We start from the raw sequence: 57,671 nt of genomic DNA, 5'->3' as shown, positions 1-57,671 counted from the left end.
CCAGTGGATGTCGAACGAATCGCTAAATACGCGGCGAGATCTTTTTGAGTCAACGTCCCTTTTTCGTCCAATACCAGTAGGCAATTGAACTGTCCCCGACCTGGCATAAAGCGCCCATATTTTTGTTCCGCATACCGCCGATTTAATTTATACACTTCAAACAATCGTTCCACGATTTCTTGTTCGGAAACCATCGACCTTCAGCTCCTTTCGCCTCTTCACTATTTAGATAGGTACCTAGTTAAAAGTCCGCTCTCCATTTTACATAGGTACCTATCTATTGTCAAGGAAGGATTGACAATAGAGCGGGTACAGCAACCAAAAACAAAAAAAGCATTGAAACTTACGCTTCAATACTTTCCTCGTGGTTCTTTTTCTCCGCAAACTCTGCCAGCAGTTGTCGAACTTCATCGGTTGATTTGGTATTCATCAATTTTGCCCGCAAATCACTGGCTCCAGGGAAGCCTTTGACATAGATTTTAAAGAAACGATGCAATCCTGCGATCGAGCGTGGCACCATTTTGGCGTAATGGTCCTGCAAGTCTAATTGCAGCTGCAGCAAGCCTAATAGCTCTTCTGAGGTATGCTCTTTCGGTTCTTTTTCAAAGGCATAGGGATTCTTGAAAATGCCCCGACCGATCATGATTCCGTCCACGCCATATTTTTCTGCTAGCTCTAAACCTTTGGTACGATCAGGGATATCGCCGTTGATCGTCAGCTTCGTTTGTGGGGCGATTCTATCCCGCAAGGCAACCACTTCAGGAATCAATTCCCAATGGGCATCGACCTTGCTCATTTCTTTGCGGGTTCGCAAATGGATCGAAAGGTTGGCGATATCTTGTTGCAGGACATGGGTCAGCCAGGCTTCCATTTCCCCTAGTTCGGTATAGCCCAAACGCGTCTTGACACTGACCGGCAGACCGCCAGCTTTGGCTGCTTGGATCAGCTCAGCAGCAACGTCTGGTCGCAAGATCAAGCCGCTGCCTTTGCCTCGTCCGGCAACGTTTGGCACTGGACAGCCCATATTTAAGTCAATCCCTTTAAAGCCCATCTCGGCTAATCCGATACTCATCTCACGGAAATACTCTGGCTTATCTCCCCAAATGTGTGCCACCATCGGCTGCTCATCTTCGGTGAAGACTAAACGTCCCCGCACACTGTCGCGTCCTTCTGGATGGCAGTAACTATCGGAGTTGGTAAATTCCGTAAAGAAAACATCTGGTGCGCCGGCAGCTTGAACGACATGCCGAAAAACGACATCGGTGACATCTTCCATTGGTGCTAGAATAAAAAAAGGCTTCGGCAATTCAGCCCAAAAATTTGTTGTCATGATTTACGCTCCATTTCTTTGTCCAAGGATCTTATTTTATGACCCCACTTGCAAAACAAACCCCATTATACTAAGAATGCGTCAAAGAAGCAAAAGAGCAAGACGACACCCGCCGGTGCTTCGCCTTGCTCTTTTGCAACAGACGCTTAATACTGCCGAATAACTGGCGGTTCGTAGGCTTGAATAAAGGCTTCAAGTTCATTCGTTGTTTGCGCAAAGCCGATTTTTTCGCGATCGGCCTGCGTCAAGAACTCATTTTCCACCATGTTGTCATATAAGGCTCTCGTTGCGTGGTAAAAGTTGTTCACATCATAAAAAGCACAAGGATTCGGGTTTTGACCGATTCTTGACCACGAGATCATCTCCGTGATTTCTTCCAGCGTACCCGGACCACCTGGCAGTGCGACAAAGGCCTGCGACAATTCGAACATTTTTCGTTTTCTTTCTGACATCGTCTCGACGACATAGAGTTCGGTCAATCCAGGATGTGCTAGTTCCCGATCTTTTAAAAAGGTTGGGATCACCCCGATCACCTGACCGCCATTTTCTAAGACAGCATCTGCCAGCACGCCCATCAAGCCGGCTTTTCCGCTGCCATAAACTAGCGTATTTTTTCGTGAAGCGATCCACTGCCCCAATTCTTGGGCGGCTGTTGCAAAACTAGGTTCATTACCGACACTGGCACCACAATAGACTGCAATTTTCATAAAACTCTCCATCATCCTTCTCAATCATTTTGAAATAGTATATCATGATTCTGATAAAGGTTCTGGGAAAGGATGGGAAAAAATTTATGAACATTGAGGAGTATCAACGATTTATCAGTGACTTCTACAAAGCCCGCAACTGGTATCAGTACGATCCGTTTATTCGGGCGAATTTTTTAGCAGAGGAAGTCGGGGAAGTGAGCCGTGCCATTCGGACATTGGAGATCGGTCGTGACCGTCCCGATGAACAAGAAGGCTTGCCAGAAGAAAAACTGGCAAACCTGACGGAAGAATTGGGCGATGTACTGGATAACTTATTTATTCTCGCCGATAAATACGATATTTCTCTAGAAACGATCATGCAAAAACACAAAGAGAAGCTATTGTCTCGCTATCAAATGAACCATATGACAGAAAAAAACAGCTAACGGGCTACTTGTTGCGGAACGGGCAGCGGCAAAGGTTGCTTTTCTTAAATACAAAAAACCAACGTTTCTGTGGTCGATCGGCCAGTGAAACGTTGGTTTTCTTCTATTATATAAAAAGTTGGTTCTCCTTTTTATGCAATGGAGGTGTTTATTGTGCCATTTGCTCTACCAGTTCTTCCAATCCAGTCAAGGCTTGGTAGCCGTAGCCAAAGAGATAATTGTAGTCCATGCTGTAGACTTGTTTGTTTTTGATGGCTTTCATGCTGGAGAGTTTGTCATTTTTGTACAAGCCTTCAATGATTTCTTGACCAGAAACACTGCCTTCGATCGTTGACCAGTCGCCGACGATCAGTACATCGGGATCCGTTTCGATCAAGGTTTCGACACTGACTTCTCCTGAATAGTCTTGAAACACATTGTTCAGTTTGATCATATCAAAGTTGCTGTTGAAAAAAGACTCGTCTTGAGCGGCATAGACACTGACCACACTTGGATCAGACATAAAGAGATGGGCAAAGGTTTGCTCTTCTTTGTCTGCTACTTTTTCTTCCAAGGCACTCTGACGGTCCTTTAATTCTTTTTCAAAAGCAGCCGCTGCCTCAGGAACATTGAAGAGTTTACCAAGGTTTTCAATGTCTTGATAAACGGAATCAAACGTCGCCCCAGTGACAGAGGTTTCTTGGACGTAAGTCGGAATGCCCATCTCGTTTAAGGAATCAACGGTGCCGACGCCCCAATCTTGGTTATCGAAAAGTCCCCCACGACCAAAAATCAAATCTGGATCCACACTTAGCGCCGTTTCTTTACTGATGTAGTCACTGCCCAGGTCGTTTAGTTCTGCATAATCAGCAGCAACTTCCTCATCGGCGGCACCAAAGGTTGCACCGACACCCGCAATCTGATCCTTGAGGCCGAGATGCAGCAGCAATTCCGCTGCTGGTCGTGTGTTGGCTACGACTTTTTTCGGTGCCTCATTAAAGGTTTGGTCCTTGGCGGTCCATTGCGTACCGCCTTCTGCTTTGGTGTAGTTGCTAATGGTTAAGGGATACGTACTTTCTGCCTGTGAGGAAGAAGCCGAAGTTCCTTCATCCTTCGTATTGCCGCAAGCGCTTAATGTAAAGACTGCCAATCCTACCCCAATCATTTTTCCCCATTTATTCATCTGTTTGCTCCTTTTCAAAATAATAATGAAACCCTAATCCGCCTGTGATCGGATGATGGTAAATACTGCATTTCACGCCATAGATTTCTTCGATCAGTTCTTCTGTCAGCAGCGTTTCTGGTTCGCCATACCCTACGACCCGCCCATCTTTTAAGGCATAGATAATGTCGCAATAGTTGGCTGCTTGTTCCAAATTGTGCAGCGCCGCCAACAAACCAATTTTCAGATGCTTGACGGTCTCTAAGATTTCCAGTTGATATCGGATATCCAAATGATTGGTCGGCTCATCGAGAATCATAAATTTCGGTTCTTGGGTGATGGCACGAGCAAGGACGACCCGCTGTTTTTCGCCTCCTGATAATGAGAGGTAGCTGCGTTTTCTGTAGGCACTTAACCCTGTTTTGGCTAAGGCTTCAGTGACCAGCTCATGGTCTGCTTTGGTGTCTTGTTCCAATAGACCTTTGTGGGGCGTGCGGCCTAAAAGCACCATTTGTTCTACTGTTAAATCAAAGCTCAACTCATTGAATTGACTGACGACGCTGACTTGCTGGGCGACTTTTTTTTCGGAACTTTTCAAAATATTCATCTCACCCAAATAAATGTCGCCGCTGTCAGGTTTCAACGTTTTGTAAATAGCTTTTAACAATGTAGATTTGCCGCTGCCGTTGGACCCAATCAAGCCGACAAATTGCCCTTGTGCGGTTTGGACGGAGATGTCTTTTAGTATCTGCTGATCCCCGATCGTCAGATTGAGCTTTTCAACTGCTAATTTCATTCCGTCACCCCCCAAAGTTGTATTGTCGTTTGACAATGATATAGATAAAGATCGGTGCGCCAATCAGCGCTGTAATGATCCCGATCGGCAGTTCGACTCCTTGCAGGGTCGAGCGGGCGATCACATCCGCCCAAATCAAAAACAACGCGCCTGTCAAAGCGGTCAATGGCATCAACAGGCGATGATCCGACCCGCTGACTCCACGTACGATATGAGGAATGATCAAGCCGACAAAGCCGATCATCCCAGAATTCGCAACGATGATACTGGTTAATAGCGCTGCTAGCAGCATATAAAAACGCCGATAGAAGGTCAGCTTGACCCCTAAGGTGGAGGCAACTTCATCCCCCAGCAAAAGCGTATTCAAAACACGGTATTGCGTCAGGAAGAAGAGCGTGATCAAAGAAACCAGAACCACGATAAAGCCCAATTTGTTCCAAGAAGCCGAGGCTAGGCTGCCCATCGACCAAAACGCCACAGTCTTCATACCTTCTGCATTGCTAGCCAGATAGATGATCAAGTTTGAAACAGAGCTGCATAAGGCACTGACGATCGTCCCCGACAGCACAAGTTTTGTGGAAGTCATTTTCCCACCGATACTGGCAAGCAGCAGCACCAAAATAGTGGCAATCCCCGCTCCTGCAAAGGCACCAAACGATAAGCCCAGTTGTAAGACTAGCGCCGAGCCGCCAAAACCGACTAAGATGGCGAAGGTCGCCCCTAAGGATGCGCCAGAAGAGATTCCTAAGATATAGGGATCTGCCAGCGGATTTTGGACCACCGCCTGCATCACTGCCCCGCTGATCGCTAACCCCATCCCCACAAAAATAGAAAGCAAGACCCGCGGTGCCCGAACAAACCAGACGATATTGATGTTTGCGTCTGAAATGCCTGAAAGATCACCAACCAATCCATGGCTGATTTTATAGAAGAGAATTTGGTAAACTTCGCCAAGGGTGATATTGGCTTGCCCGTTTGCCAAAGCAATTCCTGCAGATAAGAGAATGGCGACAACTAAAACACAGCAAATGATTGTCGAAACCATCCAACGATTTGATTTAATCAACCCTACCGACATGTGATTCTCCTTTATTCAGCACGAACCTCTCCTGATTTCACAGCAAAAACAACCTTGACTGTTGCCTCGCCGCCATCGTAAAAGAAGCATCTGTGCGTTTTTTCGCTTATAAAAGTGCTTCTCATGAAAAGCGCCAAAGCCATGTGCTGCTTTGACATCTATTTGCAAATGAGAATCACTCTCAATGAATAGAGTCATTATAAGGAACCTTTTGTGAAATGTAAATAATTTTCTGAAAATTTCCTTAAATAAGAGTTATTCTAATGTTCGTGATTGATGGGCGTTTTCCTCTCCATTGACCTATCGAAAACACGGTACCCGTGAAGAAGCGAATCCTTTGGCAAAATGATCCATTTTTTTTAATGATGAAAAAAAGACAGACTTCATTTTGTACGAAGTCTGTCTCCAGTCTAATGCCTATGCTTAGGCAGGCTTTTTCTTGCTAGCTTCCCTTTGTTCGAACGTGAAACCTATGCGTTGCCAAGGATTTGCTGATTCAACGAAATCATCTCCAAAAGACCTTGAGCGGCTTCACTGCCTTTGTTGCCAGCTTTGGTTCCCGCCCGTTCAATGGCTTGTTCGATCGTTTCAGTCGTCAACACACCAAACATGATCGGAATATCGGCATTCAGACCAATTTGGGCTACGCCTTTCGCCACTTCATTTGAGATCAATTCATAGTGGGTCGTTGCTCCGCGAATCAAGGCACCTAATGTCACGATCCCATCGTATTGTTTGTGGTCAACGATTTTTTTGGTAATATACGGAATCTCATAAGCACCTGGAACCCAATATACATCGATGTTTTCTGCTTTGACTCCATGACGCACCAAATTGTCTTTGGCGCCTTCCACTAACTTGGAAGTGATAAACTCGTTGAATCGTGAGACTACGATCCCTACTTTGACTGCCTCTCCCTGAAACGTTCCTTCAAATACTGTCATCGCTCATTCTCCTTTGGTTGATTAAATAGATAGGTAATGGTGAAACTTTTCTTTCTTCGTTTTCAAGTAGCTGCTGTTTTCTTTATGCGCGGGCATCTCCAGCGGAACCCGTTCTGCTACCTTGATCCCTAAGCTTTCTAATTCCTTCACTTTGTCAGGGTTATTGGTCATCAGTTGAATCTCCTGCACTTCTAAGGAACGTAAAACATCGGCAGCAAACGTGTATTGACGAGCATCTGCTGCAAAACCCAATGCAATATTTGCTTCATACGTATCCAATCCTTGTTCCTGCAACTGGTAGGCACGGAGCTTGTTCCGCAAGCCAATACCGCGGCCTTCTTGGCGTAGATACAAAATCGCACCACGGCCTTTTGCTTCGATCTGCCGCATCGCTTCTTGCAGCTGTTCGCCACAATCACAGCGATGAGAGCCGAAGACATCGCCTGTTAAACACTCTGAATGGATCCGTAGTAACAGCGGCTCGGTAGTATGTTGAATCTCGCCTTTGGCTAGTAAAAGGTGTTCATTGCCGAATTCATCTTCAAATAAGGTTAATTGGAACGCCCCATAAGCCGTTGGCAGATCCACCGTGATAGGTGCAGTTCCTCGTAGATATTCCGCCAACTCATCAATGGTCAAAAACGGCAGCTGCCATTTTTCTGCTAATTTTTTCAATTCTGGGACCCGAGCCATCGTGCCATCTTCATTTAAAATCTCACAAATGTAGGCTGCTTCCACGCTGCCAGCAAGCTTTGCTAAATCCACAGCTGCTTCTGTATGTCCTCTGCGTTCCAACACGCCACCAGGTTGAGCGGTCAATGGGAAGATATGTCCAGGGCGATAAAAATCCGCAGCCTGTGACGCAGGATCAGCCAATTTTTCAATCGTCACTGCCCGGTCTTTCGCAGAAATTCCCGTACTCGTCGTCACGTGATCGACACTGATGGTAAACGCGGTACCAAAGGCATCCGTATTATTGGCGGTCATCTCAGGCAATGCCAGCTTTTCAGCGATCGCTTGTGAGATGGGTGCACAGATCAAGCCACGGCCATAAGTCGCCATAAAATTGACGGCTTCTGGCGTTGCGTATTCAGCGATCCCAATCAAATCTCCTTCTGATTCCCGATTTTCATCATCGGCGACAATCACTAAGCCGCCTTTTTTTAACCATTCCACTGCTTGTTCTACTTTATGCATCGTCTGCCTTCTTTCATTTTCGTTGGTATTTGACATATTTCCCGATCATATCCGTCTCGATATTGACCCACTCCCCTTGTTTCAACTGCCCCAGCGTCGTCTGGTCTTTGGAATGGGGGATCAAGCTAACGGAAAAGGCCTGTGCCGTCGTCTGGGTGACCGTCAAACTGACGCCATTGATCGCAATCGACCCTTGCGGAATGATTTCCCCTTGCACACTGGTGGGGTAAGCAAATGTCAAGATCAAGGCATTTTCCAACTGCTTTTTCTGGATCAAACGAGTCGTTACATCGATGTGGCCAGCGACAAAGTGGCCTTCAAAACGCTGCGTTGCTGCCATCGCTCGCTCCAAATTGACTTCGGCACCCACCGAGAGTTGTTTAAAGGTGGTTCGTTGAAAGGTTTCTGGCATGATATCCACCGTAAACGTCGTTGCTTGTTTGGCGATCGCCGTCAAACACGTCCCGTTGATCGCCATACTGTCTCCGATCTGGTAATCCGCCAACAAGCCTTCCGACGCACTGCAAGTTAGCTGGATCGTGCGGCTTTGCTTGCGGATCTCTTTGATGCGGCCTTTTTCCTGAATCAATCCTGTGAACATTCCTCTGGCCTCCTTCCTCGGATGCAAACATCTTCCCCAACTGCCGTCACCGTCACCTCTGTTAGCTGCTGCAGCTGTTTCGGGGTACGCACACTGGTAAAACTTGCGAGACTATTGCCCCCAAGAAACTTTGGTGCCACATAGGTAATGCTTTCTTGCCACAGTCCGCTGGCTAAAAAGGCATCATGGATCGCAGCGCCTCCTTCTACGTAAAGCGATTGGACCTGTCGTGCGGCAAGCTCCTTCAACAATGCAACAATCGTCAACTCTTCCAGCTGGATCACTGACACATGCGCTGGCAAGTCACTGACAGCTGTCTGCTGCGTAAAAATCCACACAGGTGCCGAATCATCGGCAAACAATGCCAAATGGGGTTGCGACAGCGTTCGCCCCCGACGGTCTAACACGATGCGAATCGGCGGAAAGCTAGTTTCAACTGTGGTCAATAAGGTGGGATCATCCGTCAACACCGTCTGACTGCCCACTAAGATTCCTTGGTAGTCTCCACGTTCTTGATGGACCTGTTGCCAAACCGCTGAACCAGTGATCGCACTGCGGGTTAACGCATCATGAGCGATCCGACCATCTAAAGTGATCGCTTGCTTCAATGCCACGTATGGTCGCTGATGCTGGTGGTAAAAATTATAGTGTGGATTCAAACGGCGCACTTCTGTTTCTTCGATACCCACCAACACGTCGATGCCCTGTTCTTCTAAAAAGCGCTTGCCTTGTCCAGCCACGATCGGGTTAGGGTCTAACTGGCCGATGACTACCTTTTCGATGCCGCTGTCGATGATCAGCTGGGTGCAAGGCGGCTGTTTTCCTTGATGGTTGCAAGGTTCTAACGTCACGTATAAAGTCGAATTGATTAGGTCTTCGGAGGAATGGCATTGTTCGATGGCGTTTCGTTCCGCATGGGGCTGCCCATAGACTAAGTGAGCCCCTTTGGCAATGACCCGTTGCTCTTTGACGATCACAGCGCCCACTAGCGGATTGGTAAAGGTTTGGTAACGCCCTTTTTTGGCTTCTGCGATCGCCAAACGCATGTATTCGTTATGCATCTTCCTTCCTCCTTTCAATAAAAAAATGCCTCGTGAGAATCTCACGAGGCATAGACAAACAAGACCGGCAAAAAATCAATTTTAGACGCACTGCGCCCCTTGAAATTTTGTGGTTTTTCTTCTCCCATCCAGACTTTCACTGTCGGTGCCAGATTCACACTGGCTCCACCGCATAGCTATGCGGGTCACGGACTTCAAGCATTGTACTTGTCACCGTCGGTCGGGAATTACACCCTGCCCCGAAGAATACTATTCAATTCATGTGCATTTTAGCCCGACCATTTTTGTTTGTCAATAGGGCTGATCACGAGCCGATAGGAATTCCTCTTGGCTTTTTCTTTTGGCAACTCCAAAACAACGACAACAGAAATCCCTTGTCGTTCCGCCATTTTCCTAAGCTGCAGCAAGGTGATTTTGCCTGTAAAAAAATACGAGAAAACCTAGGTTAAATATTTTTTCTCGAACGAAGCCATTTATCGAACTCCGTCACGAGTAAGACGACCATCCCAGAAGCTGCTGAGATGACCCAGCCAATCAAGGACATGTCCTCAGTATGAAAGGCGCTTTGCATAAATGGAACATAGGTCAATAACAGTTGTAGAACCAGCATCACACCAATGATCACGAACGCTTTTGGATTGGTGAAGGAAGCTTTAGAAAATGCTGGTGCACTGGTACGGATGTTGAACAAATAGAAAATCTTACTCAAGACCACGATATTGACCATCATGGTACTGGCAACGGCTTCGCTGACGCCTTGCAGCAAGAGCCAGTCATGGGCGATCAAACTGATGACTGCCATCAAGATCGATACATACGCCATCTGCCAAATATCGTGGCGATTCAACAATTTATTGCCTGTCTTTCGCGGTTTGCGGCTCATGATCCCAGACTCTGCTGGTTCAAAGATAAACGCAAACTGGATCGTAATAGCAGAAACCATGTTGATCCACAGCAGTTGCGTCGCCTGCAACGGCAATTCTTTTTGCATCATGATCGTAAAGGCAATGATCAGCCCTTCGGCAAAAGATGTCGGCAACAGAAACAGAATGCTCTTTTTGATGTTGTCATAAATCCTGCGTCCTTCGCGAATCGCTAAGGACATGGTACCGAAATTGTCATCGGTCAAGATCATATCAGCAGAGTCTTTGGCTACATCCGTGCCGCTGATCCCCATCGCTACACCGATATCCGCCCGCTTCAACGCAGGGGCATCGTTAACACCGTCCCCTGTCATCGCCGTGACTTTGCCTTTGGCTTGCAGCGCTCTGATAATGTCCAATTTATTTTTCGGCGTGGTTCGTGCAAAGACTTGATTCGACAAGGCAGCATCTTGAAATTCAGCTTCACTCATCTGATCCAACTCGGCACCAGTCACGACGTGAATCTCATCCGCTAAGTCAAGCTTTTCCCCAATCGCTTTGGCAGTCAGAGGGTGATCCCCCGTGATCATTTTTACTTGAACACCGGCTTGGTTCATTTCCTTCAGGGAAGCGATCACTTCTTCTCGCGGCGGATCGATGATCCCGGCGATCCCTAGTAATTGCAGCCCTTGCTCAAAAATCGTTTCATCAATGTGATCAATCGAAACTTTCTGATAGCCCACCGCTACCACCCGTTTGCCTTCTGCCGACAAGCGGCGGACATGGCCTGTCCAATAGGCTTCATCAAAAGGCGCCGCTTGTTTTTGTACCATTTCAAACAATTTATCTGGGGAGCCTTTAACAAATAGCAAGCGTTCCCCCGCAGGGTTTGCCACTAGTTTCGCCATGTAGCGGTTGTCCGAATCAAAGGGCAGCATATCCAGCTCTTGGTAAGCGGGTGCTTGCGGATAGGCAAATTGCTTATGATACAGCGTCAAAAAGGAGCCGTCTGTTGGTTCCCCATTGATCGTCCAGTGATTTCCTTCTGGGACTAATACCGTATCGTTGGCTTCGTAACCAGCTTCCAAAAACAACTGCAAGGTGTCTTGCGCGTGGACATCCTCCTGCTTTGGACGAATTTCTCCCACCGGCGCATAGCCGTCACCCGTCACTTCATATTCCTGCTCAGCCAATACGATGTCTTTGACCGTCATTTCATTTTTGGTCAGGGTACCTGTTTTATCCGTCGCGATCACATCCACTGAGCCTAGCGTTTCAACCGCCGGCAGTGTTTTGATGATGGTGTGCTTGTTTTTTGCCATGTCGCTGACACCCATCGCCAAAACCACCGAGGTCGTTGCTGGCAATCCTTCTGGGATCGAGCCGACGATCATGGTGACAACGGCTAAGGACAGGACAGAGATCGCATAGGTTTGCTGGAACAAACTGACGATAAACAGCAAGACCGCCACGCCCATGATCACATAGGTGATGCCTTTCCCCAGTCCATCGATCTCTTTCATCAACGGCGTTTTTCGTTCTTCTGTTTGATTGACTTCAGCTGAGATTTTCCCGATCTCAGTCGTGGCGCCAGTAGCGATCACGATCCCTTTCCCACTTCCTGACGTCACGGACGTCGAAGCAAATGCCAAATTCCGTTGTTCCGCTAATGGGGTTGCTTCATCCACTAAGGCATCTGTTATTTTTTCCACCGAATCGGCTTCACCAGTCAAGGCAGATTCTTGGATACGCAAGTTGTCGGCTTCGATGATCCGCAGATCCGCAGGCACATTGTCGCCAGCTTCTAGGAATACGACATCCCCTGGAACGACTTCGGCAGCTGGAATATCTTGCCGAATCCCATTCCGATAGACCGTGGCTTCTGCTGATAGCATCTCTTTGATCCGTTCTAACGCATCGGAAGCATTGGCTTCTTGGTAATAACCGATCAATGCATTGACCAGTACGACGATGCCAATGATCACCGCATCAGAGAAATGCCCCATCAGCAGCGTTAAGATGGCGGAGAAAATCAAAATGTAGATGATCGTGTTATGGAATTGTCGCAGCAGCAAACGCCACTTGGCGATTTTTTTGACCGCTAATTGATTCAATCCGTAGGTTTCTAACCGCTCGGTTACTTGCGCCTCATCTAATCCTTGTTCGATTGAGGGCACCTGATACTGTTCGATTGTTTCTGACACTGATAATTGAAACTCTTTTTTATTCATTTATTCTTCTTCCTTTTCTTTTTTCATTGATGGATAACACAAATAAGCCCCTTATTTAGAAACTGCTCCTAAATAACGCGCTGTTGTTGGTCTCCTATTCAATTAAAAAGTAAGGTAAGTCAAAATAGTGTTTCTGCTCACCGTCACTCGAGTCGCTTGACATTCGTTTACCACCCCCTCTAAAGTTAGCAATAAGCGTAACAAACTATTTTTCCAAAGTCAAGAGTCATCGCTTTCATAGCAATGAAGGGGCATCTCAAAGTTTTTAGGAAAAAAGCCGCACGACAACGATTCGCTGCCGTGCAGCTCCTTCAGTACATTCTCTTCAAGCTCCCAAAGGCTCGCCTTAAAGCTGATCCAGTGCCTCGCTGATCGGTGTTTCCCCAGCTTGGACTTTGATGACTTTTTGATAGGTTGCTGGACGTTCCAGCATTTCACCTAACAAGACGGCGACATCCTCGATGGGGATCGCACCAGAGGTCGTTTCACTGATCTCAATCAAACTAGATCCTGGAGTTTCTTTCAACGCACCCGGCTGCAAAATCGTATAGTCTAGTGCGGTATTGTCGATCAGCCAGCGATCAGAGAACAACTTGGCGATCGTGTAATCCATCAATGACGCCATGCCCTCCCTTTGCCACTGTTCAGGTTCTAAGGCATAGGCTGAGCTAAGGTGGATGTAGCGTTTGATTCCTTTTGATTCGGCGGCTTGCATCACTTTCACCGCACCATACAGATCGGATTGCAGCAAGTCTTTGCCTCGGGAACCCGCCACGAAGTATACCGCTTCCGCATCTGCGAATTTGGCCGCCATCTCTTCCGGTTCCGTGTGTAAATCAAAAAACACGGGCTTGATCGTCTCCGTTTCTGTGATTTTCTCACTGCTGCGCGCACCAGCATAAACGATGTGTCCTTGTTTTTCTAGAAAGTCGATCAATTTTTGACCTACTCGTCCAGTAGCACCAACGACAAAAATTTTCATTTTTTTTGCTCCTCTCGTTTCTTTTTCCAACTCTTGCTAGTATCATCGTAGGACAAAAACCAAGATCCAACAACTATTCTGTTCCTAAAAAAAGGGAAAAAGGCACAGCACAAACCAATTCTTGCTGTTTTTCCCCATAGAAACCCATGTTTTTTAAAAAACACCCAAAAAAATGAAAAAAATTTTCTCAAACGATTGACAAAGCCTTGACTCTTTTGTAGACTAGGTAGAAATAATTTAAATATTTAGAAAATTCCAAATAAAGAAAAGGACGGTGGCGTATATGACCCGCACCAATGTTAGCAAACGAATTATTTTATTATTATAGTCGGGACTGTTTGATTTTATACATTCAAAGAGTCCCTATTCACATTGCATCCAAAAAGAAGAACAGCTTCTTGAGATGGAGTGTTTTTTTTTACCCATTTTCAAGAAAGCGGCCTTTTGCAAGCTGACACATTGATGTCAGATAGATCCCAAACGCTCATTGAACAACTGCTGCCGATTCCCCGCGGTTATGCACTGCACTTATTCTAAAGACCCCTTCTGTTTGAACACTTGATTGGTCAAGCAGAAAAAGGAAGGATGATTTTTTCTTATGAAAACCGTCAACACGATCGCTGCTTTTGTAAACAAGTATTTGATCTATATCATGATTTTATTGATGATCGTCTCTTATTTCTTCCCGCAACCCTTCTTATGGATTCCGCCTCGTACAACGATTCTTCTGAGCATCATCATGTTTTGTATGGGGATGACTTTAAACGTTGCTGCTTTTAAAATGGTCGTCTTACAGCCCAAAGCATTCATCTTAGGAGTGCTTTTCCAGTTCACCATCAGTCCTTTGGTGGCTTACGGCTTAGCGCAGCTGTTTGGTCTTTCTTCCGGTTTGATCATCGGGTTTGTCCTACTAGGTTGCGTTTCTGGTGGAACCGCCAGCAATGTCATGACCTTTATCGGCAAAGGCGATGTCGCCCTCACCGTTTCCATGACCACGGTATCGACCTTATTAGCGACCGTCGTTACACCCTTTTTAGTTTACATCTTGGCTGGTCAGTACACCGAGATCTCTTTCTGGGAAATGCTCTTGTCTGTCTTGCAGATGGTGCTTTTGCCGATCATTTTAGGGGTGATCGTCCACAAACTCATTGCCAAGCACATCGAGCGATTCCTACAATCATTTGTGTTGATTTCTTCCGTCAGTATCTTATTGATCGTTGCCGGAACTGTCGCTCGCAACGGTGCTGTGATCGTCCAATCTGGCTTGATCGTGATTTTCTTAGTCTTGCTCCATAACTTGATCGGCTACGGCGCAGGCTATGGTCTGAGCCGTGTGATGGGCGTCAGTGCCACCCAAGCCAAATCCATCATGTTTCAATTAGGAATGAAAAATACCGGCCTAGCGATCTCGTTAGCCAATGCCCACTTTGCCGCCATTGCTGCAGCCGTTACCCCTGCCGCAGTCGGCATGGTGATCCATCAAATTACCGGACCAATTTTAGCCAATCTCGTGGCCAAGAAAGAAGGAGAACAGTATGAGTCAAAGTATCTTTTTGCCAAACTACACAATCGGGGCGGACGCCTACGAAAAAGTAAATGACATCGTAAAACCATACGGCACCAATGCCGTGATCATCGGCGGAAAAACCGCCCTTGAAAAAGCCGAAGACAAGATCAAAGCCGCTTTAACGTCAGCAGTCAAAGTGACGGATACCTTGTGGTACGGCGGCAACTCGACCTATGAAAACGTCGATCAGCTGTTAGCCCATCCAAGTGTCCAAGCCGCCGATGTTCTATTCGCCGTTGGCGGCGGCCGCGTTTGCGATACCGTCAAAGTGGTTGGAGAAAAAGCAGGCAAACCAGTTTTCACCTTCCCAACGATCGGCTCCAACTGCTCACCAGTCACCGCGGTCTGTGTCATCTATAAAGAAAACGGCGAGATGCAAGGGCTGTTTTTCCCTTCGCAACCACCGACCCATGCCTTTATCGACAGTGAGATCATCGCCCAGGCCCCCGATAAGTACTTATGGGCAGGAATCGGCGATGCCCTCTCCAAAGAGATCGAATCGACATTTTCAGCGCGGGGCGATCAGTTAGATTACACCGATGGGTTAGGCATCCAAATCGGCAAAATGTGCACGGAACGCTTATTGCAATACGGCACACAAGCCTTGAAAGACAGTGCCGCCAATCAGCCGTCTTATGCCATTGAGCAAGTCGTCTTGGATATCATCGTAACCACCGGCTTAGTTTCCGTCTTAGTCATCAATGATTACAACTCCGCCCTTGCTCATTCCTTTTACTACGGAACGACCGTTTTGGAAAAAATGGAAGACTATTTACATGGTGCTTCCGTTAGTTACGGCGTTTTGGCCTTGTTGCAGCTAGATCAGCAAGAAGCCCTCTTCCAGCGCATCTACGCCTTTATGAAGGAAAACAAACTGCCGGTTTGCTTAGCTGATATGGGCCTTAACGACACCAGCGACCTTGAGGCAATCTTAGACAAAGCAATGACCACCAATGACATCGTCCACGTGCCTTATGAGATCACGCGAGAAATGTTCAAACAAGCAATCCTAGACGTGGAAGCCTATCATGCCAAACAAAACCAAGCAGCATTGGCAGCTGCCAATTAAATGAAGCCCTCCAGCAATTCGTTGCTGGAGGATTTTGTTTGGCCTTTTTTTCACTTCTTCGTACTTGTCCTCCTTCTTCTTTCTTACATGTTAAAAAACATGCAATCGTTTACTTTGATTTATTTTTAAAAACTTATTACTATTTTAGTATAACAAAGGAGGAGATTGGTTTGGAATTGGTTTATTTATCTGGGTTGTTTTTGGTCATTTTCTTGTTGTATTTCCTGGCAAAGAAAAATAATCGCATCAAACAGCTGTTTTCGAAGATCACGATTGCTTTTCTGCTTATTTACTTGGTTTGGCGTTTATTTTTCACGATCCCGATTGATAGTTCTGCTTCACTAGTATTTGGGATCATTCTCTATATTGCGGAAGTCATTGGTTTATTTGTCTATGGCTTTTTTGTTTACCTTTTTTCCAATAAGCTCTCAAAAGAATACCGCTACGAGGGGGATGAAGCAGAAGAATTCTTGCCAAGTGTCGCCGCTTTTATCTGCACTTACAATGAAGACATCAAGCTGGTGATCGCCACAGCATTAGCTGTCAAAGCCTTGAAATACCCCAATAAAAAAATCTATATCTGCGATGATGGCCATCGAGAGGAACTAAAAGAAATGGCCGAGCGAATGAATCTCGGCTATTTGACCCGCGAAGGAAATGCCAATGCCAAAGCTGGGAATATCAACTATGCCTTGTCCCAAACTAGCAGTGACTTGATTTTGCTTCTGGATGCTGACTTTATCGTAAAAAAGAACATTATTTTTGAAGCTGTCGACTATTTTCGCAATCCTAAAGTTGCATTGGTGCAATATCCACAAACATTTTATAACAAAGATCCCTTTCAATTACTGCGCAAATCCATGTACAACGAACAGGAATTATTCATGCGCTTTCTAGAACCAGCACTTTCTCGTGAGAATGCTTTGATCCATATCGGTACCAATGCCATCATTCGTCGCAGTGCCCTTGAAGAGATCGGCGGCGTTCCTACCAGCAGTATCACCGAAGATATGGCCACCGGGATGCTTTTACAAGACGCCGGCTATGAAACGATTTTTATCAATAAAGCCTATGCCTTGGGGATCACTCCTTACACTGCCAAAGAGCTGACCTCACAACGGACTCGGTGGGCGCAAGGAACGAAACAAATTTTTGACCACTTCAAACCGCGCCGGTTAAAAGGGTTGTCTTTTATGCAAAAACTTTGTTATTACAATTCCTATTTGTATTGGTTTACCTCTTTCCAAAAAATCATCTTTTTATTGGCACCAACCTTATTTATGGTTTTTGATATCTTTATCGTCAGAAGCAACAATCACCAATTATTGTTGTTCTTTTTACCGCCTTTCATTATGATTTCCCTGTCGTTTCGGCTGTATGTCCCTAAGATCAGGAACCTGACAAGTTCCCACATCTATGATTGCTTTGTCGCTCCTATCCACACTGGGGCATTGATCAAAGAATTTATGAAATCACAGAAAAAATTCAACGTGACCAAAAAAGAGATCGTCGGCAGCAACGCCTTTGATTGGCGAACCGTCTTGCCCCACATCATCCTCTTTACTTGGATTTCCTTTGCCTGTCTGGTAGCTGGGTATCGTTTGTACCGAGGAGAAGGCTATGAATTCGGCTATATCGTGACCTTGATTTGGTCGATCTATAACCTCTATGGCTTGTTTTATGCCATTTTGATCGGGAAAAACCGTTTTATCGAAAGTGATAGTGAAGCCTTGAGTATCGCCATCAATCGTCAGCTTTCTTATGATGCGAAGACGTTCGAAATGTATCAAATGAGTTTCAATGGCTTCCGTGTCCGGACTCATCCCGAGCAAATCTTCGTACCAGGTGAAAGTTACGTCTTTTACGATGATAAGCGTCGCTTCACTATCAATTCGATTTGTCTAGAGGATCATGGCTCCTATGTGACTTTTGCCTTCAACAATCTAACACCGCAATCTGCTGAAGAGCTTGCCAGCTACTATAGCGACCAGCTCAATGCTGCCAAACAGTTGGAATTTGATATGGAGGAAGAAGTCGCAGAAATGAATAGTTAGCCCCGCCCCCTTTGTCGCAAGAGACAAAGGGGCTTTATTGATTCCAGAAAGCTCCTTAAAGGGCAGTTCTCCATCTTATGATGATTCTCTTCCTTTAGATAACACTCTGGCATTTGCTACACTCTTTTCCAATGATCATTGATTGAAAGAGCCAGAACAGAATCTAGACGATTTCTCGATGGCAATACTTTTAAAGCCTTTAGAAAATATTAAAAAGTCTGCTTTCCCTATGACCTGATTGAGCTGATGCGGTTGCCACTGCTCACACATTTTTGAATAAAAGCGCATGAAAAAGCAATCCTTGTTATACTTATAAATAACACGAAGTCCATAGTAAAAAGGAGGAATCCTCATGACCCGTTACAAACGATTTCGCTTTGCTCGTTTAGGCGCTCTTTTGGTGCTGGGCTTACTCCTCACTGGCTGCAGTGCGGATAAGACACCGATTGAAGAACAACCGACTACCGACACGGTCACTCCTTTTGAACCAGAGGTTTCCTATGAAACTTTTCCATTACCGCAACCGATCTTAGATGGGGAAACCAGTGTGGCGGAAGCTCTCTTCAATCGGCGCTCGCAACGAGATTTTCAAGACACCGAGCTAACACAAGAACAGCTGGCACAGCTTTTATGGGCCGCTGCCGGTGTCACTACAGAAGATGGTCGCCGGACAGCGCCTTCGGCTGGTGCCTTGTATCCCTTAGACCTCTATGTCGTGGTTACACAGGTAACGGGGCTTGAGCCAGGGCTTTATCTGTATCAACCTGAGCAGCATACCTTAGCAAAAGTTCTTGCCGGCGATTTTCGGACCGCATTGGCGGAAGGTTCGTTGGATCAGCAAGCGATCCAACGAGCACCTGCTACATTGCTTTATACAGTGGTTTATGAACGACTGATCGAGCGCTATGGGGACCGAGGAATCGAACGTTATGCCTATATCGAAGTCGGACATTCCGCCCAAAACGTCCTTTTGCAAGCCCAAGCGTTAGGATTAGGCGCTGTGCCGATCGGCGCCTTCACGGATCATGAACTCAAAGAATTATTACAACTGCCGACGGAAAATGAACCCCGCTATTTGATTCCAGTGGGGGTTATTGAGTAGCGCTACTGAATAACAGAGCCCATTTTCGTGGGATTGTCAGTCTTTCATTAGAAAATGGCAACTGGCAAGGTTGATTTTCCCAGCAAAACTAGTACAATCGAAAAACCACCTGCAAAAACAGCAGGTGGTTTTTCTCTTTGCTTACAGTTTGTATGCCCGGACTTCTTCTGGTATTTCTTCTAGCGGTAGCTCTTTTACTACCGCTTCGGTGCCTGCTGCCATTGCTGTATCGTAGTACCAGCATTTGTATTTGATCGTATTCATGGTTTCTTGCAAGGCTGCCATTTGCTTTGTGACTTCTTCCAAGCGTTCATGAAACAGCTGCTGCCGTTTCTGCAAAGACGCATCGCCTTCCTCGCCCCAATCCAAGAAATTCTTGATGTCTTTGATGGGCATGCCGGTATTTTTTAAACAATCGATCACTTTGATCGCCGCTACTTCTTTTTCTGAAAACACCCGAATGCCGCCATTGCTACGGGCCATATTCGGAAACATTCCCTCTCGATCGTAGTAACGTAGTGTCGATATGGGAATATTAGTTGTTTTTGATACTTCACCAATCGAGTAACTCACTTGCATCGCTCCTAAAAAAATGTTGTTTATCGCTTGACCTAAACCTAACTTCAGGTTCTACAATTAAAATACACCGCAAGCACTGTACTGTCAATCACCTATCGTTTCACAGGTTTGGCATTGGCAGTAGCAGGATTCGATGAAAAAAATCATTCACTGGAGGAAATACAAATGACAGAAATTAAAGAAAAAGTTATCGTAATTATGGGAGCCTCTTCAGGAATTGGGGAAGCGACTGCCGTTAAACTAGCCGAGCAAGGGGCAAAAGTAGTGATCGCTGCCCGCCGTGAAGAGCGCATCAAAGCACTGGCTGAAAAACTAGGAGAAAATGTCTTGTATCAAACAGCCGATGTCACCAATCGCGAACAAGTCCAACAAGTCATTGATTTAGCCATGACCTCCTTTGGTCGGATTGATGTCCTTTTCAATAATGCTGGCATCATGCCTCAAGGAAACTTGGCAGAGTTGAACTATGACAGCTGGCAAAAAATGCTGGATATCAATATCATGGGGGTATTGAACGGGATCGGCGCTGTGTTGCCCATCATGCAAAAACAGCAAGACGGCTTGATCATCGCCACTGACTCAGTTGCCGGACATGTCATTTACCCAGGTTCTGCCGTGTACAACGGGACAAAGTTTGCAGTTCGTGCAATCATGGAAGGCTTGCGCCAAGAAGAACGTGAACATGGCATTCGCTCAACCATCGTCTCTCCGGGAATGGTCTCCACGGAATTGTTTGAAACCGTCGGCAATGCTCAACTAGAAGCAGCCTTGAAAGAAACCTCACGCATAGAAGGCAACAGCCTAACGCCAGAAGATGTAGCAAATGCCGTGGTTTATGCCATTCAGCAGCCCAAACATGTGGCGATCAGCGAAGTCTTGCTGCGCCCAGCAAAACAAACCGTTTAAGTTATTTCTACTAGCCCGTGAAACCTGCTTCCGCTTGATGCGGCCGCAGGTTTTTTTGTCGTCAAATTCCACCGTTTTCCTGGAAAAATTACTTGATTTTCTTGTAACACCCACTTGTCCGAGTAATGTAAACCAATGGTTGCTTTATGTAAACGACTAGGTTCTGTTACTACAGGGGAAATTTTTTTATACTTAGTATAAAGCTTTCGTATAAAACGACCAATCAGAAATGAACCTGCCGTTTTTCTCTTTTTTATGAATAGCCGAGCATGATTGATATCCCGCCTTCACCGTTGACTTGCAAGTATTATTAGCTGTCCTCTTTTAGTACTTGCTTTTTATATAAGAATGGAGTGAGTGTATGAATGTGAAACAGCTGCTCGTCATTGCCGAGCAACGAAGAAACATTACGAATCAAAAATTGACCTATGCCGAAAACTTCTTGGCGGCCGGCTTCTCTGCTGCCGAATTGCTGGCAGACGAAACCTTTCTTGAATTAGAGCGAAGGGAAACCCAACTAATTGCAGAACGCAATGCTATCTTTTACGAAGAAGTCACCCACAATTAATCTCCCCTGTCCAATTGTAGGCGACGAAAAAGCGAAGGCTCAGCAGCACCTTCGCTTTTTAACCCTCAAAGGCGTCCTTTGCCCTGAGGATCACGCTGCTTGATCGTCCAATAAAACAGCCCTGCAAAGAAACTACCGAGAATCAGGAAATTCATGCCATATAGACAGTAGAGGAAGAAAAAGTTCAGCTGCCCACTGCGCCAAAAGCCCATGATTCCCACTAAAACAAGACTGTTGACGCATCCTGTCAACACACAAACCGTGCGACTGCACTCCAAACTTTGTAATAGGTATTTTGTGATTTCATATAACGGACTGACGAGCATTATCCCCAGCATAATTGGTAGAATAGCTGGCAACAAGTCTAAAACAGCGACATCTGTAGTAAACAACTGAAAAAAAGCAGGACGAAAGACCCAGATCAGACTGGCGATTCCAACATAAGCCACAAAAGAAGAAACGAAGGCACTTTTCCCCACTGCTAAAACCTTCTGACGATTGTTCTGACCATTCGCCTCACTAGCAAAGACGGTCACTGCGTTGCCATACATCAAAGCAGGCAAACGTGCGATCATCAATCCTTGGCTGCCGATCGCATAGGCTGCCAGCGTACTGACACCCAATCGTGAGACGAAAGCTTCAAAAGCAATAATAAAGACTAAACCCTCAAAGCATTCCTGAATCATTAAAGGGACCGATTTTTTCAATAAAAAGGTGCGTTTTCGTGGTCTTTGTTTCAGCCCCATGACTAGACTTTCTCGTAAAAGAACCCCATAAATCCCCAGCAAGCACAAAGTCGCAAGCATATTTGCGATGCCACTGCCTAAGACCCCCATTGCGGGAAAACCGAGATTGCCGTTGATCAATAGATAGCTAAGCAACACCTGTACCAACGCACTAATAATGGAAACACCGAGGATGTAATTCGTTTTCTTTTCAATTTTTAAAAGACTAGTAAAAACAAACGTGACTAACGTAAGTAAAATATAGGGAGACATGATTGCAAGATACAATGTTGCGGTCCTTAGCAGCTCCCCACTAAATCCGTAGACAACCTGCAAGATACCCCGTCCAAAAAGCAGGAAAATCAAGAAAAAGCTCACGCCGATCGCGACTACTAGAAAAAGAACCGACGACAGATAATCATTTAACTGCGTCTCTTCTCTTTGTCCGACTGCCTTTGCGCCATAAATATTAAAAGCAAGGCCAATCGCACCTAAAATACCCGCAAAAGCATAGAGAAACCCGTCGATCAGCGCGATCGCCGCCAACGCTTCCGTGGATCTTCTTGAAATAATCGCTAATGAAACTTGCGCAATAATGATTTGAAACAAATTGGAAGCAATCAAGGGTAATGTAAAAGACTGTATTTTTTTGTTCAAGAAGCTCTCCTCTCTCCTTCGCCATAAATGCGCAACACGCAATCGCTTATTGTGATTTTAGTCACAAGAAAAGCGATCGTTGGTCGCTATAAATACGCAACGACCCATCGGGCGTTTTGACGTTTCTCCCTCCATTTAACCATACAGCCTTCTCGGTGTATATTCCTTCGTAATTATAAAACAAAACATACCGACAATCTCCGCTTATTTCCTCTATTGATGTCGACAAGCACTCACTGATGAAGAGTAAAAAGGTTCAGAAGAACACACTGCTCTTCTGAACCTTTTCTATGGGATGATAAAAAACACGACAAACCTTTCAAAAATCCCGCTATTTCTTCACGATCAGCTGAACAGCTTGATCGATTTTCTGCTTTTGGGTTTCCGTGTCGCTGTCTGGATTTTCCAAACAATTTTTCAAATTCTCAGCGACAATGATCCCCATGATACGGTTGACGCCGGAACTGACGGCGGACAATTGCGTGATGACATCGACGCATTCTTTCTCGTCTTCGATCATTTTTTGAATCCCCCGCAACTGGCCTTCGGTTCGTTTTAACCGATTCAAAATATCTTTGTTGCATGCGGTCATCGTTTGATTTCTCCTCTCCATGCTGACATGCCACCGAGGACATTGGTCACTTGAAACCCTTGCTGGTTCAAAAACTCAGACGCCATTTGCGAACGAGCCCCTGAATGACAGATGACATAGTAATTTTTATCCTTCTCTAAGTCGCTGATTTGTTCCGTAAGCTCGCTCAACGGTAGGTTTTGTGCTGTTTTGATGTGTCCTTGTGCAAACTCATCAACTTCTCTAACATCAAGGATCTCAAGTGGTTCACGTTTTTCTTTTTGGGTAAATTCCTCCATAGATATGGCTTTAATCATGAATAATCATCTCCGGCTTAATAGTATTATACAACGAAAAGGCACCATCGAGGTTTTGACAATTGATGCCCGCTTGCTTTAAGATGCGTTCGGCAATGTAGCTTCTCAATCCGCTATGACACGTAACGACATATGAAACGCTTGGATCCAATTCAGACAACCGATCTCTCAATTCATCCAACGGAATGTGGCGTGCCTGTTGAAAACGCCCATTATTGGTTAATTCCATCTCTGAACGAACATCCAACAACTGCTTACCGTTTTCTAAGGCCTCCGTCAATTCGTGCCATTGGATATTCTCACTGATTCCTTCTGCCAGATTGATCGCCGCATAGCCAATCATATTCACTGGATCTTTGGCTGAGCCAAAAGGCGGGGCGTAGGTGAATTCCAGTTCAGGCAAGTCAAAGATCGTTAAGCCGCCTTTGATCGCTGTTGCCAAAATATCGATCCGTTTATCGACCCCTTTAGCACCGATGCCTTGCGCACCGTAGATTTTTCCAGTATCAGCATCAAAAATCAATTTCAAATAAATATCCGTCGCATCAGGATAATACCCAGCATGGTCTTTGCCTGAAAGATGAACCACCTGAGGATTTAGCCCCGCCAGTTTGGCGCTGCGCTCACTCAACCCAGTAGACGCTGCGGCAAGATCGAATACGCGCACGATCGCCGTCCCAATACTGCCTTTGTTTTTGCGAACCAATCCTCCCAACACATCCGCAACTTGCCGGCCTTGGCGATTGGCTGGTGACGCCAAGGAGATCAGCGTGTCTTCGTTGGTGATTTGTTGTTTCACAACGATGGCATCTCCCACCGCGTAAATGTCTTTCTTGCTGGTTTGGTATTGCTCATCTACCAGGATACCCCCCCGGCGTCCCAATTCAATACCAGCACGTTTCGCCAAATCCGTTTCTGGTTGGACACCTACCGAAAGAATCGTGACGTCTGAAGCCAGGACCGTGCCATCCTCCAGAACGATTTCTTGCCCTGCTTTTTCAAAAGCGGTCGCTGACTGCGAGGTCAAAACTTTGACTCCTTGCTTGATCAATTCATTTTTGACATACGCCGCCATCTCTTCGTCCAAAGGTGGCAATACGTGGGGTGCTTTTTCTACGATCGTAACTTCGAGGCCTTTTTTATGTAAATTTTCAGCGACTTCTAACCCAATAAATCCAGCGCCAATGATCGTCGCTTTTTGAGGCTTTTTGTCTTCAAGATGCGCCATGATTTGGTCTAAGTCAGGAACATTGCGCAAAGAAAAGGCGTTGGTTGCTTCTTCTAGCCCTTTGATCGCCGGTACTAGCGGTTTTGCCCCCGGTGATAAAATCAACGCATCATAAGATTCCGTGAAAATTTGCTCGCCGTTTTTGACTGTCACCGTTTTCTCCTGCGGATGGATCGCCAGCACTTCATGAAGAGGCCGCACATCTAGGTTAAACCGTTTTTTTAATGCCTCAGGTGTTTGGACCAATAAGGCGTCTCGCTCTTTGATCTCACCAGAAATAGCATACGGCAGCCCGCAATTCGCAAAAGAAACAAAGGGCCCTTTTTCAAAAACAATGATCTCCGCTGCTTCTTTAAGTCGACGTAAGCGCGTGGCTGCCGACATTCCCCCTGCTACCCCACCAACAATAACTATTTTTTCCATCGTTACTTTCCTCCTTTGGTTGTTCCCCGCCATTGATTCATGCCACCGCGAACATTGACCACATCAAAACCTTTTTTACTTAGGATTTTGGCTGCTTGTTTGCTTCGCATCCCTGATTGGCAAATGACTGCCAGTTTCTTGTCACCTTTTTGAGTGAAGCCCGCAATCTTGTTTAACGGTACATTTTTCGCATAGGCAATATGCCCACTGCGGTACTCCGCCGGCGTGCGTACATCCAGAACCGTCCATTCTTTGGCTCCTTCTTTTTGTAAATCAGCTGTTGACATACTTGGTATGCGCTTAAATAGTGAAAACATTTCTTGCTCCTTTCGTATACCCCTCGGGGTATATTAAACAAGATATTTTCCTATTTGTCAACTAAGTGATTTTCTTTAAGAAAAGAAACTTGCTGTTGCGTTGCTCCCCACTCGATAAACTGTCATGTATCGGACATGTACCAATCAAGCAAGAGGAAAAAAAGCCACATATTTCCTTCCCCTCAGCCTCAGTGCTATAATAAACAAAAAGATATGCAGTAAAAAATAACACACTACAAGGTCACTTCGTCAAAGACGTTTTTCACGACCTCAGAATAAAAACGATGCTCCTCTCAAAAAAACAGCAGATAAAAAACGACGCAAGCACCACTTTCCCTTGATTTATCAAGAAGCAAGCCCTGATTTCTTGGAATCAGCGTGGGTTTCGACTATGCTTAAGTCACATCAGCGAAAGGAAAAAAAGATGGAATTTGGCGAAAAAATCAAAGAAGTACGCACAAGAAATAACTTGACCCAAGAACAATTTGCCACTCAACTACACGTGACAAGACAAGCCGTTTCGAACTGGGAAAACAATCGCAATCTACCAGATTTAGAAATGTTGATTGCCATCGCCACGATTTTTCAACTCTCGCTTGATGAATTGATTTTAGGAGGAACTCAAGTGAACAAGATCACTGAAAAACTAATCAAAGACGGCAGCGAGACTCGACGCGCCAAACTCAATTTGATCACGACCTTGATCGGAACATTTTTACTACTATTCGGCTTTGCCTGCTTCTTCATCAAAGCAAGCGCCGTGGAATACATCGATCAATCCGGCATTTTACATGAAAATTTCTATCTAATCCCCGTAGGATTTTTGTTCCTATTGGCTAGTTTCGTAGTATTTGCAGGAACCGGGATCAATTATTTTCGAGCCGCTAGGAGAAAATAAATAAGAAGACGGCATAAAGCGACCCTCAAAAAGCAGATCAAAATCTGACTTTTGCGGGTCGCTCCATTTAAATTGCCTTGTTAAATTGTTTGATTCCAGTAAATACTGTACCGATACTTTTTCTCCTTACAAAATCCACCCTATTCTTCTTTCATTTAACAAACTAATCCCACTGATTATTCCTTAAAATGTTTAAACTATTCACGACCATTCGTCAAGCAATTGTGCTTAAATTAGTATAAAAAACCATCCCAATCATTTTTTTTGACACAAAAAATGCCAGATGATAGCCTTGAAATAGAAGGTTATCACTGAGATGACCTTCTTGCTTTTGGAATAAATAATAAAAAGGAGTGTATGAAATGAAACATCTAAAAGCGTTGGTTGTTAAAGCACTAATGATTTGGGCGATTTTGTGGATTGTGTTGTCGGGGATTTATGATGTCAGTTTTATGGACTCGACGATCGTCGGTGTGATCATTGTGGTGATGATCTATGTGCTAGGCGACTTGGTCATTTTGCGGAAGATCGGTAACATTGCGGCAACGATCGCAGATGCCGGCGCAACAGCCCTTATCCTATGGCTGTATCTGACTTATATGGACTATACAAATGACATCTGGATGCTAGTATTGATCCCAGCAGTATTGATCGGTGCGGCAGAATGGTTCTTCCACAAATGGTTGTTAAAAGAAGACATCGTGCCAGATGAACGGAAAATGAAATAATTTTGTTGATTGCTAGAATCGAACGCAGACTCTTGTTCTGTGTTCGATTTTTTTGTTTACAAGATCGGCTATTGAAAAGCGACTTATCTCCTTGTTCCATAAGCTTTCTACAGTCACGGACGATTGCCAAGATTTCTGGTTAGCTGAAACAATCGCCAAATTTGAATAAATCCCATCTTTCCATTACTATAAACGAAATCCGATCGTTTTTTTAGCACGGTTATACTATCAAGGAGGTTGTTATGGCAATTCATGTGATGTGGTTTAGAAAGGATCTGCGCTTAGAGGACAATACGGCGCTTACTGAGGCGCTTTTGTCTCTTCAAGCAAACGACCAATTGTTGTGTGTGTTTCATCTCAATGAAAAGCAGTTTCTCCCCGATGCACCAAGCCATGATTACTTTTTTAGCGCGGTTGCTCACTTTATCGAGGCTGCCAAAAAGCAAAATCTGACGATCCACCTCTTGACGGGGACTTTGACAGAAGCCTTTGATCAGTTGTTCGCTCACTATCCAGAATGGAGCCAACTGTACTTCAACTTTGATAACCGTGGATTTGGTCGTAACCGCGACCTCTATATAAAAGAATTGGTCGAGAAAAAAGGCGTCACTGTCCATTTCTTTGAAGAACATCATCTGCACCAACCAACGGAAGTCACCAAAGAGGACGGGACGTATTACAAAAAATTTACGCCCTATTATAAGAAATGGATCCAGCTGCCCAAACCGGTCTATCAAAAGCAGGCCCTTGATTTTGAAAAAGCCGCTCATTTTTATGATGCCCCTCACTTCAAAGCAGGGACAGCGCTGCTTGCTGAGCTGCTAAAAAATAGAAAGACCGATTTTTCAACGATCGTTGGGGAAGACTATGCGCATAAACAATTGCAGGCCTTTGTGCAAAAGCGTTTGGCCGCCTATGAAAAAGACCGTGATCTCCCTTCGATCAAAGGAACCAGCCGCCTGTCTCCTTTCTTGTCTTTTGGACAACTCTCTATTCGGAAGGTTTGGGCCGCTTGCCAAGGAATGCCACCCAGCACTGGCAAAGCGACCTTTTTAAAAGAACTGGCATGGCGAGATTTTTATCATATGATCTACTTCACTCATCCGGAGCAAAAAAACTATGAACTCATTGAGAAATATCGAAACATGGATTGGCAAAAGGATGAAGAGGCGCTAAACAAATGGCAAGCAGGACAAACCGGCTATCCGATCATTGATGCCGCGATGCGGCAGCTGAATCAAACCGGTTGGATGCATAACCGTCTACGGATGATCGTCGCTTCCTTTCTAACCAAAGATTTATTGATCGACTGGCGGCAAGGAGAAGCCTATTTTGCTCGACAATTGATCGACTACGACGCTGCCAGCAATATCGGCGGCTGGCAGTGGGCAGCTTCGACTGGCACCGATGCGGTTCCTTACTTTCGAATTTTCAACCCCATCACTCAGGGGAAAAAATTCGACAAAGAGGGGACGTTTATCAAACAATTTGTTCCCGAACTCGCCCAGTTGCCGCTAAAATTCATCCACGAACCTTACCTGATGACTGACGAAGAACAAGCCGACCTAAAGGTAGTTTTAGGCACCAACTATCCGTTGCCTATAGTTGATCACAACGAAGCCAGAAAAAGAGCCCTCGATTTGTATAGTAAAATCGAGCCGTGAGCAGCTGTCATGGCCTGCTTTCAAACATTATCGGTAGAAAAAAAGCCAGCAAAGACGCTCCTCTTACGGAGCGCCTTTGCTGGTTTTTTATTAAACTGGTGCGCCATTTTTCGCCTTTCAATAGTGAAAAAACAAACGGCACGTCTCATCAAATAGTCTGCTGGTGAGCATACAAAAAAGAAACATTTTACATGCTGTGTTTTTTTATTAAGGTCTTTTCGCCTGATTCCGCACTTATTTCTAGTCACTCTAAGCAACAATCCCCTGACGATTTATAGATAGAACCCTTTATTAGCGACGTTCCCCACCTTTCCTAGACTGGCTAGTAACGTTTCTCCTTGCAAAACTGTTCGTTTGATGAAAGGTCATCTATAGAACCATTCTGTTATAATATCTCCATATTTGAGGATAAGGATGGTTTATATGAAAAAAATAATCGGATTCGTCTTAGTCGTACTTTTAGGGTTTGCCGGATACAAAGGCTATGAATATTATCAATCCACCTACTCAGGACAAACAGCTTACGCGTATGTCCCATCTGAGATTCCGCCTAAGGTAGAGCATGAAAGTAAAAGTGGCATCGGCGACCAGTCGCCTTGGTATTCTTACGATTACACGTTAAACCTTGTAAAAGAAGATGGTAGCACACAAACACTCGAGGTTTCATTATCAGAAGATAACGCAAAACCACTAACACCAAATTCATATGTAAAAGCGGTGATCAGTGAAAAGCGGACAATAAAAGGCCCGAATGGCGTTGAAAAAGACGCAATTCCCAAAAAGATTCTAGAAAAATTAGAAAATCAGAACTAATGAGCTTTTGTTAATAAGGACTAATGAGTTGCACAATATCAAATCTGGGTCAGAAAAAATCACATTCTGGCTCAGATTTTTTTGCTAATGACTTTCATCTTTTTTTGAGTCTACTGGACATGGATGGCACTTATCTAGCTGGTACAAAACCACTCGCAGATAGTTACTGGCAAGTGCAGCGAACCACAAGCCGAGTACAGTAATGACAAGGTGCAGGAAGTGGTGCCGCACAACTTTGAGTCTACGAACAGAAACTCAATTAAACGAAATAGCGGATAAGGTTGCTGAACCAACCAAAGTCCCAAAGTGAAACGTAAAACAAAAATAGCAAATCTTTTGAGATCCGCTATCGATCGAATGCATTTTCTATCTCTTTGTACAATTTTTCAACATTAAGCATCCCGTAATCTTTTTTTGAAATAGCTATGACTGGTGTTGTAGGAAAATTCTGTTCAATTTCGTTTTTCGCATACCCGAAAGATGGAGTCAGCAAAATAAGATCGGCTTCACCGCCATATTGATTTACCTGATTCGAATTATAGGTCTCAATTAAAACTTTCTGTCCTCTTTTCTGCATAAGCATCTCCAGTTTCCTACTTAAAGCCTGCGTTTGTAAAAGCCCTTGGTCCGCAATGAAGCTAAAGACGATATCAAAAATAACAACTTTTTTCCACTTCTTTTCTTCTTCTGAATCTTTTGTTTTAATTAAATCTCCTGTTTTTTCCATGTGCTGGTATCCTTTCTTTTTAGAAAAAAGAGTCTCAAAAAAAGTAGGTCTTTTCCTTCCTAAAATCTCGTCAACAGAAACATTGAAGTAGTTACTCAAAGATATAAGCGTCTGAATGTCTGGATTGCTCTCATTTCTTTCCCACTTTGATACAGCTTGTGGCGTAACGTTCAAAATTTTTGCTAAACTTTTTTGGGTCATTTTTTTCGATTGTCTTAATTCTTTGATATTTTTTCCTAAATCTAACATTAATATAACTCCCTTCAGATTATCTTTTCAATGAACGGATCGTTGAATAGAGGGAATGAGGACTAAACTATTGGTTGAGTTCTATCTCAGCGCTTATTAGAACGCTTTCATTAGTTCCTTAAAAAAAATTATCGTTCAGAATTTCTGTTAAGCTTTTTTGAGTCATCCTTTTAGATTGCCTTAATTGTTTGATTTTTTCTTCTCTCGAACATTAATATAACTTCCTTGAGATTAACTTTTCGATGAACGGAGCGCGGAATAGAGAAAATCAGAACTAAACTATTAGTTGAATTCTATTTTATCACACTTCCGTTTTTGGAAAAATATAGCTAGTCGGTTTGTTGATATTGATAGAGCCAACTAACGACTGCAGACTCACATCTTTGTGTGGGTCTTTTTTTACATCCTTCCAAAACCAGCATTTTGAATCCCTTCTGTTCGTTTCATTGATGTCTTCTGCTCTGTTGCGATACGTATACAAGGATACTGGACACATTTATCTAGCAGAAAGCTGCTTGACTGACTCTGTTTTCATCTCGGCATCAATGACAAGAGCAATTCAAGCGCCTTTTCCTTTCCCTACTTCGCAGATAATTGAAAAAGCAGCGAATCACCTATCCGTTGACTCGCTGCTTTTTAACTAACAAGTGATGGCTCACACCACAAAAGAATGATATTTAGAATAAGCAATTTGATCGACGATCGCAGAAACCTGATTGACATCTAAATCGGCACCAATGGCGGTCACTTGATAAAATTGGTCATAATTGTTCCCTAATTGGGGGAGATTGGCATTGGAAATCAACAAGTCAAATGTCTCGTCCGGAGTATAGGGTAAAACAACAACATTTTGCTTGCCTTTTAGTTCATTTTTTAACAAGTAAATCGAAGCATCCGCCAAAAGACTGGAGCACATATTTAAGACCCCGATCCGTACCCGATATTCTTCTTTAGGTGATAACATATAAATTAAAAAGACTAGGCGTTTCTTGAGATAGTTGAGTTTCGTGGGCGTAAACAAGTTGGTCGGTGCAATAATGTGTTCCAGAATGTCTGAGATCACTTGATCTCGCAAGGAATTATGAAACATTTTGTGGTAATAATTTAGCGTGACTCGATCGATGGAATAATTCACTCCATGAAAGTAATAAACTTGTGCGATTAAGGAAAAGACATTGGCTTTGATATCGATCGTCGTATGCGAGGCATCAAGACGATAAATGGACTGGATTGCTGCCATGACTTCATCGGTGATCTCAAAGACGGGATTTTTATTAGTGTACAGTCCTAAGCGAAGTTCCTCGTAAGGAATCCCGCCCACCGTAATGAGGAAGAGACAGATAAAGAATGGCACGATCTTCGCTTCATCTACTGAGCAGATACATTTTTTAGAAGCATAGATCTGTCGAATAAAGTGACAGAGGGGCATCTCTTGGCAACGCTCGATTTTGGTTTGTTCTTCCGGACTTAAACTTCCCAAGGTCGTGTGAGACGTGACTTTTTTCATAATCACATACAACCAGATCTTCAGCTGCTTTTGTTGGGCAATCGATAAGGTTATTTTTTTCGCTAACTCCGCAACCAGGTCATCGATCAAAACAGAATCGATCGTTGTTGCACCCATTTTGAAAAAATTATAGTAAAAATAAATGCGTTGTGTCATCGTTCCAACTAGTTTTTTGTTTCTGATCTTTAATTCAAAATGCTGCAACAACTGATTGCACTCAGCAATCAATCGATTGAGGGTCCCCACACTTATGTTTAATTCATCAGCCAAGACAAAGGCATCATATCCTGCATGTTGAAACAAATAATGGATGATTTGATATTTAGCAGATTTTTTCAATAGCGTGTCGGTCAAATCATCCAGTGAAACACTATCGGTTACTTGCAGTTCCAACGTATAACGATTGATGATAAATGAGACCTTCTCATTTTTTAGTTGCCGTTGAAGGCTCTCTGATAATTTCGTCAAGGTCGGCATCGTAATCTCTAATTCCCGACACGCATCACTTTTTTTGATATGACCGGTCGATAAATACAAAAATTTGAGCAAGATATACTCTAATTTCAAGTCCTTATCCAGTAAGTCTTCTTTATACATGACTGTTTTTCCTCCAGTGTAAATCTATATTCATTCAGAATAGTTACAACCAATTTACAGAAAAAGATAGCAGTACGTTACTTATGAAACAAACAAGCGCAGTAAAAACAGGCCCTTTCTACACATACTTTTCCTTCACTTACTCCCCAACAAACCATGACTGACAAACAAAAACCCTCGATGCAAGACGAATTTCCCCTAAGAATTCCCTCATGACAACGTTCAAGATTTCCTTTTTGTTTATGTAAAACGTTCTTCTCTAAAAAAATATATTTAGACCATAATAATTAATACTATCACAAGCCAGAAATGTCAATAAATGAAATTATCAAGCATTGTTTTTTTACTTTCTCTTAAAAAACGACACTATCAAGTGCTTACCCGTTCTTACAAACAAAAAAATCAAAGGCAGTCGATGCAACCGCCTTTGATTTTTCTATAAACCAATGTTCATTCAGTCTTGCAAAAAACGTTTCATAAAGGGTCTTTTTATTCATTGAAAAAAGCAATGAACGGGTTTCTAGCGATACCGTTTCTTAATGTGAAAAGCCATAGGTTTGGTCGGATGAAACATGACGGCTTGGTCGCTTGTTCAATCGCTCGATTCCTTCTTGCATGTCTTGCACCAGATCCATTGCCATTTGCATACTTAAATCTGCCCGGCAGACAAAGCGTTGGATATTGATATGTGATAGATTATCAGGTAATGGATAGGTAGGGACTTGCCAGCCTTTCATCGCAAATTCATCCGTCAAATCATACAGATTCCAAGAAATATCGGCATCTTCTTTTAATTTGTAGCAGACGATCGGCAACCGTGAACCATCATTATAAATATCGAAGTAACCCATGTTTTCAATCTCTTTTGCTAAATATTGGGCAACATCACTGGTCTTTTTGTGGATCAAGCGGTAGCCTTCAAACCCATTACGGATAAAGGTGTAATATTGTCCGATGATTTGGCTGGCACTTCTTGAAAAGTTGATGGCCATCGTTGGCATTTCACCGCCAAGATAACTTACTTTAAAGACCAGCTCTTCTGGTAAGAAATCTTTTTCTTTCCAAAGCACCCAACCGATACCAGGATAGACTAACCCATATTTGTGTCCAGACGTACTGATGGAACGAACGTTTTTCAAACGGAAATCCCATTCAAGTTCTGGTTCCATAAATGGTGTGTACAATCCACCACTAGCCGCATCCACGTGGATGTAGACTTTGTAGTCGGTGTGTTTGTTGTATTCCTCTAATTTCTTATCTAGTGCTTTGATATCATCGTATCGTCCAGTGTAAGTGATCCCTAAAATACCGACGACTCCGATCGTATATTCATCTAAATAGTCCGTGACCTTTTCGACATTGATGCTGCCATGTTCTTCATCGATAGGGATCGTTCGCATTTCAATGTCCCAGTAGACACAGAATTTTTCCCAAACGACTTGATAGGCAGAAGAAATCACTAAGTTTGGTTTTTGTTTATTGATATCTAAGCCAAGTTTTTTTGCCCGATTGCGCCAAGCAAATTTTAAGGCCAATCCACCTAGCATACACGCTTCACTTGAGCCTACCGTTGATGTACCGATAAAATCGGACGCTTCTGGGGCATGCCATAAATCAGCGATCATATTGACACAGCGGTTTTCAATTTCTGCTGTCCGTGGGTACTCGGTTTTATCGATGGCGTTTTTATCAAGGGTTTCACTCATGATTTTGACTGCTTCTGGTTCCATGTAGGTTTGACAGAACGTCGCCAAATTTTGTCTTGAGACCCCTTCATCGATCAATTGATCCTTGACTAATTCATAGGCATCCCGCGGTACCAAGGACTCTTTTGGTAATTTGTACATAGGGATCGCTTGATCCATTGCCTCATTCCCATAGATAGGCTCCAAATATTGGGCTTCTTTTCGATTTTTTTTACTAAATAACATGCAGCTCTCCTCCTCATAGGTTGTGCTTTTTATTTTTTATCGCTTGCTTTTTCACCTACATATTTATAGATAACAAACGGTATCACGACAATAATCAGCCAACTGATGATCAAGATGGCTAAATAGGTTCCGCCCTTTCCGGAGCCGATATCGCTCGGTGGAAAGAAGGAAATAAAGAAAGAAAAAATAGAAACAAGCAAACCAACCATCGCAACACCAATTTTCACATTTTTCCCACCAGGAATATGATACGTTCTTGTTAAGTCGTCTTTTTCTTTGACTAATTTAATATAGGAAAGAAACAAGAGGACATAAGCCACCAGATAGATGCAGACCGTCAAAGCCATCGCAACGAAGAAGGATAGATTGGCGCCTCCACCGCCTAATGTCAGGACAACCGCCCAAATGGAAACAATGATGCCTTGTACCAAAACGATATTGATTGGGACATTGTGTTGATTGACTTTGGCCATTTGTTTTGGTAGCAAGCCATTTTCAGCTGCTTCAAGCATCGCCGTCGATGGGCCGACCACCCAAGCAGCAATTTCTGCAATGACACCTAAACAGATGACCACGGCAATCAAGCGAACCAGCCATTCTCCGCCGCCAAAATGATGGATCAAATAAGAATAGGCTTGGATCACACCAGTATCAAGAGACAATTGATTTTGGGGAATCGTGGCAGCCACCGTTGCCCCACCTAACGTATCCAAAAGAATCGTTGCTACAACTAAAATCAAAATAGCTTTCGGGTAATTCTTTCCAGGATTGTCCATATCTTTTACGTGACTGGCAGAAGATTCAACCCCTGCATAGGCCAAAATAAAGGAAACAAAAACGACCAGCGTATTGATTTTCGTGAAATCAGGAATCCAAGCGCCTGATCCAAAAGAAACTTTGACGGGGTTCCCTTGAGCAATGTAGACAATTCCTAAGATAAAAAGAATGATCCCTGTTGCGACGATCCCCACAAAGAACCCTACTTTGGCAATCTTCGCAGTATTTTTTGTTCCGCCAAATTGCGAGATCGTAATCAACCAAAAGATCACTAAAGTGGCAATCAGCTTCAGCCAAACATTCGTATTAAGAGCCGGCCAATTTAGGGCATAGGAAAGCGCCCCGACAATAAAGTAAATCATCGTAATAAAGCCTACCGTGATTTGGAACCATTGGAAGAAAATGGCAGCAAAGCCCCATTTTCTCCCTAATGTTTTTGAGACCCAGGTATAGAGTCCCCCTTTTTCCCATCCTTTTACAGTAGCCATCTCCGCAGAGCAAAGGGCTACAGGGATAAACCAGAGGAAACCGCCGACGAGTAAATAAAAAACTAGATTCATCTTCGATGTCGCAAAGGTTGGATACTCATATACCGTCATCACCATTGAAGCAGTTATCGCAAAAAAACTCAACAATGATAGTTTTTTCTTGCTAGTATCCATTTTTTTCAACCTCCTATCGTTAGATACTATTTTTCAGCAGCGGAAGAAAGATCAATATGGTACGTATGTGTCAGATCGCCATCTGCTTTAAATTCGATTTCGATTGCTTTGATCGCTGGCAAACTTTGTTCTTGTGCTACTTTAAAGTGAATAAAGCCATCTTTGTGTTTGTCATGGGTCAAAATTTCATCATCTAAATAGTCCACAAATACTTCCGCTTCAATTTTCTTACCATCATTCAACACCAAATATGCTTTGTCAGGTTTGATTTTTTTGTCTTTCGAATCTTCATTAAACAATTGATATTTCAGTGAAAGCAATGTTTTGTATTCTTTGTCTTTGTCTTTGAATTCTTCTACATTCACGATTTTTACATGATTCACTAAAAAGCGAATGTGATCCCAACCAGCATTTTCATAATTCGTTTCATACCAAACGACGTCTTTGATTTTCGGATCGATTCCCTTAGTTACGATTTCTTCAAAATACCCGTCATCACTCAATTTTTCACTTCCCACAACTACTTCATCTGACGAATCGCTGATCAACGTTTCCGTTCCTGATCCAGAGACCACTTCCCCTGATTCTTCTACTGTTGAGCATGCACCTAGAGTAAACAAAACGCCTACACCTAAAACGAAACCTGCAACTAATGATGTTTTCTTCATTGTAAATCCTGTCCTTTCTTTTATTATTTTTATTCCATCTCAGGTATACCATTTAACCAAAAAAAGCGAATACCTAATTTTTTATTTTAAAAACAAAAAAACGCGAAAAATAATTCGCGTTTCGGTGCTATCATGAAGTGCAGATAAGAACAATGACCATTGAAAAGAAAGGACTGAGTTTTTTTGAGAGCGCTTGTGGTCGTCCTAACCGCCGTTTTGTTAGGTATCAGCCCTCTTTCAGCTGACTTTTATCTGGAAAGGACGGACAGACATACTTCTAACGCAATGTTTTCTCGGATAGAAGTTGCCCAAAATGAGTGGGCGCCTACTGGATCAAAAAGATTTGTTGGAACGCTGATGCTTCCTGATGCAAAAGACAGCCTGTTGGCAGCTGACGGGCATTTTCTGAGAAAACCTTCCAAGCTTGCGACGAATAGACGCGCAGCAATAGCAGCTTGTAGGGTTCAAAAAACACCCAAAATCGCACGGGGCAGTCATCTTTCTTAGCGCTGTAGCTCTTTAGCCCCTACGACTTTGCGGTTAGAAAAAGCATGTCAGGCACAGGCAATCAAACGTCTTTAGCTCTCATCCGAATATCTGGTGTCGTACATGACGCCTTCATCCACAGGGTTTCCGCAGTGATGGCACATAGGTAAGTCAAAAACAAATGATCCTCAAAACGTTTATCCTCACGCGTATCCTAGACAAATCTACTTCCCCATTCTGAACACAAAAAATAGGCATTACCTACTTTCTACTTACTTGTGCCATCCTCTGCTTGATAAAATGATCAAAATTTTTTGATTGAAAAGAAAAAAATGCCTATTCTGTTTCTTGATCACTTTTTAGTGATCGATCATTACTTAGCTAGCTAAGCCCCAAACCCCAAGCAGCCTCCGAAACTATTTTTCGGAGGCTGCTTGGGGGTTATCTTTTCACTCAAATTGGGAAGTTTTTGGAGGCATTACAAATGAAGGTGACTTGCTTGAGTAGCAGCCTTTCACATTACCAGCATAATCTAAATGATGACGACCTATAAAATTATGAATGATAGACAGTCGTATATAACGACTGCTGAAAACAAAAAGCTTGCGACGATTATCTTGTTTCTAAAATCGTCTTCAATCAATCTAATTTTAGAGCTTCTAGGCATACAGCCAAGCAATCCTCAAAAACAAAGAATTAAAAAAACAGCTACTTGTTATCAACTTTCTTCATATACAGAATTGGATAAGGGTTTCCTTGTTCGTCTAACTCGCTTCTTTTGTATAGCTCAAATCCCATATGCTCATAAAATCCTTTCGCCTGAGGATTCTGTTCATTTACTCCCAGTTCATTTACAGCATAGTTTTCCATCCCGTAAGCTAAGAGTTTTTTTCCTAGTCCCTTACCTCTTTGTTCATTTGCTATAAAAAGCATTTCAAGATTTCGATCCGAGATCCCCATGAAGCCAGCTGGCTCTCCATGCTCACTTTCTACGACAATCAAATGTGGCACATGATGCAATGCCTCTGGAATATATTGCTTAATGACCTGGATTTCTGCCTCTGACAAAAAGGTGTGCGTCGCCTTAACAGAACTCTCCCAAACTTCAATTAATTGTTGCTCTAACTTTTGATTCATACTACTTACTTCTTTTATATTCATGAATAGTCACACTCTCATCAGCTTGTTTTCGTTTTGCATAACAAGAACCGATTGTTTCCTTGATCCAAGTTAAAAATTTTCATCATCATCATAACATGAGATGAATTTAATTAAAATCTATGGATAAAAACTGCCGCGCTCAAATAGATAACGAAACAATCAATTCTAAGAGAGTATGACTTGCTTTGAAACACACTAAAAAAGGAGCTTTCAATATTGATAATTTCTCAAATCATTCTGTTGAAATAAAAATACTTGTAGCTTTTTCTTCCCGAATAGTCGCCATAACGAACAAAATATATTCTTTTAAACAAACGATTTTAAACCACTTGCCCTAGAGTCCACTTCAGGGTTTATGATTACTTATAGAAAAGATAAGGAGAACCAACGATGAATATAAAAAAAGCAGCGGAAATGTTTGATTTGAGCGTAGACACATTGCGCTATTACGAACGAGTCGGTGTGATTCCACCTGTCCAACGCAATGAGAGTGGCTATCGGGTGTACACAACAAATTATCTAAACTGGATCTATTTAGCAAAACATTTACGAAATGCAGGATTGTCGATCGAATCCCTAATTGAATTTGCTCAATTGGCACAAGTACGTGAAAGTCAAAACGTCGAAACAGCTCAGAAACAGATTTTAGCCGATCAACTCGAAGAATTAGAGAAAAAGTTAGCAGCAATGCAGGAAGTAAGAGACCTACTTATTTATAAGATAGAAACGTATGATGAGCATATCGCAAAATTTAGAGCAGGAAATATGCCCCCTGATAAAGTGGAAAAATTATGGGAACGAAAAAAGTAACACCTTTTACTTGCTATAGACCCAACTCCAAGGTTTAGGATAGAACATGTAATGAAAATTAGAGGAGGAAACACTATGCAAACAATCACACTCAATAATGGTGTCACCATGCCACAACTAGGATTTGGCGTTTATCAAATCCCTTTGGAAGAAACAGCAGAAGCTGTTTACCAAGCAATCAAAGCTGGGTATCGACTGATCGACACTGCTTCTATTTATGGAAATGAAAAAGAAACAGGCGAGGGAATCAAGCGCGCCATGACTGAAGGTCTAGTAACTCGAGAAGAACTTTTTGTCACCTCTAAATTATTTATTCTCCAAGCTTCCGAAGAAAAAGCTAAAGAAACGATTGAACATTCGCTTGACACAATGGGGTTGACATACCTTGATCTTTATCTTATTCACCAACCATATGGAGATATTTATGGTGCTTGGCGCTCAATGGCTGCTGCTCAAAAAACAGGGAAATTACGTGCAATTGGCGTTTCAAATTTCAAATCAGCTAAGATGATCGAGTTTGTCGGCTTGAATGAGGTGAAACCTCAAATCAATCAAATCGAAGTGAACCCTTGGAATCAACGAGTGGAAGATCAGGAATGGCATGATAAATATGACGTCCAAGTTGAAGCTTGGGCACCTTTTGCAGAAGGACGCCATGACCTATTTACCAATCCGACATTAGCAGAAATTGGCAAGCAATATGGCAAAACGGTTGGCCAAGTTGTTCTTCGCTGGTTGACGCAAAGAGGGATTGTCGCTTTAGCAAAAACAGTTCGTCCAGAACGGATGGCTGAAAACATTGCTATTTTTGACTTTGAGCTTTCCCAGGAAGACATTGAAAAAATAGCCGCTTTAGATAAAAAAGAGTCCGCATTCTTTGACCACGATGCTCCCCAACAAGTGGAATGGTTTATGAATCGGATGTTAGATACTGAAAGCTAATAGGTTTTTATTGAAGAAAACCAATACCAGTCCGCTCCCCTTGCAAAAGGAGGCGGACTTATATTGTTTCTTACTGAATGGTAGGTCGTCACTTTTCTTTGTAAAAATGAAACTGTTTTTGGAACTCCGGCTAGTGAATCTGCACGGATCAAATAACTGCCTTTCATACTTAATCGTGGGTCCTAAATGATGACCTACAAAGTGACGAAGGACGGACATTCGTAGATAAGAACTGTGCAAAGCAACAAGCCTAAGACGCTTATCTGGCCTCTCAAATTTCCTTTCACCAAATATGTTTTAGAGATTCTATACGTACCTATAGATAAATTGCCCCCAATTCTTCTACTCTTAAGGGGAAACAATAAAAGAAATCTTTAAATCAAGATAGCTGCTGCCATCACAACGAAATTATAGAAGCTATGTGCAAAAATGGATTCCCAAATATTTTCCCTACGTAAATAGGTGCTCGTCAAATAAAACCCTATGACAAAGTAGGGAAAAAGAGCAAAAAGATTCCCGTTCGCATTTACAATATGACTCTGAGTAAAAAGCAAGAGGCTTCCGACAGCAGTGATGATTCTCAACCATCGTTTTTCTCCAACATAAATCAGTATGTAGCGATAAAGCATTTCCTCAAAAACAGGTGCTAGCAAAAGAGCATCAAATACAAAGGCAAGGGTTCTTTGATCTGAGGGATAAACAAAAATCAACGCATTGAGATCACGAAATAAAAGAACATTAATTAAACCGATAGTGAGGATAATACTAGTAGGTACGATGAAACCGATTTTTATTAGCGCAATTTTATTTAGCTTTTGATAACTCTCTACTAAATAGTTATGGAAAAGGAGGATACCAAGTAAAACGAACAATAGTTTTACTCCGAAATGATTATAACTCATCAAATATCTTGCATAAGAAGAAGGAATGCCACGTATTGCTAGCCCCTTCCATAGGACATAAAACAATAAAAATAACCCTCTTTTCAACTTATCCCTCCTATTGAACGAAAGCTTTATACTCCAGATAGTTTTACTCTTCTTTCAGTTCTTCCTATCTCTAAAATAACAATAAACCAAATAACCACTGGAGCATACTAACAAAGGAAGTCCGACATAGAGCATACCAATTCCTAACGGATAATTAATAGCAAGGTCAAGTTGGATATTCTTAAGTTCTTCTTGACTGATTGTGTCAAAATCTTGAATAGGGATCAAAATCGTTTGTAAAAAAAAGCCAACGACCGTGATAAAAAGACTGAAACAAAAAACGCCGAGTGCAAATTTTTTCATAAGAGACCTCTTTTCAGCATACACTTTATTGCTTTGTCATCTTATTATACACACCTTTCGGTAAAAAAAGAAGCTTAAAATATTTTTACACATTATGCTTGCAACAATTAACAAGGAAACCATTCTACAGAAGTCATTCCTTAGCTGGGTAAAGGAGTCTTCTCACTAATAATCCTTCCATCAAACAACATAGGAAGCGCTTAATTTCCTTCATTCGACTTACTTGAAATCTGCCTCTATGAAGACTAGAAACGCGTATCCAAATCACCGCTATCCACCGTATTTAGAGTATCGATGTGCTTTTTTGAGACAGTGCCGAAATGGCAGACCTTTTCTCCGAAAAAATCAGAGGGGATGCTAACAAAAATACCGCTAGCAGCAAACGAATCATCGTCCTTACCAACGGCATTTTATGAAAGATTCTGTCCTAGCTTCTCTAAAAATTCCACTTCATATTTTTAGTCAGGCACTGTTTTTATTGCAAAAAAATTTTCTTTTCTTTAGCTTAGCAAGGGTGGATTGCCATTCTTTTCTAGGACATGTTTTGTGGTCCGTAGTAAAAAGATTCAGTACTTTTTAAACGGTTCTTTGTCTCGTAAATGAATATTCTCATGATTGTCTTCGATCATTTCAATCACTCTTGGTTCACTCGTAGCATATGCTTCCTTCAACGCAGCATCTAAAGCTTCTTTAGAACGTACACGGACTGCTTTAATACCGTAGCTTTCAGCCATTTCTTTATACCCAATATAATCGATATCGACCCCTTCTTTTTGTCCGTTATAGTCTAGTTCTTGTTGGAATTCAACCATGTTGTATTCTTTATCCACCCAAATTACTTGCACAATATTCAAATTGTAATGGGCTACTGTAGCTAATTCTTGTGAGGAAAACATAAAGCTGCCATCCCCACCTGAAGACAAAATCTTTTCCTCAGGACGCAACAATGCTGCTGAAATCGCCCAAGGAAGACCGACGCCTAAGGTTTGTTCCCCATCAGACATTAAGAAATGTTTTGGCCGATACACCTTTAGGTACGAACCCAGCCACACTTCATGACTTCCTCCATCCATAATAACGGTCGTATTTGGATGAGCATCGATTATTTTTTGCAAAGAGTCAACAATTTCCAATGGATGTAGTGCATCCTCAGCTGTTTGGCTGGGTACTTTTTTCTTCGCTGTCAATTTTTCTTGCAAGTCATGGACCACCATTTTCCACTCATCCGTAATGGCTTGTTCCGTTATGCTATTGGTAATATTTTTTAGATTTTTTGCGATATTGCCTAAGAGTATGGTGTCAGGGAGATAAGTTTCATCTAAATGATCCACTACAGTATCAAGATCAATAATGCGCTTGTTATCGGTATTCCAAACAGAAGCCCAGTATTCAACCAAATTTAATCCCAATGTAATCACTAAATCACTGTTAAAAACTAGTTCATCCCCAGGCAGGTTATTAAACAGCCCCACTCGACCCACATAGTTTTGAGAAAACTCGTCCGTCAATAGACCTGTAGCTTCGAACGTCTCCACGACCGGAATTCCCGTTTTTTTAACGAACGCTTGAATGGCAGCCGCCGCATTATCGTCGGCTGCCCGAGCACCAACGATAATAACTGGGCGTTTTGCCGCTTTGATTTTCTCAACTGCACTAAGAATGGCAGTTTCGTCACTGATCGTATTGTCCAATTGATTCACTAAGGTCGAAAAAGCCAAACCAGATTTAGTAGTCTCAGCTAACAGAATATTACCTGGAATATCCATAAAAACGGCCCCGGGATTGCCATTGATACTTGAGACATACGCATTCGCTACTTCATCCGCAAGGGCATCGGTATGCTGAATTTCCTTGGCATATTTAGTAATCGTTGAATCATTCATTACGCCAGAAATATTAGGATTTTGAGGATACGGTGTTACTAACTTCGCTTGTGGAACTTGTCCGGCAATAGCCAATACCGGGTCACCATCAGAAGTCGCCGTAGCTAAAGGTGTGACCAAATTCAAAGCCCCCGGTCCTGACGTAGTCATCACTACACCAGGTTTACCAGTCATGCGCCCAATTCCTTGTGCCATGAAACCCGCATTTTGTTCATGTCTTACCGTAACAACTTTAATCTCTTCACGTTTCTTCAAAGCCATTAATAGCGGACCCAACTTGCCGCCTGGCAATTGAAAGACATATTCCACGCCATTTTTAATCAATGTATCTATAATCAAGTCTGCACCGTTCTTATTCATAATAAATCTCTCCTAAATGTTTTTTGCAAGTTGTTTATTAGGATTACTTGAGATAGCTGTAAAGGTAATAAATTTGCTTACTCGTGTACTATAGATTCAAAAGAAAGAATTGTACATTAGGGAATTTTTTTATACGTCTATTTCTTATTGCCTTCTTACGATTAGGAGATGAATTGTTTTACAAATAGTAAGTAAATCCTTATGATACTCTCAGACATACGGAAAAGGAGACAACGGAAGATGACAAGAAAAATATACAATTGCGAAAATGGCTGCGCGGTCGAATCGACTTTACAAATGATTTCAGGTCGTTGGAAAAGCGTTATCTTATATCATTTGATGTTTGATGGGGCACTTCGCTATAACGAACTACAAAAGCTGATTCCCGGCATCACTAGAAGAATGGTCTCTTTGCAGTTGAAAGATTTAGAAAAGGATGGATTGATCTATCGTAAGGTCGTTCAGGAAAAACCCTTACAGGTTGTGTATGGAATGACCGATTATGGCTACTCTTTAAAAGAGATCATTGAATTATTGTATCGCTGGGGCGAAGATTTTAATCACAAAAACGCGGGATTACTTGAAGAAGAATGTTTAACTTGCAATTGATCGCGACTGCTAGTAAAAATGAGGTTTTTAACGTGAAAAAGATTGAAAATATTGAAGAATTATATGAAGCATTAAGCACATCAATGGAACATTCAACGTGGTGGGATACAGAAAATCCATGGGAAATCGTTGTCGGGTCAATTTTGGTTCAAAATACCAATTGGAAAAATGTGGCCTATTCCTTAGCAAACATCAGAAGAGAGATTGGCTTTTCTCCGAAAAGATTGGCAGAAATTGATCAGTTCCTTCTTCAGGATCTGATTCGGCCCAGTGGTTTCTACAAAAATAAATCCCGCGCGATAAAAGAAATCTTTTCTTGGTTTCAGCGCTACAACTATGATATCGGTATTCTACAGAAAAAAGAACAGGCTGAGTTACGAAAAGAGTTGCTAGCTATCTATGGTGTTGGCTATGAAACGGCAGATGTACTAATGGTTTTTGTGTTTAATAAGGTCGTGTTTATCGCTGATAAATACGCACAACGAATTTTTAGTCGCTTAGGCCTAAATGAGCCGCTTACTTACCTCACTCTTCAAAATATGATCGAATTACCGGATACATTTACCAATGAACAAGCACAAAATTTTCATGGTTGGCTAGTTGATTACGGTCAAGTCCATTTGAGATCGGATAAAGACTGGCAAGCAGGCTTCTTAAGTCAGTTTATACTCGTTCACCTCTAATTGTGGTATAAAAAAATTCCCTAATTTACATTTCATTGACCGAGGATTACGCTGTCCTTGTTACAAAAACACGTTTCAAGGAGGAGATAGTATGAACGATCCATTTTTAGGATTACAAGACGTGCCAGCGTTTCACGTGACCAGTAAGGACATTGTTGACGGGAAACTTATGGATAAGAAATTTATGTCTGGCGATTTTGGGATTGAGGATGGACAAGACATTTCACCAGAGCTTCATTGGACCGGTGCACCAAGCAATACGAAAAGCTATGCGGTTACCTTATACGACCCTGATGCACCAACTGGATCCGGATTCTGGCATTGGGCAGTCATGAATATCCCCGCTTCTGTAGAGGAATTATCACAAGGAGCCGGCAGTAGCGATAACGCAAAGCTGCCACAAGGAGCCGTTCAATTACCAAATGATGCCCGCATGAAAAAATATATTGGTGCTGCGCCGCCCAAAGGTCATGGTGTTCATCACTACTTCTTAACGGTTTGGGCATTGGCTATTGAGAAAGTTGAAATTCCTGAGGATTCTACCCCAGCCTTTTTCATTTTTAATACCTTTGGACATGTCCTAGCTCGTGGTGTTGTGAACTTTGAAGTCGAAGTGAAATAGGGAAAGCTCAGAGAGGAAGATACGTAATGAATGCTGCAAAAGAAAACTATTTTGGCAAACTAGAGCAAGTCCATGAATTTTATGGTGCGATGCCTACCGGTGTTAGCTTATCGGAAACCGGGAGAATCTTTATTAATTTTCCTGAATGGGGAGACCAAGTAACCGCGACAGTCGTTGAACGAGTAGACGGCAAATTAATTCCTTATCCTAGCCAAGAAGCGAATGCATTTGATCCTCAAAATCCGGAAAACGGATTTCTAAGTGTACAAAGTATTGTTGCTGATGGTGCTGGTACTTTGTGGGTATTGGATACCGCTGCACCCAAATTCACCGTTCCTGTTAAGGGTGGGGCAAAACTGGTTGCTGTAGATTTAAGTACCAATCAAATTCGCAAAGTCTATACTTTTTCACCGGATGTCGTCCTAGACTCTACGTATTTGAATGATGTTCGAATTGATTTACGCCGCGGTTCTGAAGGTGTAGCCTATATAACCGATTCTTCTATTACCGGTCCTGGTGCGTTGATCGTACTCGATTTAGGTACTGGCGATGCGTTCCGTATTTTAGATGGCGCCCCCTCCACCGCGGTTGATCCAGCCTTTATCCCTAAAGTTGAAGGCGAGATTTTGTTAAATCGCTCGGCTGATGGAACAACTTCGCCTTGGCAAGTGGCAGCTGACGGCCTAGCGATTTCTCCCGATGGAAAAACCTTGTTTTTTAGTCCTTTATCCAGTCGACATTTATACTCAATTGAAACTGATAAAATTTTCAACAAAGAAATTGACGATCCTGCGTTAGAAGCACATGTTAAAGATTGGGGCGAAAAAGGCGCCTCCGATGGCATGATTACGGCAGAAGATGGAACGATCTATGCTGGCGACTATGAAAACAACAGCATTCGTGTGATTCACACGGATGGTACTATGGAAACTTTGGCTCACGATTCGCGTATTTTATGGCCAGATACTTTATCTATTGGACCAGATCAATACTTATATTTTAACGCCAACCAGCTGCAACGGCAGGCTAGTTTTCACAAAGGAGAAGACCTGAGAGAGAAGCCTTACAGTCTGTTCCGCATTTTTATCGGGAAAGGTCCTGCGAAAGCAAACTAACCGGTCTTGATCCAAATGGAGGGCAATACTTAAAAGAACTAATGCGATTTTCTATCCAGAAAAGGAGGAATTAAGATGTCAGAACAGAAAACGATGAATGTAATAGGCTTTTTCGAAGGCCTGCCAATTGAATCTACGCATAGTTTTATTGACCAAAAAGAAGGAATCCCTGTTCCAGGTCCTCGTGATTTATTAGTAAAAATCAAAGCCGTTTCGGTCAATCCAGTCGACACCAAATTACGGCAAACGACTCGCAAGCGAAATGCTCTGCGTATCTTAGGTTTTGATGCGGTCGGAGAAGTGGTCGCTGTCGGAAGAGATGTCATGAAATTTACTGTTGGTGATCGGGTTTTTTATGCAGGAACCACCACTCGATCAGGAAGCAATCAAGAATATCAAGCAGTCGATGAACGGATCGTTGCCCTAGCCCCTAAAAATTTAACAGACGAAGAGGCTGCTGCATTCCCATTGACTGCATTAACCGCTTATGAATTGCTGTTTGAAAAATTCGGCTTGACTCCTAAAGAAAACGCCAATCAAGGGAAAAGTATTCTCGTTATCAATGGTGCGGGTGGCGTCGGATCGATACTGAATCAGTTGGCTCATTGGGCAGGTCTAAAAGTGTATGCTACCGCTAGTTCAAAAAATTTTGACTGGCTTAAAAAAACCGGGGTTGACCATCCTTTAGACTACCATCACGACCTAAGAGACAGCTTTCGAGAATTAGGCGTTCCGAATGTCGATTATATCGCTGTCTTGTTTGACATCACCCAATACTTTGATCAAATCAGCCATTTGGTAAAACCTTATGGTCATGTGGGCACGATCGTTGGCATTCACGAGCCCCTCGATTTAAGTGTATGGAAAAACCTTTCTGTTAGCTTTGATTGGGAGTATATGTTCGCTAAAACAGACCACGACTATCAAATCGAGACACAAGGACAAGCGCTAAAAATGATTGCTGATTTAGCAAATGAAGGGACACTAAAAACAACCTTAAGCAAAGTCTATTCGGATGGAATCAACGCGGCAAATTTGAAGCGCGCAACGAGAGATGTCGAAAGTGGCCATATGTTGGGAAAAGTCGTCGTAAGTGGTCCTTTTAATGGAAACCCTACAGGGAATTAATCGCCCGAGCCATTTAATGAACGCTCCCTTCAACAGAATTCATCATATATTCTAATACACTATCACTGATTTTTCGCAACAGCCGGATTCTCAAAGAATGATTTGTAGATGAAAAAAGCATTCAGAAAACAATGGCTCTCTGGATGCTTCATTCATCAATGTAATAATGTAATGGATAACATAGTTAAAACTGAAATCAAGGTAAATCCATATTCGTTTTTCATAAAATCATCATCCATTCATAACTTAAAAAATAGTCATTCTTAGTAAGTGTTTATTTTCAAGAAAATTCATTCTCTTTACTTAGTAAGATAGAAAAAGACAACACCCATTATGACAACAAGTACCCAAAAATACCATTTTTCAGAGTTTTTTTTCTTCATATCTATTCTCCCTTTCTATTCATCTCAATTTTGAAAGAAACATAATAAGCAAAATATCGCCTTCATGAAGGGCAATCGCTATCTGATTCCCTATCCGATTAATTCTCGGTTAACTCATCCCTGAATTTCAGGAATAGGTCTTTCGCTTGTCCTGTACTCATGTTTGTCAGGACTTTAATTTTCTTGACCATGCCAATATCATTTTCGTTTTTTGAAAGCATTTGTCGTGCCATTTCTTCTTTGATCTCTGCTTCTTCTTCCTTCGTTAAATTTCTGACTTCTTTCTTTTTACCAAAGAATCCCATCCTGTTCTCCCCTTCTTATAAAATTTATGCGCTTTTCACACTAGCCAGACTGAGCATTCTTTTTTATCTAAAATGCGTTTTTCTGTCCATTACTTGATTCCTATACTCTAATCTACCATTTCTGTCGAAACCGAGGAAATGGTTAGTTCTCTTTTTTATTTTTAGGGAAGATATAAAAATAAAACACGGAGCCAATGATGATCGCTGGCGGCACCGAGATGCTCAATAATTTTAAAGCAGTGTTTAAAAGCACACCAAATTTTTCTTGAATAGAAAGATTCATAATCGTGCTGAAGTCTTGATTGAACGAAGTAACGATCATCGTGGCAAAAAAGAGCAAGCAAAAACTAATCACCCCATACTTGATACTTACTTTTAAATTCTCATTGTCTTTCTTAGTTTCTTCCAAAAGTAATGTTTCTAATGAGATATCCAATTCTTCGGCTATTTTGATCATATTTTTTTTGCTAGGGTAGGTAGCACCTAACTCCCATTTTGAGATTGTCTTGTCACTTACTTCTAATAATTCTGCTAGCATACTTTGCGTTAGCTTGTTTTTTTCTCTATATTCTTTCAGCTTTATTGCTAATATCGTTTCTTTCATATTGACCACTCCTCATCGATTTCTACCTTTCATTTTGACATAAAACCTACCATTTAACAGGAATTCTTGAAAAAGAGAGTAGAATAGAGGGGATTTTTAGCTACTTCTGGTGATTTACCTGAAATATACTACCGAATCCTTCCTTACAACAATAGTTGTTGTGCATTCTGATATCTTCTAAATAATATCAAACCAGAAATCATAAGCATCTGTAAATAATTAAAGGAGACGCAAAGACTTCCCAGTTTTTGCCCTCCCTCATTTCTCAAGAAAATATGTTAATAGAAGATTCTCTTCCTATCATTCACATTAAAACAAGCCAAATTATTTTTTCACTTCAATATACACTAAAGGAAAAATGGATAAGCCGATTACCCATAGCCAGTCAACTGCACGAAGAGAGACAAAGCCAAAAATGGTTTGCGTGAATGGAATCGTTACTAACAAGATAATGATCAATGCACCTATGAAGGTTGTCATTACTAACAACGGATTGCTCAAAAAACGCAGCTTCAGGATAGATTCTTTACTTCTACAATTAAACATATGCACAATAGTTGATAATCCCAATACAATAAATGTCATTGTCTGCGAAACCTCTATCGATTCTAGACGTCCAATTAGAATCGCGCCTAATGTGACGCCTGTAAAAACAATTGAAATTTCTACAATTTTTACCAATAATCCTTGCGCAAAAATGCTCGTGTATTTAGTGATCGGGGCTTCCTCCATTGCTTTTTTATCGACTGGTTCAATACTAAGACTCATTCCTGGGATTCCATCTGCAACTACTTTTATGATTAACAATTGAACCGCTGTAACAGGTGCTCCCCACCCAACGAGCAAGGAAATTAAAACGATCGTCAGTGCAGAAATATTGCAACCAAGCATCGCGTATAATGATTTTCTGATATTGCTGTATACCCGTCGTCCTTCTTCAACCGCCTGAACAATCGTCGCAAAATTATCGTCTACTAAAACCATATCAGAAGCTTCCTTTGCTACTTCTGTGCCACCTCCCATTGCGATCCCTACATCAGCTGCTTTTAATGCAGGTGCATCATTGACACCATCGCCAGTCATAGCGACAATCTCATCATTTTTTTGAAATGCTTTTACGATTCGAATTTTATCTTCTGGGGAAGTACGGGCAAAGACTCGATAGTCATCAATCACATGGGCTAATTTTTCATCGCTCATTTCATGTAAATCCGCTCCGGTCATTGCTTTTTTCCCATCGGTGAGAATTCCTACATCTTCTGCGATTTTTTTTGCTGTCAGTAAGTGGTCCCCTGTGATCATTACGGTTTGAATCCCTGCTTGTTTTGCAATAGAAACAGCCGTATAGCTTTCGGGCCGAGCTGGGTCGATAATCCCAACAAATCCTGCAAACTCTAACTGACTTTCAAGAATTTCTTCAGTAAGACGTGTAGGTTTTTCATCGTATCTTTTATAAGCAACGCCCAAAACACGGTATGCTTGATTGGCCAACTCATCATGCTTATTCAAGTAGGCAGGGGTGTTCGCATCAATGAGATCCAAGCGATCAAAAGCCCCTTTTGTGACAGAAACATATTGGTCGTTTACTTTATATAAGACAGTCATCCTTTTTCGTTTTGAATCAAAGGGAATTTCATGAATCTGTTCAAAGGTTGAAGCGACTTTACCTAGTTCCTCTTTAGTGAAGAGCGATGCCAGTTTTTTTCTGATCGCCAACTCTGTTGGATTACTGGTTACTGTTGCATTTTCTTCCATCGAACTAGCAAGATAGAAGAGAAATAAGAGATTTTTTTCCTTCTCTTCTGTTATTTCTAAGCAGGAAGTCAGTCTATCCTTCATCATAATAACTTCTTTCACGATCATCTTATTTTCGGTAATTGTTCCAGTTTTATCTGAGCAGATAATTGAAACACCTCCAACGGTTTCTACTGTTGAAGGAGTCCTAACGATGGTTTTCTTCAGTGCCATATTCCTCATCCCAACAGCTAGAGAGATTGTTACTACGACTGGCAAAACCTCTGGAATAGCAGCAACAGCCATTGATATTGCGGTCATGATACTGGTCTCTAAAGACAATCCTTTGCTGATTCCTATAGCAATCGCTAGAAAGCCAGAGAGAATAGCGATTAGTCCTAGAACTTTCCCAAGTTTTTGCATTTTTATTTGTAGAGGTGCTATGGTTGTTTCTTCCTTGCTTAATAAGCTCGATATTTTACCAATTTCTGTATTCATTCCTGTCTTTTCAACTCGAACGTTTGCTTTTCCTGTGACTACTAATGAGCCAGAAAAAACCAAGTCTTTTCTGTCCCCTAAAGAATCTTCACTAGAAGAAATATAGGTGGGGTCTTTTTCACTTGGTTCACTTTCACCAGTTAGAAACGATTCATCAACAAAGAAATTAGTACTCGTTAAAAGCTTAGCATCTGCTGGAATACGGTCCCCTAATGCCAACTGAACAATATCACCAGGAACAATGTTCAAACTTTCAATCTCTTTTAACGCCCCATCTCTGAATACTTTACTTACGGGAACACTCATCTTATTTAATTCACTTATTGATTTTTCCGCATGTTTTTGCTGTCGAATCGACAAATATAGATTAAGAATGACAATTGAAAAGATGACTATTGGTTCCGTAAAATCATCAGGGTGGTTTTGAAATGCAACATAACTAGATAAGAGTGTTGCAACGATTAATATCAAGATGGTAATATCCTTCATCGACTCTTTCAAATAGTCATAAAAGTGCTTCTCCTCTTCGCTTTCTATGGAATTAAACCCATATTTTTCTAGCTTCATTTCTGCTTCTTTGCTGGAAAGTCCCAACTGGTTAGGGCTGTTTCCTTTTTCTTTCAATTGTTCTTTTAACATCTGCCTATACCTCCTAAAACAAAAAAGAAGTCAGACAAACTAACCATAAAAGCCTAAGGTTAGTTTTTCTGACTTCAATAAGATTTATTCCGGCGAACAAATCTAATGTCATTATTTAAATTCCACCTAATTATTGCACATCCGAATATTCGGGTCAAGATTTTCAAGATGACTAATCAATCAAAATGAGAGAATGGTATGCAAAATCGAGAAAAAGTACGTGTACATCCTTATCCTAAAGATAAGAAGCACGCCTTTAAAAAATGATTTCAGGATTTTCTTTCCTTAGCACATAATCATTACCTGTTACGTTAAAATACTCTTGAACCAACTGACTTAACTCTTTGATTGCTTCATTCGCACGAGCCCGTTGCGTTTCATTGATCGATTCAATGAATAAAACAGCATTGGTGGTCTCTTCTGTTAGCATCGTACGTTGGGCTTCCCGCCAATTCAAGCATCGACAAATTGCCCCTTTCTCATCATAGTAAATGATTTCCTTTTCCAAAGCTGGGGAATCAGTATCTGCACCTAAAGGGAAAAAGGATTCGCCGCCTTTTGCAACGCCTAAGTGAAGGTCGCCAACGATTGTATCGAGGTCTTCTCCGCCTAAAGGGACACCATATTTCAAGGAAATACTATTATAAATATCTACTAAAGGATTGATGGGAGAAAATTCTCTGTCTTGATTCACCCGTTTCAACAGTGCTTCGATGGAAGAGCGTACCCCTTTTTTCGTTTTAAATTGCTGAAAAGCACTTCGCCATTCTTGGATCACTTGGTTTTCACTGAAGGTGTCGGTCGTTAAGTAGCGCTTTGCTTGTTCTTTACTACTTTTTAGCAAGTCAGTAAAAAACGTTTCGTGTGCAGCATCGGCAACATTGTTTATATTTTTTACAACAAGGCAGTTGATTTGGGCTTCTGGAAATAGCGCCCAAAATTCTTGATCGATCATTATTTTCTTCACTTTCTCTACACTCCTACTTAGTTTATTTGAACAAATTCATGTCCTTTATTTTTCAGGATATCTGTTTTTTCAGCAGCCAGCCGAGCTATATCCTTTTTAACAAAATATCAGCTACCTGTGCTTCCTACCCTAGGTAGCATGAATGTACATTCAATCAGATCCAATCTCCCCAGCGGCGTTATTCGTTTAATAGTTTCTTTTGATCCCATTCTTGACGTTGACCCAATCAACTTCTACCGAAGATTTTATTTTTTTCAGCATTTCCGCAAGATTTTTTCTTTCTAAAGCAGATAACTGTTGAATCGCTACTTTATTTGAATAGTTATTTTCTCTTATGATTAATTGAACCGCTTGTTTCCCTTTGGCGGTTGTGTATAAGTGTTTGATTTTTTTATTTTCTTTGTCTGACTCTTTTAGAATAAACCCATTTTCCTCTAACTTTTTTACCGCCCGGGACAAAGTCGTGCGATCAACTTTGATCCGTTCGGCTAATCGTTCAGGAATAATTCCTTCATTTTCAAATATACGAACTAAGTAAATGTATTGTCCTTTACTGAGTTGAACCTCTTTAAATTCAATATTAGCAATGGATTCCAACATTCTACTGATCGAACCTATCTCACGAAGTATATCCTCCACGAACTATCCCCTCCCTATCTAGCACTATAATAGCCCATTATTGTTGCATATGCAACAATAATGGGCTTGATTTACTTTATTGCTCACTCTTAGGAAATGGGTGTATTGAATAAGCTTGTCTCAAAAAAGCAGGAGAATACCGAGAAAAACTTCTCTGTACTCTCCTTTTGCAAACATTCCAAGTGGAAATACTAACCGATTTTATCTTTAATTTCAAAACCAAATTAATAAAGACTGATTGCTTAGACCAACAGGTAAAGAAAGGTTTCCTAGCCTGCGAAATTCGTCTTAGTACCCTATGCCAAATCACTCCCATTTGACGCAATCACCTTTTTATACCAATCAAAGGATTTCTTTTTCTTCCGATCGTAGGTGCCATTTCCTTCATCATCAGCATCAACATAGATAAAACCATAGCGTTTACTCATTTGCGACGTCGAGGCACTGACGATATCAATGCAGCCCCATGAGGTATAACCCATCAGGTCAACGCCTTCTTTTAGGGCTAAATTGATTTGTTCAAAGTGGGCTTTGAAATAATCAATGCGGTATTGATCATTGATTTCTCCCTTCTCATCGATTTCATCTGCTGCGCCTATGCCGTTTTCCACAATAAACAAAGGGATTCGATAGCGATCATACAAGGAGAGCAATGAGATTCGGAGTCCGACTGGGTCAATTTGCCAGCCCCATTCTGTCATCGGTAAGTAGGGATTTTTTACCCCTGTCGCAATGTTGCCGCTGACTTTTTCTCGCTGTTCGGCATCTTTTGAAACTACTAGGGACATGTAATAACTGAAGGAAAGAAAATCCACTGTGTATTCCTTGATCGTTGCCAAATCCCAGTTTTCCATCGCCACTTCAATGCCTTTTTCCTGCCATTCTCGCAAAAGCCATTTCGGATATTCTCCCCAGACTTGTACATCAGAATACAGGTGATTTTCTCGGTTGGCTTTTTCTGCTAAAGCAATATTCTCGGGATGGCAATCTTCTGGATAGGTCATGAGCTTAGTGACCATCGCCCCGATTTTTGCTTGTGGGTTTGATAAACGCCCATACTTGGTTGCCAACGAACTTGCCACAAATTGATGATGCAAGGCCTGGTAGATGGCGGCTTCTGCGGCTTGTTTTGTTTCATAACGCTCTTCGACTACGCCCACGGTCGTAAACGGATGACGAAAAACACTATCGATCTCATTGAATGTCAACCAATAGGTCACTAGGTCTTTGTATTCGGCAAAAACGACCTTGCAAAATTTGACAAAGAAATCAACGACTTCTCGAGAGACCCACCCTTGATAATCGGTGACAAGATGTAGCGGCATTTCATAGTGAGAAAGCGTCACCAATGGTTCAATGCCATTCTCTTTCAGCTCAGTCAAAAGATCTCGATAGTATGCTAATCCTGCTTGATTTGGTTTTGCTTCGTCGCCCCGAGGAAAAATCCGCGTCCATGCGATCGATACTCGCAATACCTTAAAGCCCATTTCTTTAAACAATGCGATATCTTCTTTATATCGGTGATAAAAATCAATGCCACGACGTTTTGCATAATTACCGGTCCCTTTTTCGGCAATCGCTTCAGCAATGGCTTGTTCATCGACATGCCACTGCTTCTTATAGTCTTCTACAGAAACGTCAGGCTTGTATAGTGCCACATCTGCAACCGACATGCCTTTGCCATCAACATTCCATGCCCCTTCTGCTTGATTGGCTGCAATCGCACCGCCCCATAGAAATCCTTCTGGAAAATAACTTTTTGTCATAAAACTCCTCCTTCATTCTATTCCCTTGTATTCTTAAACAGACCCATCTTGAGAATCCTCTTACTATTCAGCTAACTCACTTTGGCGATTGCTCAAGAAAATAAATGGCAAATAAATGAACACCCCGACTACAATAATCAGCAATTGTAAAATGACTCCATTGATTCCCCAGCCAAGAAAGGCACCGACAATGATCGGTAAGCCAAAAGGTACATCCACAATGTTCGAGCCGATTAGTCCAAACTGATTGGCAGCTAATAACAGCGCCGCTGGAAGTCCACTTCCAAGAACAAAGGGAATCGCAAAAATCGGGTTCAATACTAGCGGTAACCCGAACACAACGGGTTCACTGATACCAAATAAAGAAGGAACTAAACCAATTTTGGCGACAGCTCGTAAGTCATCTTTTTTCGAAAACATCAATAAGCCGATATTCAGAGAAAGAATCAATCCTGCACCACCGACAACTAGGAAAGTTACCCAAGAACCCATCGTGATGACTTGATCTGGTGTTTGTCCTGCTTCATAGGCAGCAATATTGGCGGCTAATGCTGCAATCAAAATTGGATTACGAATTGGAGAAATAACGAGTCCTCCATGGATACCCACTAGCCAAAAAACTTGAGAAATGATCACTAAACCAATAATCCCGGCTGGATGCTGTAAAATTCCTTCCAATGGGGCTTGCAAGAAGCGGTACAATGCTTCGTTGATGTAGAGACCTGATGCCAATTCAAACAACCGCCCAGCAATGGCAATCACAAACAATGTGATAAAGATTGGTACCAACACACTAAAGGACTTACTGATGGCGCTAGGAACACTCGGCGGCATTTTGATTTGCAGACGCTCGATCTTATTCAGCTTGCAAAAGAATTCTACGGCAACCATCGTCAAAATCATACCGATAAACAGTCCGCCAGCATTCAAGGTTTCTACTGGCAGCCCAGCCGCCATTCCTGCCACTCCATCAACGACCGTCTCAAGTCCCTGTGGTACAACTGAAACATAGGCACTCAAGGAAACCACTGCACACATGATACCGTTCTCATTGTTACGTTCGCCTAAAATCCAACCCAAGATGACGATTACGGCTAACGTCATGGTATTCATCGTCGCAAAGTTGATGGCGGTAAAGGCTGGTTCCATAACGGCTAAAAAACTTAGGGCAGAAAACTGTGCCAGCCCTGTGGTTTCACTCGTTAACAATGAATTACCCAATGTTGCAAAAGAGCCTACGATAATGAAGGGCATCAACACGGTAAAGGTATTTTTTACGACACCTAAATATTTGTTATCATCTACTTTTTCTGCAATGATACTGACACTGTCAGCGAATTTATCGAAAGCGCTCATCCTTGTCCTCCATTTACTAACTCTTCCGCATGCTTCAAGACAGCTGCTCCATTGCCCCGACCGTAGTCGACTGCTTTGATGACTGCTACTGGCACTGTATCATTGACGATTTTTTTCACTTTACGCATCGTATGTTGTACTTGCGGTCCTAAAAGTAAGACATCAAAGTTGCCTAATTCTCGTTCAATCATGCTTTGATCGATCGCCCAAATTTTATAATCTTTTCCTTGTTCTTTTGCAGCTTCCTCCATTTTGGCAACTAAAATACTAGTGGACATTCCGGCAGCACAAGCTAACATAATTCTCATGATGAAACTCCTCCTTGTAATTCAGAAATTTTTTGGTATAAATAAAGCCACTCAGCTGCTTGTTCTGTGGCGGTCATTGCCATTGCTAAATGATCCTGAGCGTGTATCAATATAATAGATAATTCCGTTTTTTCTCCCTTGGCTTCCGCTTGTACCAAATCGGTTTGACATTGATGGGCTTGCTGACGCTCCTTTTTGGCTTCTTCTAACAAACGTTGTGCTTCTTCAAAATTTCCTTCGCGGGCCGCCTCAATCGCCATCATGGCAGCTGATTTTGCATTTCCCGCATGTAGAATCAGGGTAAAACTCACTTCGTAGTTATCCATATACTCTCCTTTAGCTGTTTTGACTTTTTAGTGAAACCATTGTTTATACTTACGAATAGAAATCAAAAATTTCCTTTTTTATCTAGAATAAAAGGCTGACCCATGAACGCTTATTTTGACCATTTTTGGCAATGGTATTTCTTTTTCTTCATTCAACGTCGTTCTTTGCCTCAAGAATCAACTATGACTGCCTATTTTTCTGCCAACTTCTAGTCGTTGTCCTCGTATTAGCTAGATACTTAGACTTAGGGAGCGGAAATGGTACTGCGCAGGTACCATTTTTGTGGAACCGACAGTTTTTTTAGGACGACTCTCCCCATTGTCCGCCTAGTACTGTTCATCATCTACTCTGTCTCACTTCGTGAGTCAATCGTAGTGATTCCTAGTTTGGT

Annotated in this window: 54 protein-coding genes and 1 riboswitch (1 of these 55 running past the window's edge); of the genes, 18 read left to right on the top strand and 36 right to left on the bottom strand. The window is 42.4% G+C overall.

Features of this window, described 5'->3' with window-relative positions:
• The 3 genes from A5870_RS01020 to A5870_RS01010 all read right to left on the bottom strand — a co-directional run.
• Positions 1-194, bottom strand: the start of a protein-coding gene (locus A5870_RS01020) for a MarR family winged helix-turn-helix transcriptional regulator (protein ID WP_005230651.1). Its footprint begins 247 nt before the window's first position; the window shows 194 of its 441 coding nt (coding positions 1-194); its start codon is at positions 192-194; its stop codon lies beyond the left edge, outside the window.
• A 149-nt stretch (positions 195-343) separates the two neighbouring features.
• On the bottom strand, positions 344-1,330 hold the full coding sequence (locus tag A5870_RS01015; RefSeq protein ID WP_015510528.1) for a tRNA dihydrouridine synthase: 987 nt from the start codon (positions 1,328-1,330) through the stop codon (positions 344-346).
• A 146-nt stretch (positions 1,331-1,476) separates the two neighbouring features.
• Positions 1,477-2,037: a TIGR00730 family Rossman fold protein gene (locus A5870_RS01010; RefSeq protein WP_170924049.1), complete on the bottom strand. Its 561-nt coding sequence runs from the start codon at positions 2,035-2,037 to the stop codon at positions 1,477-1,479.
• Positions 2,038-2,123: 86 nt separating this feature from the next.
• Here A5870_RS01010 and A5870_RS01005 point away from each other — a divergent pair, with 86 nt between their 5' ends.
• Positions 2,124-2,465 (top strand): MazG nucleotide pyrophosphohydrolase domain-containing protein, encoded by a 342-nt coding sequence (locus tag A5870_RS01005; RefSeq protein ID WP_005230638.1) that lies wholly within the window; start codon positions 2,124-2,126, stop codon positions 2,463-2,465.
• 148 nt (positions 2,466-2,613) lie between these two features.
• On the opposite strand, the gene A5870_RS01000 is transcribed toward A5870_RS01005, so the two are convergent.
• The 9 genes from A5870_RS01000 to A5870_RS00955 all read right to left on the bottom strand — a co-directional run bounded on the left by A5870_RS01000 (position 2,614) and on the right by A5870_RS00955 (position 13,359).
• A complete protein-coding gene (locus A5870_RS01000; RefSeq protein ID WP_005233274.1) occupies positions 2,614-3,627 on the bottom strand; it encodes an ABC transporter substrate-binding protein in 1,014 nt (337 codons plus the stop codon).
• The gene (locus A5870_RS00995) at positions 3,620-4,402 is read right to left on the bottom strand and encodes an ABC transporter ATP-binding protein (protein ID WP_010748955.1); all 783 of its coding nucleotides are present in this window, start codon (positions 4,400-4,402) and stop codon (positions 3,620-3,622) included. The genes A5870_RS01000 and A5870_RS00995 overlap by 8 nt, the downstream gene beginning before the upstream one ends.
• A gap of 4 nt (positions 4,403-4,406) precedes the next feature.
• Positions 4,407-5,480 carry a FecCD family ABC transporter permease gene (locus A5870_RS00990; protein ID WP_086291555.1) on the bottom strand — a complete coding sequence of 358 codons (1,074 nt, stop codon included), beginning with the start codon at positions 5,478-5,480 and terminating at the stop codon, positions 4,407-4,409.
• Positions 5,481-5,950: 470 nt separating this feature from the next.
• Complete coding sequence (gene ribH, locus A5870_RS00980) at positions 5,951-6,424, bottom strand: 6,7-dimethyl-8-ribityllumazine synthase (protein WP_061053393.1); 474 nt, start codon at positions 6,422-6,424, stop codon at positions 5,951-5,953.
• 21 nt (positions 6,425-6,445) lie between these two features.
• Positions 6,446-7,657, bottom strand: a complete 1,212-nt coding sequence (gene ribB, locus A5870_RS00975) for a 3,4-dihydroxy-2-butanone-4-phosphate synthase (RefSeq protein WP_086291553.1) — start codon at positions 7,655-7,657, stop codon at positions 6,446-6,448.
• Positions 7,635-8,222 (bottom strand): riboflavin synthase, encoded by a 588-nt coding sequence (locus tag A5870_RS00970; RefSeq protein WP_086291552.1) that lies wholly within the window; start codon positions 8,220-8,222, stop codon positions 7,635-7,637. Before A5870_RS00970 ends, ribB begins: the two co-directional genes overlap by 23 nt.
• On the bottom strand, positions 8,207-9,283 hold the full coding sequence (gene ribD / locus A5870_RS00965) for a bifunctional diaminohydroxyphosphoribosylaminopyrimidine deaminase/5-amino-6-(5-phosphoribosylamino)uracil reductase RibD (protein WP_086291551.1): 1,077 nt from the start codon (positions 9,281-9,283) through the stop codon (positions 8,207-8,209). The genes A5870_RS00970 and ribD overlap by 16 nt, the downstream gene beginning before the upstream one ends.
• Positions 9,284-9,395: 112 nt before the next feature.
• Positions 9,396-9,534, bottom strand: a riboswitch (FMN riboswitch).
• Positions 9,535-9,728: 194 nt separating this feature from the next.
• Positions 9,729-12,377: an HAD-IC family P-type ATPase gene (locus A5870_RS00960; RefSeq protein WP_086291550.1), complete on the bottom strand. Its 2,649-nt coding sequence runs from the start codon at positions 12,375-12,377 to the stop codon at positions 9,729-9,731.
• A gap of 346 nt (positions 12,378-12,723) precedes the next feature.
• Positions 12,724-13,359 (bottom strand): NAD(P)H-binding protein, encoded by a 636-nt coding sequence (locus A5870_RS00955; RefSeq protein WP_086291549.1) that lies wholly within the window; start codon positions 13,357-13,359, stop codon positions 12,724-12,726.
• Positions 13,360-13,957: 598 nt separating this feature from the next.
• On the opposite strand from A5870_RS00955, the gene A5870_RS00950 reads away from it, so the two are divergent.
• From A5870_RS00950 to A5870_RS00935, 4 genes are all read left to right on the top strand, one after another.
• The gene (locus A5870_RS00950) at positions 13,958-14,959 is read left to right on the top strand and encodes a bile acid:sodium symporter family protein (protein WP_086291548.1); all 1,002 of its coding nucleotides are present in this window, start codon (positions 13,958-13,960) and stop codon (positions 14,957-14,959) included.
• On the top strand, positions 14,895-15,995 hold the full coding sequence (locus A5870_RS00945) for an iron-containing alcohol dehydrogenase family protein (protein ID WP_086291547.1): 1,101 nt from the start codon (positions 14,895-14,897) through the stop codon (positions 15,993-15,995). The genes A5870_RS00950 and A5870_RS00945 overlap by 65 nt, the downstream gene beginning before the upstream one ends.
• 170 nt (positions 15,996-16,165) lie before the next feature.
• Positions 16,166-18,049: a glycosyltransferase family 2 protein gene (locus A5870_RS00940; protein WP_077454110.1), complete on the top strand. Its 1,884-nt coding sequence runs from the start codon at positions 16,166-16,168 to the stop codon at positions 18,047-18,049.
• Positions 18,050-18,401: 352 nt separating this feature from the next.
• Entirely contained in the window at positions 18,402-19,151 is a 750-nt protein-coding gene (locus tag A5870_RS00935; RefSeq protein WP_077454109.1) for a SagB/ThcOx family dehydrogenase, read from the top strand.
• Between the two features lie 141 nt (positions 19,152-19,292).
• On the opposite strand, the gene A5870_RS00930 is transcribed toward A5870_RS00935, so the two are convergent.
• Complete coding sequence (locus A5870_RS00930; protein WP_086291546.1) at positions 19,293-19,730, bottom strand: MerR family transcriptional regulator; 438 nt, start codon at positions 19,728-19,730, stop codon at positions 19,293-19,295.
• 165 nt (positions 19,731-19,895) lie between these two features.
• On the opposite strand from A5870_RS00930, the gene A5870_RS00925 reads away from it, so the two are divergent.
• Entirely contained in the window at positions 19,896-20,636 is a 741-nt protein-coding gene (locus tag A5870_RS00925) for an SDR family oxidoreductase (RefSeq protein ID WP_077454107.1), read from the top strand.
• Positions 20,637-20,997: 361 nt separating this feature from the next.
• Positions 20,998-21,204 carry a hypothetical protein gene (locus tag A5870_RS00920; protein ID WP_077454106.1) on the top strand — a complete coding sequence of 69 codons (207 nt, stop codon included), beginning with the start codon at positions 20,998-21,000 and terminating at the stop codon, positions 21,202-21,204.
• 65 nt (positions 21,205-21,269) lie between these two features.
• Here A5870_RS00920 and A5870_RS00915 read toward each other — a convergent pair whose 3' ends face one another.
• From A5870_RS00915 to A5870_RS00895, 5 genes are all read right to left on the bottom strand, one after another.
• Positions 21,270-22,586, bottom strand: coding sequence for an MATE family efflux transporter (locus tag A5870_RS00915; protein ID WP_086291545.1), 1,317 nt, complete (start codon positions 22,584-22,586; stop codon positions 21,270-21,272).
• A gap of 331 nt (positions 22,587-22,917) precedes the next feature.
• On the bottom strand, positions 22,918-23,178 hold the full coding sequence (locus tag A5870_RS00910) for a metal-sensitive transcriptional regulator (protein ID WP_086291544.1): 261 nt from the start codon (positions 23,176-23,178) through the stop codon (positions 22,918-22,920).
• Positions 23,175-23,474: a rhodanese-like domain-containing protein gene (locus A5870_RS00905; protein WP_086291543.1), complete on the bottom strand. Its 300-nt coding sequence runs from the start codon at positions 23,472-23,474 to the stop codon at positions 23,175-23,177. Before A5870_RS00905 ends, A5870_RS00910 begins: the two co-directional genes overlap by 4 nt.
• Positions 23,467-25,125, bottom strand: coding sequence for an FAD-dependent oxidoreductase (locus A5870_RS00900; protein ID WP_086291542.1), 1,659 nt, complete (start codon positions 25,123-25,125; stop codon positions 23,467-23,469). Before A5870_RS00900 ends, A5870_RS00905 begins: the two co-directional genes overlap by 8 nt.
• Before the next feature lie 2 nt (positions 25,126-25,127).
• The gene (locus A5870_RS00895) at positions 25,128-25,442 is read right to left on the bottom strand and encodes a rhodanese-like domain-containing protein (protein WP_005230579.1); all 315 of its coding nucleotides are present in this window, start codon (positions 25,440-25,442) and stop codon (positions 25,128-25,130) included.
• Between the two features lie 424 nt (positions 25,443-25,866).
• Between A5870_RS00895 and A5870_RS00890 the strand changes: the two genes are divergently transcribed.
• From A5870_RS00890 to A5870_RS00875, 4 genes are all read left to right on the top strand, one after another.
• Positions 25,867-26,340 (top strand): DUF3955 domain-containing protein, encoded by a 474-nt coding sequence (locus tag A5870_RS00890; protein WP_077454102.1) that lies wholly within the window; start codon positions 25,867-25,869, stop codon positions 26,338-26,340.
• A gap of 362 nt (positions 26,341-26,702) precedes the next feature.
• Complete coding sequence (locus A5870_RS00885) at positions 26,703-27,068, top strand: DUF2512 family protein (RefSeq protein ID WP_086291541.1); 366 nt, start codon at positions 26,703-26,705, stop codon at positions 27,066-27,068.
• Positions 27,069-27,310: 242 nt separating this feature from the next.
• A complete protein-coding gene (locus A5870_RS00880) occupies positions 27,311-28,732 on the top strand; it encodes a cryptochrome/photolyase family protein (protein ID WP_086291540.1) in 1,422 nt (473 codons plus the stop codon).
• A 423-nt stretch (positions 28,733-29,155) separates the two neighbouring features.
• Positions 29,156-29,545 (top strand): YxeA family protein, encoded by a 390-nt coding sequence (locus A5870_RS00875; RefSeq protein ID WP_242595944.1) that lies wholly within the window; start codon positions 29,156-29,158, stop codon positions 29,543-29,545.
• Between the two features lie 346 nt (positions 29,546-29,891).
• On the opposite strand, the gene A5870_RS00870 is transcribed toward A5870_RS00875, so the two are convergent.
• The 6 genes from A5870_RS00870 to A5870_RS00840 all read right to left on the bottom strand — a co-directional run bounded on the left by A5870_RS00870 (position 29,892) and on the right by A5870_RS00840 (position 38,310).
• Positions 29,892-30,521, bottom strand: coding sequence for a helix-turn-helix domain-containing protein (locus A5870_RS00870; RefSeq protein ID WP_086291538.1), 630 nt, complete (start codon positions 30,519-30,521; stop codon positions 29,892-29,894).
• Positions 30,522-31,176: 655 nt separating this feature from the next.
• Entirely contained in the window at positions 31,177-32,625 is a 1,449-nt protein-coding gene (locus tag A5870_RS00865) for a helix-turn-helix domain-containing protein (protein WP_086291537.1), read from the bottom strand.
• 536 nt (positions 32,626-33,161) lie between these two features.
• Positions 33,162-34,556 (bottom strand): glutamate decarboxylase, encoded by a 1,395-nt coding sequence (locus tag A5870_RS00860; RefSeq protein WP_086291536.1) that lies wholly within the window; start codon positions 34,554-34,556, stop codon positions 33,162-33,164.
• A 29-nt stretch (positions 34,557-34,585) separates the two neighbouring features.
• Positions 34,586-35,995 carry an amino acid permease gene (locus A5870_RS00855; RefSeq protein WP_016612532.1) on the bottom strand — a complete coding sequence of 470 codons (1,410 nt, stop codon included), beginning with the start codon at positions 35,993-35,995 and terminating at the stop codon, positions 34,586-34,588.
• A gap of 26 nt (positions 35,996-36,021) precedes the next feature.
• Complete coding sequence (locus A5870_RS00850) at positions 36,022-36,663, bottom strand: hypothetical protein (RefSeq protein ID WP_086291535.1); 642 nt, start codon at positions 36,661-36,663, stop codon at positions 36,022-36,024.
• A 1,194-nt stretch (positions 36,664-37,857) separates the two neighbouring features.
• A complete protein-coding gene (locus A5870_RS00840) occupies positions 37,858-38,310 on the bottom strand; it encodes a GNAT family N-acetyltransferase (protein ID WP_086291534.1) in 453 nt (150 codons plus the stop codon).
• Between the two features lie 390 nt (positions 38,311-38,700).
• On the opposite strand from A5870_RS00840, the gene A5870_RS00835 reads away from it, so the two are divergent.
• Together A5870_RS00835 and A5870_RS00830 are read left to right on the top strand one after the other, a co-directional pair.
• Entirely contained in the window at positions 38,701-39,120 is a 420-nt protein-coding gene (locus tag A5870_RS00835) for a MerR family transcriptional regulator (RefSeq protein WP_086291533.1), read from the top strand.
• A gap of 75 nt (positions 39,121-39,195) precedes the next feature.
• On the top strand, positions 39,196-40,062 hold the full coding sequence (locus tag A5870_RS00830; protein ID WP_086291532.1) for an aldo/keto reductase: 867 nt from the start codon (positions 39,196-39,198) through the stop codon (positions 40,060-40,062).
• 374 nt (positions 40,063-40,436) lie between these two features.
• Here A5870_RS00830 and A5870_RS00825 read toward each other — a convergent pair whose 3' ends face one another.
• The 3 genes from A5870_RS00825 to alsS all read right to left on the bottom strand — a co-directional run bounded on the left by A5870_RS00825 (position 40,437) and on the right by alsS (position 43,597).
• Complete coding sequence (locus A5870_RS00825) at positions 40,437-41,051, bottom strand: CPBP family intramembrane glutamic endopeptidase (protein ID WP_170924051.1); 615 nt, start codon at positions 41,049-41,051, stop codon at positions 40,437-40,439.
• A gap of 54 nt (positions 41,052-41,105) precedes the next feature.
• The gene (locus A5870_RS00820) at positions 41,106-41,354 is read right to left on the bottom strand and encodes a hypothetical protein (protein WP_081119374.1); all 249 of its coding nucleotides are present in this window, start codon (positions 41,352-41,354) and stop codon (positions 41,106-41,108) included.
• A gap of 566 nt (positions 41,355-41,920) precedes the next feature.
• Positions 41,921-43,597 carry an acetolactate synthase AlsS gene (gene alsS, locus A5870_RS00815; protein ID WP_086291531.1) on the bottom strand — a complete coding sequence of 559 codons (1,677 nt, stop codon included), beginning with the start codon at positions 43,595-43,597 and terminating at the stop codon, positions 41,921-41,923.
• 240 nt (positions 43,598-43,837) lie between these two features.
• On the opposite strand from alsS, the gene A5870_RS00810 reads away from it, so the two are divergent.
• The 5 genes from A5870_RS00810 to A5870_RS00790 all read left to right on the top strand — a co-directional run bounded on the left by A5870_RS00810 (position 43,838) and on the right by A5870_RS00790 (position 47,754).
• On the top strand, positions 43,838-44,206 hold the full coding sequence (locus tag A5870_RS00810; RefSeq protein ID WP_086291530.1) for a winged helix-turn-helix transcriptional regulator: 369 nt from the start codon (positions 43,838-43,840) through the stop codon (positions 44,204-44,206).
• Positions 44,188-44,889 (top strand): endonuclease III domain-containing protein, encoded by a 702-nt coding sequence (locus tag A5870_RS00805; protein ID WP_086291529.1) that lies wholly within the window; start codon positions 44,188-44,190, stop codon positions 44,887-44,889. Before A5870_RS00810 ends, A5870_RS00805 begins: the two co-directional genes overlap by 19 nt.
• A 91-nt stretch (positions 44,890-44,980) precedes the next feature.
• The gene (locus A5870_RS00800; protein WP_077454086.1) at positions 44,981-45,511 is read left to right on the top strand and encodes a YbhB/YbcL family Raf kinase inhibitor-like protein; all 531 of its coding nucleotides are present in this window, start codon (positions 44,981-44,983) and stop codon (positions 45,509-45,511) included.
• A 26-nt stretch (positions 45,512-45,537) separates the two neighbouring features.
• Complete coding sequence (locus tag A5870_RS00795; RefSeq protein WP_086291528.1) at positions 45,538-46,626, top strand: L-dopachrome tautomerase-related protein; 1,089 nt, start codon at positions 45,538-45,540, stop codon at positions 46,624-46,626.
• A 75-nt stretch (positions 46,627-46,701) separates the two neighbouring features.
• The gene (locus tag A5870_RS00790) at positions 46,702-47,754 is read left to right on the top strand and encodes a zinc-binding alcohol dehydrogenase family protein (protein WP_086291527.1); all 1,053 of its coding nucleotides are present in this window, start codon (positions 46,702-46,704) and stop codon (positions 47,752-47,754) included.
• A 481-nt stretch (positions 47,755-48,235) separates the two neighbouring features.
• On the opposite strand, the gene A5870_RS00785 is transcribed toward A5870_RS00790, so the two are convergent.
• The 9 genes from A5870_RS00785 to A5870_RS00745 form a co-directional block, all read right to left on the bottom strand.
• A complete protein-coding gene (locus A5870_RS00785; RefSeq protein WP_086291526.1) occupies positions 48,236-48,442 on the bottom strand; it encodes a hypothetical protein in 207 nt (68 codons plus the stop codon).
• 142 nt (positions 48,443-48,584) lie between these two features.
• Positions 48,585-49,046, bottom strand: coding sequence for a helix-turn-helix domain-containing protein (locus A5870_RS00780; RefSeq protein ID WP_086291525.1), 462 nt, complete (start codon positions 49,044-49,046; stop codon positions 48,585-48,587).
• Positions 49,047-49,370: 324 nt separating this feature from the next.
• Positions 49,371-51,917, bottom strand: a complete 2,547-nt coding sequence (locus tag A5870_RS00775; protein ID WP_086291524.1) for a cation-translocating P-type ATPase — start codon at positions 51,915-51,917, stop codon at positions 49,371-49,373.
• Between the two features lie 256 nt (positions 51,918-52,173).
• Positions 52,174-52,872 (bottom strand): B3/B4 domain-containing protein, encoded by a 699-nt coding sequence (locus A5870_RS00770; protein ID WP_086291523.1) that lies wholly within the window; start codon positions 52,870-52,872, stop codon positions 52,174-52,176.
• Between the two features lie 198 nt (positions 52,873-53,070).
• Positions 53,071-53,523: a MarR family winged helix-turn-helix transcriptional regulator gene (locus A5870_RS00765; protein WP_086291522.1), complete on the bottom strand. Its 453-nt coding sequence runs from the start codon at positions 53,521-53,523 to the stop codon at positions 53,071-53,073.
• Between the two features lie 296 nt (positions 53,524-53,819).
• Positions 53,820-55,289: a glycoside hydrolase family 1 protein gene (locus tag A5870_RS00760; protein ID WP_086291521.1), complete on the bottom strand. Its 1,470-nt coding sequence runs from the start codon at positions 55,287-55,289 to the stop codon at positions 53,820-53,822.
• 63 nt (positions 55,290-55,352) lie between these two features.
• Positions 55,353-56,645 carry a PTS sugar transporter subunit IIC gene (locus tag A5870_RS00755; RefSeq protein WP_086291520.1) on the bottom strand — a complete coding sequence of 431 codons (1,293 nt, stop codon included), beginning with the start codon at positions 56,643-56,645 and terminating at the stop codon, positions 55,353-55,355.
• Positions 56,642-56,953: a PTS sugar transporter subunit IIB gene (locus A5870_RS00750; RefSeq protein WP_077454076.1), complete on the bottom strand. Its 312-nt coding sequence runs from the start codon at positions 56,951-56,953 to the stop codon at positions 56,642-56,644. Before A5870_RS00750 ends, A5870_RS00755 begins: the two co-directional genes overlap by 4 nt.
• Positions 56,950-57,279 (bottom strand): PTS lactose/cellobiose transporter subunit IIA, encoded by a 330-nt coding sequence (locus A5870_RS00745; RefSeq protein ID WP_086291519.1) that lies wholly within the window; start codon positions 57,277-57,279, stop codon positions 56,950-56,952. The genes A5870_RS00750 and A5870_RS00745 overlap by 4 nt, the downstream gene beginning before the upstream one ends.
• Between the last annotated feature and the right edge of the window lie 392 nt (positions 57,280-57,671).

Origin of the sequence: Enterococcus sp. 2G9_DIV0600, assembly GCF_002140615.1 — a bacterium.
Lineage (GTDB): Bacteria > Bacillota > Bacilli > Lactobacillales > Enterococcaceae > Enterococcus_D > Enterococcus_D innesii.
This window is presented reverse-complemented; position numbering and strand designations above follow the sequence as displayed.

What these genes read in the sequence shown, in the direction of transcription:
- A5870_RS01015 (WP_015510528.1), bottom strand. Translation starts at nt 1,330, where the DNA reads ATGACAACAAATTTTTGGGCTGAATTGCCGAAGCCTTTTTTTATTCTA.
- A5870_RS01010 (WP_170924049.1), bottom strand. Translation starts at nt 2,037, where the DNA reads ATGAAAATTGCAGTCTATTGTGGTGCCAGTGTCGGTAATGAACCTAGT.
- A5870_RS01005 (WP_005230638.1), top strand. Translation starts at nt 2,124, where the DNA reads ATGAACATTGAGGAGTATCAACGATTTATCAGTGACTTCTACAAAGCC.
- A5870_RS01000 (WP_005233274.1), bottom strand. Translation starts at nt 3,627, where the DNA reads ATGAATAAATGGGGAAAAATGATTGGGGTAGGATTGGCAGTCTTTACA.
- A5870_RS00995 (WP_010748955.1), bottom strand. Translation starts at nt 4,402, where the DNA reads ATGAAATTAGCAGTTGAAAAGCTCAATCTGACGATCGGGGATCAGCAG.
- A5870_RS00990 (WP_086291555.1), bottom strand. Translation starts at nt 5,480, where the DNA reads ATGTCGGTAGGGTTGATTAAATCAAATCGTTGGATGGTTTCGACAATC.
- ribH (WP_061053393.1), bottom strand. Translation starts at nt 6,424, where the DNA reads ATGACAGTATTTGAAGGAACGTTTCAGGGAGAGGCAGTCAAAGTAGGG.
- ribB (WP_086291553.1), bottom strand. Translation starts at nt 7,657, where the DNA reads ATGTCAAATACCAACGAAAATGAAAGAAGGCAGACGATGCATAAAGTA.
- A5870_RS00970 (WP_086291552.1), bottom strand. Translation starts at nt 8,222, where the DNA reads ATGTTCACAGGATTGATTCAGGAAAAAGGCCGCATCAAAGAGATCCGC.
- ribD (WP_086291551.1), bottom strand. Translation starts at nt 9,283, where the DNA reads ATGCATAACGAATACATGCGTTTGGCGATCGCAGAAGCCAAAAAAGGG.
- A5870_RS00960 (WP_086291550.1), bottom strand. Translation starts at nt 12,377, where the DNA reads ATGAATAAAAAAGAGTTTCAATTATCAGTGTCAGAAACAATCGAACAG.
- A5870_RS00955 (WP_086291549.1), bottom strand. Translation starts at nt 13,359, where the DNA reads ATGAAAATTTTTGTCGTTGGTGCTACTGGACGAGTAGGTCAAAAATTG.
- A5870_RS00950 (WP_086291548.1), top strand. Translation starts at nt 13,958, where the DNA reads ATGAAAACCGTCAACACGATCGCTGCTTTTGTAAACAAGTATTTGATC.
- A5870_RS00945 (WP_086291547.1), top strand. Translation starts at nt 14,895, where the DNA reads ATGAGTCAAAGTATCTTTTTGCCAAACTACACAATCGGGGCGGACGCC.
- A5870_RS00935 (WP_077454109.1), top strand. Translation starts at nt 18,402, where the DNA reads ATGACCCGTTACAAACGATTTCGCTTTGCTCGTTTAGGCGCTCTTTTG.
- A5870_RS00930 (WP_086291546.1), bottom strand. Translation starts at nt 19,730, where the DNA reads ATGCAAGTGAGTTACTCGATTGGTGAAGTATCAAAAACAACTAATATT.
- A5870_RS00925 (WP_077454107.1), top strand. Translation starts at nt 19,896, where the DNA reads ATGACAGAAATTAAAGAAAAAGTTATCGTAATTATGGGAGCCTCTTCA.
- A5870_RS00920 (WP_077454106.1), top strand. Translation starts at nt 20,998, where the DNA reads ATGAATGTGAAACAGCTGCTCGTCATTGCCGAGCAACGAAGAAACATT.
- A5870_RS00910 (WP_086291544.1), bottom strand. Translation starts at nt 23,178, where the DNA reads ATGACCGCATGCAACAAAGATATTTTGAATCGGTTAAAACGAACCGAA.
- A5870_RS00905 (WP_086291543.1), bottom strand. Translation starts at nt 23,474, where the DNA reads ATGATTAAAGCCATATCTATGGAGGAATTTACCCAAAAAGAAAAACGT.
- A5870_RS00900 (WP_086291542.1), bottom strand. Translation starts at nt 25,125, where the DNA reads ATGGAAAAAATAGTTATTGTTGGTGGGGTAGCAGGGGGAATGTCGGCA.
- A5870_RS00895 (WP_005230579.1), bottom strand. Translation starts at nt 25,442, where the DNA reads ATGTTTTCACTATTTAAGCGCATACCAAGTATGTCAACAGCTGATTTA.
- A5870_RS00890 (WP_077454102.1), top strand. Translation starts at nt 25,867, where the DNA reads ATGGAATTTGGCGAAAAAATCAAAGAAGTACGCACAAGAAATAACTTG.
- A5870_RS00885 (WP_086291541.1), top strand. Translation starts at nt 26,703, where the DNA reads ATGAAACATCTAAAAGCGTTGGTTGTTAAAGCACTAATGATTTGGGCG.
- A5870_RS00880 (WP_086291540.1), top strand. Translation starts at nt 27,311, where the DNA reads ATGGCAATTCATGTGATGTGGTTTAGAAAGGATCTGCGCTTAGAGGAC.
- A5870_RS00875 (WP_242595944.1), top strand. Translation starts at nt 29,156, where the DNA reads ATGAAAAAAATAATCGGATTCGTCTTAGTCGTACTTTTAGGGTTTGCC.
- A5870_RS00870 (WP_086291538.1), bottom strand. Translation starts at nt 30,521, where the DNA reads ATGTTAGATTTAGGAAAAAATATCAAAGAATTAAGACAATCGAAAAAA.
- A5870_RS00865 (WP_086291537.1), bottom strand. Translation starts at nt 32,625, where the DNA reads ATGTATAAAGAAGACTTACTGGATAAGGACTTGAAATTAGAGTATATC.
- A5870_RS00860 (WP_086291536.1), bottom strand. Translation starts at nt 34,556, where the DNA reads ATGTTATTTAGTAAAAAAAATCGAAAAGAAGCCCAATATTTGGAGCCT.
- A5870_RS00855 (WP_016612532.1), bottom strand. Translation starts at nt 35,995, where the DNA reads ATGGATACTAGCAAGAAAAAACTATCATTGTTGAGTTTTTTTGCGATA.
- A5870_RS00850 (WP_086291535.1), bottom strand. Translation starts at nt 36,663, where the DNA reads ATGAAGAAAACATCATTAGTTGCAGGTTTCGTTTTAGGTGTAGGCGTT.
- A5870_RS00840 (WP_086291534.1), bottom strand. Translation starts at nt 38,310, where the DNA reads ATGAATATAAAAGAAGTAAGTAGTATGAATCAAAAGTTAGAGCAACAA.
- A5870_RS00835 (WP_086291533.1), top strand. Translation starts at nt 38,701, where the DNA reads ATGAATATAAAAAAAGCAGCGGAAATGTTTGATTTGAGCGTAGACACA.
- A5870_RS00830 (WP_086291532.1), top strand. Translation starts at nt 39,196, where the DNA reads ATGCAAACAATCACACTCAATAATGGTGTCACCATGCCACAACTAGGA.
- A5870_RS00820 (WP_081119374.1), bottom strand. Translation starts at nt 41,354, where the DNA reads ATGAAAAAATTTGCACTCGGCGTTTTTTGTTTCAGTCTTTTTATCACG.
- alsS (WP_086291531.1), bottom strand. Translation starts at nt 43,597, where the DNA reads ATGAATAAGAACGGTGCAGACTTGATTATAGATACATTGATTAAAAAT.
- A5870_RS00810 (WP_086291530.1), top strand. Translation starts at nt 43,838, where the DNA reads ATGACAAGAAAAATATACAATTGCGAAAATGGCTGCGCGGTCGAATCG.
- A5870_RS00805 (WP_086291529.1), top strand. Translation starts at nt 44,188, where the DNA reads ATGTTTAACTTGCAATTGATCGCGACTGCTAGTAAAAATGAGGTTTTT.
- A5870_RS00800 (WP_077454086.1), top strand. Translation starts at nt 44,981, where the DNA reads ATGAACGATCCATTTTTAGGATTACAAGACGTGCCAGCGTTTCACGTG.
- A5870_RS00795 (WP_086291528.1), top strand. Translation starts at nt 45,538, where the DNA reads ATGAATGCTGCAAAAGAAAACTATTTTGGCAAACTAGAGCAAGTCCAT.
- A5870_RS00790 (WP_086291527.1), top strand. Translation starts at nt 46,702, where the DNA reads ATGTCAGAACAGAAAACGATGAATGTAATAGGCTTTTTCGAAGGCCTG.
- A5870_RS00785 (WP_086291526.1), bottom strand. Translation starts at nt 48,442, where the DNA reads ATGGGATTCTTTGGTAAAAAGAAAGAAGTCAGAAATTTAACGAAGGAA.
- A5870_RS00780 (WP_086291525.1), bottom strand. Translation starts at nt 49,046, where the DNA reads ATGAAAGAAACGATATTAGCAATAAAGCTGAAAGAATATAGAGAAAAA.
- A5870_RS00775 (WP_086291524.1), bottom strand. Translation starts at nt 51,917, where the DNA reads ATGTTAAAAGAACAATTGAAAGAAAAAGGAAACAGCCCTAACCAGTTG.
- A5870_RS00770 (WP_086291523.1), bottom strand. Translation starts at nt 52,872, where the DNA reads ATGATCGATCAAGAATTTTGGGCGCTATTTCCAGAAGCCCAAATCAAC.
- A5870_RS00760 (WP_086291521.1), bottom strand. Translation starts at nt 55,289, where the DNA reads ATGACAAAAAGTTATTTTCCAGAAGGATTTCTATGGGGCGGTGCGATT.
- A5870_RS00755 (WP_086291520.1), bottom strand. Translation starts at nt 56,645, where the DNA reads ATGAGCGCTTTCGATAAATTCGCTGACAGTGTCAGTATCATTGCAGAA.
- A5870_RS00750 (WP_077454076.1), bottom strand. Translation starts at nt 56,953, where the DNA reads ATGAGAATTATGTTAGCTTGTGCTGCCGGAATGTCCACTAGTATTTTA.
- A5870_RS00745 (WP_086291519.1), bottom strand. Translation starts at nt 57,279, where the DNA reads ATGGATAACTACGAAGTGAGTTTTACCCTGATTCTACATGCGGGAAAT.